Source organism: Burkholderia sp. FW306-1C-G01B (assembly GCF_058781685.1).
This window is the reverse complement of the sequence record NZ_JBYSWZ010000029.1, coordinates 1-42,958: the sequence shown is the minus strand read 5'-3', so window position 1 is coordinate 42,958 and position 42,958 is coordinate 1. Positions and strand designations below refer to the sequence as shown.

The following is a 42,958-nucleotide window of genomic DNA, read 5'->3' as shown; positions in this document are numbered from 1 at the left end:
GCCAAGCGCGATGCGAAGCGCGGGCTGGCGTCGCTGTGCATCGGCGGCGGGATGGGCGTCGCGCTCGCGGTCGAGCGTCCGTAACCGGTCGTCCGTTACCGGCGAACCGAATCCGGGCGCCGGCCGATTGCGGCTTCGGCCGGCGCCACGTGAAGTCAGAGGGGGCCTCGGCAGCTCTCGAAACCAAAAAATGGAGTGAGATTTATGTCTCAGCGAATTGCGTACGTAACGGGCGGGATGGGCGGCATCGGCACCAGCATTTGCCAGCGTCTGTTGAAGGACGGCTTCAAGGTCGTCGCGGGCTGCGGCCCGAACTCGCCGCGCCGTGTGAAATGGCTCGAGGACCAGAAGGCGCTCGGGTACGATTTCATCGCGTCGGAAGGCAACGTCGGCGACTGGGACTCGACCAAGGAAGCGTTCGACAAGGTCAAGGCCGAAGTCGGCGAGATCGACGTGCTGGTCAACAACGCGGGCATCACGCGCGACGTCGTGTTCCGCAAGATGACGCACGAAGACTGGACCGCCGTGATCGACACCAACCTGACGAGCCTGTTCAACGTGACGAAGCAGGTGATCGACGGGATGGTCGAGCGTGGCTGGGGCCGGATCATCAACATTTCGTCGGTGAACGGCCAGAAGGGGCAATTCGGCCAGACCAACTATTCGACCGCGAAGGCCGGCATCCACGGCTTCACGATGTCGCTCGCGCAGGAAGTCGCGACGAAGGGCGTGACGGTCAACACCGTGTCGCCGGGCTACATCGGCACCGACATGGTGAAGGCGATCCGCCCCGACGTGCTGGAGAAGATCGTCGCGACGATCCCGGTGCGGCGTCTCGGTGCGCCGGAGGAAATCGGCTCGATCGTCGCGTGGCTTGCGTCGAACGATTCCGGCTTCGCGACGGGCGCCGACTTCTCGCTGAACGGCGGCCTGCACATGGGCTGAACGCCCGGGCTGCGCGGGCCGGGTGGCCGAGCAGCCGGGTGTGTTCCGAAGGCCCCCGCCTCCCGGGTTCGGGCGGCGGGGATTCGTCACTTGCGCTACGCTGCACTGAAAGGCGTTACATGACTACTACAAAGAAGACGGCCGAACGGCTCATCAAGAAGTACCCGAACCGCCGGCTCTACGATACCGAGACAAGCACGTACATTACGCTCACCGACGTGAAGCAGCTCGTACTGGAGCAGGAGGACTTCAAGGTCGTCGATGCGAAATCCAACGAAGACCTGACACGCAGCATCCTCCTGCAGATCATCCTCGAAGAGGAAAGCGGCGGCGTGCCGATGTTCTCGTCGTCGATGCTGTCGCAGATCATCCGTTTCTACGGTCACGCGATGCAGGGCATGATGGGCACGTACCTGGAAAAGAACATCCAGGCGTTCATCGACATCCAGAACAAGCTCGCGGATCAGTCGAAGAACATGTACGACACCAATGCGATGAATCCGGAAGTCTGGTCGCAGTTCATGAACATGCAGGCGCCGATGATGCAAGGGATGATGACGAGCTACATCGAGCAGTCGAAGAACATGTTCGTGCAGATGCAGGAACAGATGCAGAACCAGGCGAAGTCGATGTTCAGCACGTTTCCTTTCAAGCAGCCGGGTTCCACCGAGCCGGAGAAGAAGTAGCGATTTTGCGGCAGGCCGGCCGCGGCGGCGCGAGCCGTTGGGCGTCGGTGCCGTGAGGCGAGGTGGCGCGGGGCGGCCGATCGTGTGCTCGGGCACGACGATGCGCGGCCGCCGCATGCCGGAAGATATCGCCGACGATCGTTCATGATCGTCGGCACGACATGCTCGCGCCGAGTGTGGCGGGCATGGCCGTTGTCCAGTTGATCGAGATGCAGAAATGTGGCCGATCGGCGATGGAGATGACGCGGTGTGGTCTGAGCGGTGCCTGACCGCGGCGATGTTTCCGTGAGTGCAGGACTGGATTGAGCCCGCTCCGGCGGGTTTTTTTACGATCTCGTCGCTCGAGTGATTTCCCGCAACGCGGGCCGGACGCGCGCGATTGCCGGCGGCAACGCCGACGGTACCGGCCTAGATTGTTTTACTGCGCCGGGAATCCTTGCTCGTCGTCGTGCGGAGGAAGGTCGAGCACGAGCTTGACCGCGCTGTAGTTGGCCTTCAGCGAAAACACGCGGCCGATCACGAGAAACGTCTGCCGCGAATTCTCGATCTCGACGAAGTCGCCGGGTTGCGGCACGTGGGCACCCTGGTCGTAGGAAAAGCTGGTGCTGGTTTGCTCGCCGATGGTTTCGGCAGCGTGCTCGGTGAATTCGATAGTGATGTGGGTTGTCATGCGAGCCCCGTTGGGTAATTGAAGAAAGCGGACGCTGCGATTTTCGCATAGCGGCGGGGCGATTCCGGCGCGGCGGCGTTTGCCGATCGCGCCCGTCATCTTGTCGCATCGCCCTGAAAGGGATGGGTCGGTTTCCCAAGTCGAGCGCCCGCGCGAGGCGCACATTGAGGTTGTGGTCCGTTGCGTCGCAACCGCCGGCTTTGGCTCGCTGACCGAAAAATAGCTTAACCCCACGCTTTTGCTGCCACGCTCCCACACGCCAGATGTCCCAATCCCCCAAAGTAGGGTTCGTATCCCTCGGGTGCCCGAAGTAGAGTCAAAATATACCGCTATCCTGCTGTCAGCCGATGATACGTAGATGCGCTCATCGTGCGAAGAGCCAGTATTGCATCCCGTTTTGCCATTTTTCACTTAGTCCGAAACGGTGTTCTGCGCGCGTGTCCGAATGCACGATGTAGTACAGGTCAGACAATACAGAGCGGCGATCGCCGACGTATGAATGACCAGTGAAATCAGTGTCGACGTTGGTAACGTCGATCGTTTCGATTCCCTTAAGCAGGACCATATTCTGGCCCGAGTCACCAGCACGTGGCCCGGCGTGAATAATCTTCGATAGCGCAAGTGCTCGGTCTCGGGATGAGGCATACAAAGTAACCGGGGCTCGCAGTGCTACAAGCCCTGGTGCAATTTGCCGGACGAAAACTTCGCTATCGATGTCTGGTGCTGCAAGAACAATCTCCTTGATTCTCGAGGCGTTTGCGGGATCTTGCCGAGCGAGATTCAAAAGGGCTCTCGTCAGTCCGCGAGTCCCCATGCTGTGAGCTACGACGTATAAATTGGCATTGGGAGTCGCGTTCAGAACATTGCCAAGGAACTGCTCAATATCAGGTTGCGCTCTTTCAATCGACTGCTCATCAGCCGTGTAGCCGGCAAGCGTGGCACGTGATGGCCATGAGAAAAAAATTGCTGGCCCACCAAAATCGAGGTCATATGCCATTTGCGCGGTACGGCGGGCGGCGTCCTCGAAGCTGACATTATATCCATGGATGAAGAACAAGACACTTGGTGTTTTTGAGTTAAGTGCCTTTGATCTCACCTCCGAGAAAAATTGATCTGGGGATTCGATATTCTCATGTAACACCATCATATGCTTATCGGGCTCCGCGCTTATTTCGAATCGAAGGACTGAGGGTGACTCTAATCCTCCAACTTTGTGGTTGCGTGGAATGCTCACATCCACGTTGCCGAAGGTGATTTGTTGGGCGAGTTCATTGCTGAACAGTTGGTGCCCGTGGGGTGAGGTCGAAGCTTGATTTCGATCGGTTCCGAAAAATACGCGGACGACGTCATAATCTCCATTCTTGCCTGCTCGAGTTGGCATTGCAGCAGTAGGTATGATTGCCGACGTAGCGGGCTCGGATGCTTCAATGTATGCAGTGTTTGATGCCCATTCGCTTGGTGCTACTGCACTCGCTTTCTTACCGGAATGGTGCTTGTTCTTGAAATGGCGCTTGGGTGCCGCTGCTGCTGCCGGTACTCTGGCCATATATTCGTCATCCACGGCAGCGGCGTTCGCCTCACGGTCGGTTGCACTCGATGCAGTCGCGGGTGTAGGGAGCACCGCAACATTCGATGCCGGAGGCGAATCGATTGTGGAGCTTGCTACACCAGATGGTGCGGCGTTATGTGCCGATACAGGGATCGGCGGTAGCGGGGCAGCGACATCCATGACATGGCAAGCGCTGAGCTGAAGGCATGTCCATACAGAAAATGCAACAATCCCCGAAACAGAACTTATTCTCATGATTGTCCCCATTTCTACGGTTTGTAATGTATTTTTTGTCGCCTCAAAAAATTTTATTGAAGGGAGAAGTATCGGAGGCGTTCAACTCAGGATAGATTTTTCGATAAGAATGTCAACGAGGCGTAGCATTGAACATGACGCCCTCGCATTGCCATGGTCAATCGATAGTTAAAGGAATTTAAATACGACGAATGCCAGTGGAAATTGGCATTCGTCATATGAGAGCGGCGTGCGCGTCGTCCAGTGACTCCGCTTTAGTTCAAGCGATTTTGGGTTTGGCAAGCACGCGTAGATGGCTGCTACCGATCAGGAAGTTTCGATACGACCTGATCGCGACCTCCCACACGACCCGCATGACGCTCGGGCCCGAGTCGATAATGCAGCCGTGCATATCGATGACCGCGAGCGTTGCCGGCTCGCCGTCGGGTGTCGTGATGCTCAACCCCTGAAAGCTGACCGCGCTGATCGTGCTGGTGATCGGCGTGACGACCTTCACGTCGTCCACCCAGGCGACGCCGGTCGGTTGCTTTTTCTTCGTCATGCTTCGCCTCCCGGAAATTCGTTATGTATGCGGCTGTCGAGCAGTCGGCCGGCGGCGCGCTTGCCGACGCGTTGCATCCGCGCACCGTCGTCGAATTGATGGAAGAGGTTGCCGGAAGCCTCGATGACGTCCGGCGTCGGCGCAAATTCTCCCCATTGCTTGAACAGGAAGGGCACGCCGACGGCTTCACACTGGTCGCGAAGGTCGCGCAACCAATCGGGATGCATCGGCCGCGCGTCGGCGCCGCTTTCGCCGCCGACGATCACCCAATCCAACTCTTCAAGCGCATTGGTGCCGTCTGCGCGAGCTGCGCCTGAGCCTGCAGCGGTTCGGCGCGGCTCAATCGATCCAGACCCTCTACGATCAATACGGAACCGGCCGGCACCTGGCTGTCCTCGACTGCGCGCAGGAACACGCCGAGCGCACCTTGCCGGACGTGGCGCTGGTGGTAGGCCGACAGCCCCTCGTCTCGGAGTGATAGGGACGCATCAAGCTCCATTTCGTGGTCGGCCGCCCGTCGTGCGGCGTATTCGAACTGGCGGTCCATGTTGCCGCCAGCCGTTCATTTTGGCTCGCCGCCCCTAAATCGCTGTAAACTCACGCTTTTGCTGCCACGCCCCCACATTCCAGATGTCCCAATCCCCCAAAGTAGGTTTCGTTTCGCTTGGCTGCCCGAAAGCGTTGGTCGATTCCGAACAAATCATCACCCAGTTGCGCGCCGAAGGTTATGAAATCTCCGGCACCTACGACGGCGCCGACCTCGTCGTCGTCAACACCTGCGGTTTCATCGACGAAGCCGTGCAGGAAAGCCTCGATGCGATCGGCGAAGCGCTGACCGAGAACGGCAAGGTGATCGTCACCGGCTGCCTCGGCGCGAAGTCGAGCGCCAGCGGCTCGAACCTGATCGAGGAAGTCCATCCGAAGGTGCTCGCCGTCACCGGCCCGCACGCCGTGGGCGAAGTGATGCAGGCCGTGCATTCGCACCTGCCGAAGCCGCACGACCCGTTCGTCGACCTCGTGCCCGCGGCCGGCATCAAGCTCACGCCGCGCCACTACGCATACCTGAAGATCTCCGAAGGCTGCAACCATCGCTGCACGTTCTGCATCATCCCGTCGATGCGCGGCGATCTCGTGTCGCGTCCGGTCGCCGAAGTGATGCTCGAGGCCGAGAACCTGTTCAAGTCGGGCGTGAAGGAACTGCTCGTGATCTCGCAGGACACGAGCGCTTACGGCGTCGACGTGAAGTACCGCACGGGCTTCTGGAACGGCAAGCCGATCAAGACGCGCATGACCGACCTGGTCGCCGCGCTTGGCGAACTCGCCGCGCAGTACGGCGCGTGGGTGCGCCTGCACTACGTGTATCCGTATCCGAGTGTCGACGAAGTGATTCCGCTGATGGCCGAAGGCCCGTTCAAGGGCCACGTGCTGCCGTATCTCGACGTGCCGTTCCAGCACGCGCACCCAGAAGTGCTGAAGCGCATGAAGCGTCCGGCGAACGCCGAGAAGGTGCTCGAGCGCGTGCAGAAGTGGCGCGAGATCTGCCCGGACCTGACGATCCGCAGCACGTTCATCGCGGGCTTCCCCGGCGAGACGGAAGAGCAGTTCGAAACGCTGCTCGACTTCATCCGCGAGGCGGAACTCGATCGCGTCGGCTGTTTTGCGTATTCGCCGGTCGAAGGTGCGACCGCGAACGACCTGGATGGCGCGCTGCCCGACGATGTCCGTGAAGAACGCCGCGCGCGCTTCATGGAAGTCGCCGAGGAAGTGTCGGCGAACCGCATCCAGCGCAAGGTCGGCAAGACCCTCAAGGTGCTGATCGACGAAGTCGGCGAAGAAGGCGGGATCGGCCGCACGGCAGCCGATGCGCCGGAGATCGACGGCGTCGTTTATGTCGAGCCGGCGACGAAAGCGTCGAAGCGCTACAAGGTCGGCGATTTCGTGTCCGTGAAGATCACGGGCGCCGACGGCCACGATCTGTGGGGCGAGGTGTAAGCGATGAGCGCCGCATTTCCGGAGATCCTCGCGCTCGGCGAGGCGATGATCGAATTCAACCAGTCGCAGCCGGGCCGTCCGGAATTCCTGCAGGGCTTCGGCGGCGACACGTCGAACTTCTGCATTGCGGCGGCGCGCCAGGGCGCGTCGACGGGCTTCGTGTCGGCGATCGGCGACGATCCGTTCGGCCGCCTGCTGGCCGACATGTGGCGCGCCGAGCACGTCGACACGACGTACGTGCGGATCGATCGCACGGCGCCGACCGGCGTGTATTTCGTCACGCACGGCGCCGACGGCCACCAGTTCGACTATCTGCGCGCGGGCTCCGCGGCGAGCCGCTATGCGACGGGCGATCTGCCGCTCGACGCGCTGGCTGCGGCGAAGGCCGTGCACCTGTCGGGCATCAGCCTCGCGATCAGCACCGCAGCGTGCGACGCCTCGTTCGCGGCGATCGACCATGCGCGCCGCAACGGCGCGAAGGTCAGCTTCGACACGAACCTGCGCCTGAAGCTGTGGCCGCTGCCGCGCGCCCGCGCGGTGATGCGCGAGGCGCTTCGCCAGACGGACATCTGCCTGCCGAGCTGGGACGACGTCACCGCGCTCACGGGCGCGAACGATCGCGACGCGATCGTCGATGCGATGCTCGAACACGGGCCGCAGGTCGTCGCGTTGAAGCTCGGCAAGGACGGCGCGTATGTCGCGACGCCGAACGAGCGGCGCGTCGTGCCGGGCTTCGCGGTCGAGGCCGTCGACGCGACGGGCGCGGGCGACTGCTTCGGCGGCGCCTTCGTCGCGCGGATCGTCGCGGGCGACGATCCGTTCGCGGCGGCGCGCTATGCGAACGCGGCGGCGGCGCTGTCGACGACGGGCTACGGTGCGGTCGCGCCGATTCCGCACCGCGATGCGGTGGAGCGCCTGATGCAAGGCTGACGCGGCACGCGCACGCCGGCCACGGCCCCGCACGATCGATTCATTCGAACAGAAGGATGAGGAGGCAACATGCAACGCGAAGTGGTGGTGGTGAGCGGCGTGCGTACCGCGATCGGCGATTTCGGCGGCAGCCTGAAGGACATCGCGCCGACCGAACTCGGCGCACAAGTCGTGCGCGAAGTGATGCAGCGTGCGCAGGTGTCGGGCGACGAGGTCGGCCACGTGGTGTTCGGCAACGTCGTGCACACGGAGCCGAAAGACATGTATCTCGCACGCGTTGTCGCAATCAACGGCGGCGTCGCGCAGCATGCGCCGGCGCTCACGGTCAACCGGCTGTGCGGCTCCGGGTTGCAGGCGATCGTGTCGGCGGCGCAGGGCGTGCTGCTCGGCGATGCGGACATCGCGATCGCGGGCGGCGCGGAGAACATGAGCCGCGCGCCGTATGCGATCCCGGCCGCGCGTTTCGGGCAGCGCATGGGCGACATGCGCGCGGTCGACATGATGGTCGGCGCGCTGAACGATCCGTTCCAGACGATCCACATGGGCGTGACGGCCGAGAACGTCGCCGCGAAGTACGGCATTTCACGCGACGCGCAGGACGCGCTCGCGCTCGAATCGCACCGTCGCGCGTCGCATGCGGCGAAGGCCGGCTACTTCAAGGACCAGATCCTGCCGGTCGAGCTGATCGGCTCGAAGAAGGGCACGCCGGTCGTGTTCGATCGCGACGAGCACGTGCGCCACGACGCGAGCCTGGACGACTTCTCGACGCTGCGGCCCGTGTTCGTGAAGGAGAACGGCACGGTGACGGCCGGCAACGCGTCGGGCATCAACGACGCGGCGGCCGCGGTGCTGCTGATGGAGCGCAGCGTTGCCGAGAAGCGCGGTGCAAAGCCGCTCGCGCGCCTCGTCGCGTATGCGCATGCGGGCGTCGATCCGGCCTACATGGGGATCGGTCCGGTGCCGGCCACGCAAAAGGTGCTCGAGCGCGCGGGGCTGACGGTTGCCGATCTCGACGTGATCGAGGCGAACGAGGCATTCGCCGCGCAGGCATGCGCGGTGACGAAGGAGCTGGGTCTCGACCCGGCAAAGGTGAATCCGAACGGGTCCGGCATTTCGCTCGGCCACCCGATCGGCGCGACGGGTGCGCTGATCACTGTCAAGGCGCTGTACGAGTTGCAGCGCATCGGTGGCCGATACGCGCTCGTGACGATGTGCATCGGCGGCGGGCAGGGCATCGCCGCGATTTTCGAGCGAATCTGAAGCAAGGAGCAACGCAAGGTGGGTCGATATTCGGAATGGCAACGGGCGCTTGTCGTCGCATGCGCGCTGGCGGCGGGCATCGCGCTGCCGGGCGCGGTCGCGGCGCAGGCCGTCGCGCCGGGCGCGCAACAGGATGAGGCGGCACCCGCGCGGCCGCTGCGGCCGAATCCCGAATTCGCCCGGCTGCCGCGCTACGAAGGCACGCTCGGCGACCGGCCGATCGTCGTGCATCTCGGCCCGAAGACGGACGAGGAAGGCGTGCACGGCGAATACCAGTTCGCCGATACGGGCGAGGTGGTCCTGCTCGCGGGCGATCGCGATGGCGATACGCTCGAGATCGAGGAATCGAACGACGGCACGAACATCTCCGGCGTATGGATCGGCCGCTTCGACGCGACGGGCGACCTGAAGGCCGACCGGATGAACTCGGACGAGTCGGACCCGCAGCCCGTCGTGCTGCGCCTGGCGCCGGGCAAGCGCGCGGCGCTGCAGGTGCGCGACGGCCGCGTGCAGGAAATCGAGACGGTGGGCTCGGTCGTCAATCTGCGCACCGACGACTGAGCCCGCGCTGGCTCGGCGTGCGCGGCGCGCATTGTACCGGGCCAAATGCGCCGATTTTGGCTAACCTAGCGACATATTCCGCAACCGAACGGCCTTGTGCCCGGCTCCCTGTCATGACTGCATCCACTCCCAAGCGCGCGCTGCAAACCCGCATCGTTCAACCCGACGACGTCATTCCGGAAGGCTTCCGTTCGTTCGTGCCGCCGGTCGCGCGTGCGTCGACGGTCGTGTTCCCCGATCTCGCGACGATGCGTGCGCTCGTCTGGCACAACGACAACCAGTGGCGCTACGGGCTGCATGCGACGCCGACGTCGCTCGCACTTGCGCAGCGGCTCGCCGAGATCGAGGGCGGCACGCACGCGCTGCTGCAGCCGTCGGGCCTCGCGGCGATCATGAACGTCTACTTCGGCATCGTGAAAGCCGGCGACGACGTGCTGATTCCGCACAACGTGTACGGGCCGAACGCCGATTTCGGCAACTGGCTCGCGAAGGATTTCGGCATCGCCGTGCGCTTCTACGATCCGCTCGTCGGCGCGGGCATCGCCGAGCTGATCCAGCCGAACACGCGGCTGATCTGGATCGAGGCACCCGGCTCGGTGACGATGGAAGTGCCCGACGTGCAGGCGATCGCGGCGGCCGCGAAGGCGCGCGGCATCGTCACCGCGATCGACAACACCTATTCGGCCGGGCTCGCATTCAAGCCGTTCGAGCACGGCGTCGACATCTCGGTGCAGGCGCTGACCAAGTATCAGTCGGGCGGCAGCGATGTGCTGATGGGCGCGACGATCACCGCGGACGCGGAACTGCACGCGAAGCTGAAGCTCGCGCGGATGCGCTGCGGGATCGGTGTGTCGGTCGACGATTGTTCGCTCGTGCTGCGCAGCCTGCCGAGCATGCAGGTGCGCTTCGACGCGCACAGCAGGAGCGCGCTCGCGCTTGCGCAATGGCTGAAGGCGCGGCCGGAGATTGCTTCGGTGCTGCACCCGCAGATCGCCGACTGCCCCGGGCATGCGTCGTTCATGCGCGACTTCACGGGTGCGGGCGGGCTGTTCTCGGTGGTGTTCGACGAGCGCTACAGCGCGGAGCAGATCGACCGCTTCGTCGAGTCGCTCGAACTGTTCGCGATCGGCTGGAGCTGGGGCGGCGCGTGCAGCCTCGCGATGCCTTACGACGTCGCGTCGATGCGTCCGGACTGGCCGCATCGCGGCACGCTGGTGCGTTTCTATGTCGGCCTCGAGGACGAAGCCGACCTGCGCGCGGATATCGAGCGCGCGATGCAGGCCGCACTCGGCTGATCGCAGGCCGATAACGTCCCGCGGAAAAAACGAAACGCCGGCGCGATGCAACATCGCGCCGGCGTTTTTCATTCGAGGTCGTGCGGGATCAGAACAGCCGCAGCAGCCCGTCGAGGCCGACGTGATCGAACGCGACCGTCGCCGCGTCGCGCACGACGGGCTTCGCGTGAAACGCGACCGACAGCCCGGCTTCGGCCATCATCTTCAGGTCGTTCGACCCGTCGCCCATCGCGATCGCGCGGCTCGGCTCGAGGCCGAGCGACGCGCACGTGTCGCGCAGCAGGCGTGCCTTCACGTCGGCGTTGACGATCTCGCCGAGCACCTTGCCGGTCAGCTTGCCGTCGACGATCTCGAGCGTGTTCGCATGCGCGTAGTCGAGGCTGAGGCGTGCCTTCAGCCGCTCGGTGAAGAACGTGAAGCCGCCCGACACGAGCAGGGTCTTCATGCCGGCGGCCTTCACGCCGGCAAGCATCGTCTCGGCGCCCGGCGACAGTTGCAGCCGTTCCTCGTACACGCGCTCGAGCGCCTGCGCATCGAGCCCGGCCAGCAGCGCGACGCGGCGCGTGAGGCTTTCGTTGAAGTCGCGGATTTCGCCGCGCATCGACGCTTCGGTGATCTCGGCGACCTGCGTCTTGAGCCCGCAGAAATCGGCGATTTCGTCGATGCACTCGATCGTGATCAGCGTCGAATCCATGTCCATCACGACGAGCCCGAAATCGCCGAGCGTGCGGCCAGCCTCGACGAACGCGAAGTCGAGCGCGTGCGTGCCGCAGTACGCGTCGATGTCGAGGCGCTGCGCCGGGTTCGCGTTTTCGATGCGCAGCGCGTGATCGTCGGTCTGCACGATGCGGGCGCCGCGCGACAGCGCGAGCAGCGGTTTGTGATGGGCGTCCGACAGCGGCGCAAGACTCTGGATGACGAGGTTGTGGGTCATGGCGGGATGGTTGCGAGGCGAATGAAATGCATGCGCGGCCAACGGACGGCCGCCTGCGGACGCGGGCCCCGTTCGGCTGCGGGCCATGGCGTCGCGAACGCGACATTGTAGCCGGTTGGCCGGGCCCGGCGATCGCGGCAGGTACGAATCCCGAGGCCGGACTCGCAACGGCACGCCCGCCGCGCGGGCCGAACGCCGCCAACTATCGCTCGTCCGCACGGTCCCAGTACGGCGGATCGCCGAAATGCTCGGCCAGAAAGGAGATGAACGCGAGCGTCTTCAGCGGCACGTGTGCGCGGCTCGGATAGACGGCCCAGATCGCGACGTCGTCGGCGAACGGATAGTCGTCGAGCACCGTGACGAGCGCGCCGCTCGCGAGCAGCGGGCCGACGTCCCAGGTCGACTTGATCGCGATCCCGAAGCCGTCGACGAGCGCTTCGCGGATCGCCTCGCCGTTGCTCGCGACGAGCCGGCCGGCGACCCGCACGGTCAGCGGGCCTTGCGGCGTCGCGAACGACCAGTCGCGCTGGTTGCCGAGGATCACGCACTCGTGCTGCGCGAGGTCGGCCGGATGGCGCGGCGTGCCGCGTTCGGCGAGATACGCGGGCGAGCAGCACAGCACGCGGCGGTTCACCGCGAGCTTGCGCGCGACGAGCGTCGAATCCTTCAGCGCGCCGAGGCGGATCGCGACGTCGTAGCCGTCGTCGACGAGATCGACGATCTCGTCGGACAGCCGCAGGTCGAGCGACACCGACGGATAGCGGCGCAGGAACGCGGGAATCACCGGCGCGACATGCTGGCGGCCGAACGACGACGACATCGATACCTTCAGCCGCCCGTACGGCTCGCTGCGGCCGCGGCCGACCGACGCGCGCGCGGCGTCGGCGGCCGACAGCAGCGCGTCGGCGCGCGCCATGAAGACCTCGCCGTCCTGCGTGAGGCTGATGCGGCGCGTGGTGCGGTGCAGCAGCCGCGCGCCGAGCTGGCGCTCGAGCTGCGCGATGCGCGCGCTCGCGACCGCGGCGGACACGCCGAATTCGCGCCCGGCCGCGGTGACGTTCGCGAGCAGCGCCGCGCGCACGAACAGCGCGACGTCGAGCAGGTCGAGCGGCTTGTCGGGTGCCGGAATCGGATCGGACGCCATTATTCTGAAATTCCTGAAAATGTTTCAGGAAATATAGCGGTTTTCTCGAATGATCGGGTTGCCTACGATGACGTTCATGGGGCTGCGCCGCGGCCCGCCCATTTCCCTGAAAGGAGTGTCGTGATGAAAGCCGTTGGACTGACCCGCTATCTGCCGATCGACGACCCGCAGGCCTTGCTCGACGTGGAGCTGCCGCAGCCCGTGCCGGGCCCGCGCGACCTGCTCGTGAAGGTCGAGGCCGTTTCCGTGAACCCGGTGGACACCAAGGTGCGCGCGCCGAAGCCGCAGGCCGAGGAGACGCCGCGCGTGCTCGGCTGGGATGCCGCCGGTACGGTCGTCGCGGTCGGCGCGGACGTCACGCTGTTCCGGCCCGGCGACGAAGTGTTCTACGCGGGCAGCATCACGCGACCCGGCGCGAACAGCGAATTCCATGCGGTCGACGAACGGATCGCCGCGCTGAAGCCGCGCACGCTCGACTTCGCCGCGGCCGCGGCACTCCCGCTCACCGCGCTGACCGCGTGGGAAGCGCTGTTCGACCGGCTGCGCGTGTCGCCGCAGGGCGCGGACGCCGGCAAGTCGGTGCTGATCATCGGCGGCGCGGGCGGCGTGGGCTCGATCGCGATCCAGCTCGCGAAGGCGCTCGGCAAGCTGCACGTGATCGCGACCGCGTCGCGGCCGGCGTCGGCCGAATGGGTGCGCTCGCTCGGCGCGGATGCGGTGGTCGACCATTTCGGCGACCTGCCTGCGCAGTTGCGCGAGGCCGGGCATCCGAACGTCGACTACGTGCTGATCTTCAACGACACGGATCGCCATTTCCCCGCCGCAGCGGAAGTAATCCGGCCGCAGGGCGGCATTTGCACGATCGTCGAGAACGAGAAGCCGGTGCCGGTCGAACTGCTGAAGGCGAAGAGCGCCGCGTTTCACTGGGAGTTCATGTTCACGCGCGCGATGTTCGAGACGCCGGACATGATCGAGCAGCACCGGATCCTCGGCGAAGTCGCTCGGCTCGTCGACGGCGGCGCGCTGCGCACGACGCTCGGCGAACAGCTCGGCGCGATCAATGCGGCGAACGTGCGGCGCGCGCACCAGTTGCTCGAAGCCGGGCGCACGATCGGCAAGCTCGTGCTGAGCGGCTTCTGAGCGCCTGCAAACCTGTCGCGTCGTGCGAGGCCCTTCGAGGAGGCATCCCCCAACGTGACTTCCTTCGGGGCGGAAAACCTGGGGTGGCCCGGCGTTTTCTCGAGAGCCGGCATCGCGCGTAAGGTTGCAACGCCGCGAACGCAAGCGGGGTAACACCCGATGCGTTTGCGGCGCATTGCATGCCGCTTGGCGGTAGACTGGCAACGCATCATGCATCGAAAACCGCGCGGCACGCGCGTGCCGCCGCATTACAAGGAGGTCAGCATGAGCCAACGCAGCTTGTCAGTCGCCGCATCGTGGTCGGCCGTGTTCGCGGCGGCGTGCGTCAGCGCGAGCGTATTCGCGGCGCCGCCGGTCAAGGGCAGCCTGAAGGGCGGCGGTACGGGACAGCTCGAATACACCGTCAAGGTCGACTCGAAGACCTTCGGCAATACGCAGGAGACCCGCAAGATCCGCTCGGGCGAAACGGACGACTTCAACTGGAAGTCGGTGCCGCCGAGCGGCGCGGTCGCGTTGCCGGACGGCTGCCCGAACGCGGACAACCTGCCGCGCGACGCGAACGGCGCGATGGTGCGCCAGACCCAGGTGCGGCTCGCGCCGTCGGTCGATGCGAAGGGGATCGCGAACGTGCAGATGAGCTTCCAGGCGGCCGCGCCGAAGGGCACGCGCAACGTGACGGCCGGCGGCAAGTCGCTGCAGTGCCCGGACGTCGTGTCGGTGAGCCAGGTGAAGTGGGTGTCGATTCCGACCAACGGCGGTTCGAAGTCCGTGACGATGAGCGACGGCACGAAGGTGACGGTGTCGATCAAGCGGTGAGCAGCGCGCGGGCCGGCGTTTCGTCCGGTGCGCGCGCAACGGATTCGACTGGCGGGACGGGCAGGGCGGCACGTGAGCGTTTCGTGTCGCCGTCACGATGCTTTCCCGCGACCTGCTTCGCGCTATGTTGCCGCGGCAACGGCATGGCAACTGTTTGCCGCGCGTCGGCTCAGCGTGCCAACCTGCGTGACGTCATGCGGATGTCACGTTATGCTCCGCCACATCATCACCTTCCTGTAACGATATCCGATGAAATTCCGAATGTGCATGCTGCTGTCGGCCGCTGCGTTCGTCTGCGCGCACGCGCAGGCGGCCGACGATTGCAGTTTCGTGAAGAAGATCGAGCTGCCGTCGCGGCAGCAGGTGGCGGTCGTGTCGAGCGGCGCACTCGAACCGTGCTCGACCGGCAGCTATGCGGTGCGCGTGTATTCGACCGCGCATGCCGCACCCGGCTTCGATACCGACGACTACGTGACGGGGGCGCTGCATGCGCGCGATGGCACGGTCACCGATGCGTTCACTGCCGACCTCGGCGCACGCGCGCCGCAGGCGCTCGTCGTGACGACGCGCTCGGCCGGCAGCGGCGGTTATGTCGGTGCGCAGGCCTATGTGACGACACCGCGTGCGGTGCGCCTCGTCGCGTCGGTCGACGGGCTCGCGCCCGACGCGGACATCGCGGCCGCGTTGCGGCAGGCGATCGGCAAGCGCCGCGCCGCGCGCTGACGCGCTGATCGCGCACCGCGCGAACGCATCGCGCGGCGCCGCCGCGTGTCAGTGCGTACGTTCTTCGAGCCGCGCTGCGAGAAAGCGGTGATCGGCCGAGAACAGCCGGCGATAGGTCATCAGCACCGCGCCGACGGTGCCGAGCGCGGACGCCGCGGCGATCAGGAACATGATCACGATCTGGTAGCGCACGGCCTGCAGCGGCGACTGGCCGGCCAGCACCTGACCCGTCATCATCCCCGGCAGGCTCACGACGCCGACGACGGCCATCTGGTTCAGCGTCGGCAGCATGCCCGCGCGCACGGCCTGGCGCGCTGCGTCCTGCGCGGCTTCCCAGCGCGTCGCGCCGAGCGCGAGCGCGGTCTCGACGCGGTCGCGGCGTGCGGTGAGCTCTTCCATCATCCGCTCGACGCCGAGCGATACGCCCGTCAGCGTATTGCCGAGAATCATCCCGAGGATCGGAATCGCGTATTGCGGCGCGTACCACGGATGGATGCGGATCACGACGAACAGGCCGACCGCCGCGACGAACCAGCTGCTGAACCAGATCGACGCGATGCTGTCGATGCGCTGGCCGCGGTACGTGCGCCTGCCGCGTCCCGCGCCGGCGAAACCGGCGATCAGCGTCATCAGCGCGGTGAGCGGCAGCACGACATACCAGTGCGGATGGCCGAACACCCAGCCGAGCACATAGCCGATCGCGAGCAACTGCACGACGGTGCGCACGGCCGCGAGCGCGAGCTTGCGGCCGAGGCCGAGCGACAGCGCCGCCGAGATCGCGCCGTTGATTGCGACGAGCGCGGCGGCGATGCCGACGTCGACGAGGCTCAGGTCCTGCAGTGCCGGGCTCATCGCGCAGCCTCCATCTGGTTTGCGGCGTGCAGCACGCCGGCCTGCATCACGAGCCGCGTCGTGCCGATCCGTGCGGCCTGGGCCGGATCGTGCGAGATCCACATGTACGCGCGAGCGTCGGGCGCCGCGTCGAACCACGCACCGACGAGCGCTTCGATCGCGCGCGCCGATTCGGGATCGAGCGCGGAGGTCGGCTCGTCGAGCAGCAGCACGTCGGGGTCGAGCTGCAGTACGCGCAGCAGCGCGGCGATCTGCGCTTCGCCGCCCGACAGTTCGCTCGCGCGCTTGTCGAGAAAGTCGGGGCCGCGGCCGGCACGTGCGGCGAGCGCTTCGGCGCGCGCGCGATCGAACGCGACGTCGCGATAGATCGCAAGCGAATACGGATAGCGCAGTTGCGATTCGACGGTGCCGTCCATCTGCGCGGGGCGCTGGCGCACATATGCGACGCTGCGCCGGTAGCGCGGGATCGCGCTGCGCCGGATCCGGCGGCCGCGCCACAGGATGTGGCCGCCGTCGAGCGGATCGAGCAGCGCGAGCGCGCGCAGCAGCACGCTCTTGCCCGACCCGGACGGTCCCGTGATAGCAATGCGCGATCCCGCCGCGAGACTGAAATCGGTCGGGGCGAGCAGGGTCTTGCCGCTGCTGGCGTCGCGTCGCGTGATGCGCTGCGCCTCGATGAGGTCGGTGGGGGCTGTCATGTCACAAATGAAAAAAAGCGTTAATGGCGCCAAAAGGTCGCCGTGCCGTGCGTCATAATACCGATTGAAAAGCCGCGGGTGTCGTGTGCCGTTCGTCCACGCAAGCGGCCCGGCATGAGCGGCAACATTTCAGAACAACAACGGAACCGCCATGACGCTAACCCGAGCCATCGGCAAATCGGCTGCATGGATCGTCGGTATCGTCGCGGTGTTCATCGCGGCGGCCGGCGTCTTTCTCTTCACATTCGACTGGAACCGCGCGAAACCGTGGGTCAACGAACAGGTGAGTGCGGCACTCGGCCGCCCGTTCGCGATCAACGGCGACCTGAAGGTCGGCTGGCGTCGCCCCGACGGCGAGACCGGCTGGCGCGCCTGGGTGCCCTGGCCGAGCTTTTCGGCCACGCAGCTCGAGATCGGCAACCCAGACTGGGCGAAGGCGCCCAAATTCGTCACGCTCGATGCCGCGCACTTCGATCTCGCGATCCTGCCGTTGCTCGCGCATGAAATCGTCATTCCGTCGATCGACGTCGTGAATCCCGCCGTCGACCTCGAGCGGCTCGCCGACGGCCGCAACACGTGGACCTTCCAGTTCAAGCAATCGGCGCAGCCGTCGCCATGGAAGGTACGGCTCGACAGCTTCGGCTTCGCGAAGGGCACCGTCACGTATCGCGACGCGATCACGAAGGCCGACCTGAGCGTCGCGATCGATACGCTCGGGCAGCCGATTCCGCTCGGCGACGTGCTGAAGGAACAGGAGCAGACGTCGCGCGCGGCGTCCGCGCAGCGTGTCGGCAAGCACGGCGCCGCGCAACTGAGCGCGAAGGCGAACGCGGAAGCCGCGTCGAGCGCGTCGGCGGCGCAGGCTGCGGGGGCGTCGTCGTCCATGGCGGTTGCGGCAGCGTCTGCGGTTGCGCCTGCGTCGTCGGCGGCGGCCGCATCAGGTGCATCCAGCGCGTCAGGTGCGTCCGCCGCATCCGGTGCAAGCGGCACCGCGGCACCCGCGAAGCCGTCCGGCCCGACCTATGCGTTCGGGCTGAAGGTCGACGGCCGCTACAAGAACGTGCCGATCAGCGGAACCGGCAAGCTCGGCGGCGTGCTCGCGGTCGAGGACACGTCGCGGCCGTTCCCGCTGCAGGCCGACGTGAAGGCCGGCGACACGCGGCTCGCGATCGTCGGCACGCTGACCGACCCGCGGAATCTCGCGGCGCTCGACCTGCGCCTGTGGCTGCAGGGTACGTCGATGTCGCACCTCTATCAGCTCACCGGCATCACGTTGCCCGACACGCCGCCTTATGCGACCGAAGGGCGGCTGATCGGCAACTTCAAGCGGCGCGCGAGCACGTTCCGCTACGAGAACTTCAACGGCCGCGTCGGCGGCAGCGATCTCGGCGGCACGCTGCTGTACGAGCAGCGCGAGCCGAGGCCGAAGCTGTCGGGCGAACTCGTGTCGAACCTGCTTCAGTTCTCCGATCTCGCGCCGGTGATCGGCGCGGACACGGCCGCGAGCAAGGCCAAGCGCGGCGACACGACACGCCAGCCGCCGGGCCGCGTGCTGCCGGTCGAGACGTTCCGTACCGACCGCTGGCGCGCGCTCGACGCGGACGTGAAGTTCACCGGCCGCAAGCTGATCAAGAGCGCGAACCTGCCGATCACCAACCTGTACACGCACATCGTGATGCAGGACGGCGTGCTGTCGCTCGAACCGCTGCAGTTCGGCGTCGCGGGCGGCACGCTCGCGACGACCGCGCATCTCGACGGCAGCGGCGCGCCGCTGAAGGGCCGCTTCACGGTGGCCGCGCGGCACCTGAAGCTCAAGCAACTGTTCCCGGCGCAGAAGGTGATGCAGTCGGCGCTCGGCGAGATCAACGGTGACGCGTCGCTGTCGGCGACCGGCAACTCGCCGGCCGCGCTGGCTGCGACGTCGACCGGCGAAGTGAAGGCGCTCATCACCGACGGCCGCATCAGCCGCCTGCTGATGGAAGCAGCGGGGCTGAACGTCGCGAACGTCGTCTACGAGAAGCTGTTCGGCAATCGCGACGTGAACATCAATTGCGCGGCGATCGACTTCGTCGCGACCAACGGGATCCTCGACCCGAAGGTGTTCGCGCTCGATACCGACGACGCGCTGATCAACGTCGACGGCCCGATCAGCCTGCGCGACGAAACGCTCGACCTGAAGATCCATCCGCACACGAAGGGTTTCCGGATCTTCTCGCTGCGCTCGCCGCTGTACGCGAAGGGCACGTTCAAGAACCCGGACGTCGGCGTCGATGCGGGTGCGCTCGCGCTGCGTGCCGGCGCGATGATCGGGCTCGGCCTGATCAACCCGTTCGCGGCGCTGATTCCGTTGATCGCGCCGAGCAACAACAAGGACGTGCCGTGCTCGCAGCTGTTCGGGCAGATGAAGGAGAAGGCAGCGCAGAAGGAGGCGGCGAAGGCCGGCAAGTGACATTGGCCTGATGCGGACGCGGGCGCCGGCGCCGCACGTGGCGGCCCGGCTGGCGGGGCCGGAACAGTGCGGTCGGCAGTTTCTCCGACACCTGCTAAAATACACGGTTTTCCGTCGATTTCTCTCTTACGGGACCTGCCGTGCTTTCTACTGCCAACATCACGATGCAATTCGGGCCGAAGCCCTTGTTCGAGAATATCTCGGTCAAATTCGGCGAGGGCAACCGCTATGGTCTGATCGGCGCGAACGGCTGTGGCAAGTCGACCTTCATGAAGATCCTCGGCAGCGACCTCGAGCCGAGCGCCGGCAATGTCGCGCTGGAACCGAACGTGCGTCTCGGCAAGCTGCGCCAGGACCAGTTCGCGTACGAAGACGTGCGCGTGCTCGACGTCGTGATGATGGGCCACACCGAAATGTGGGCCGCGATGACCGAGCGTGACGCGATCTACGCGAACCCGGAAGCCACCGACGACGACTACATGCACGCGGCCGAGCTCGAGGGCAAGTTCGCCGAATATGGCGGCTACGACGCCGAGGCGCGCGCGGGCGCGCTGCTGCTCGGCATCGGCATCGAGGAGAAGTTCCACAACGGCACGATGAGCGACGTCGCGCCGGGCTGGAAGCTGCGCGTGCTGCTCGCGCAGGCGCTGTTCTCGAAGCCCGACGTGCTGCTGCTCGACGAGCCGACCAACAACCTCGACATCAACTCGATCCGTTGGCTCGAGCACACGCTCAACGAGTACAACTCGACGATGATCATCATCTCGCACGATCGTCACTTCCTGAACTCGGTGTGCACGCACATGGCCGACATGGACTACGGCACGCTGAAGGTCTGGCCGGGCAACTACGACGACTACATGCTCGCATCGGCACAGGCGCGCGAGCGCCAGGCTGCGGCGAACGCGCGTGCGAAGGAGCGCGTGGCCGAACTGCAGGACTTCGTGCGCCGCTTCTCGGCGAACAAGTCGAAGGCCCGCCAGGCGACGAGCCGCGCGAAGCAGATCGACAAGATCAAGATCGAGGAATTCAAGCCGTCGTCGCGCCAGAACCCGTTCATCCGCTTCGAGTTCGAGAAGAAGCTGCACAACGTCGCGGTGGTCGCCGAAGACATCACGAAGAAGTACGAGCGCACGATCTTCCAGAACTTCAACCTGTCGGTGCAGCCGGGCGAGCGGATCGCGATCATCGGCGAGAACGGCGCGGGCAAGACGACGCTGCTGCGTTCGCTGCTCGGCGCGCTCGAGCTCGATCACGGTACGGTGAAGTGGTCCGAGAACGCGAATGTCGGCTACATGCCGCAGGACACGTACGAGGAGTTCCCGAACGACATCACGCTGATGGACTGGATCGACCAGTACCGCAAGGACGGCGACGACGAAACGATGGTGCGCGGCACGCTGGGCCGCCTGCTGTTCTCGTCGGACGACATCAAGAAGTCGGTGAAGGTGCTGTCGGGCGGCGAGAAGGGCCGCATGATCTGGGGCAAGCTGATGCTCGGCCGCCACAACGTGCTGCTGATGGACGAGCCGACCAACCACATGGACATGGAATCGATCGAGTCGCTGCAGATCGCGCTCGAGCAGTTCGAAGGCACGCTGATCTTCGTGTCGCACGACCGCGAATTCGTGAGCGGGCTGGCGAACCGGATCATCGAAGTGCGCACGGATGGCACGTTGTTCGACTTTGGTGGTAACTACGAGGAATTCCTGACGAGTCAGGGGCAGGAGTAATTGTCCTGAGTTTGTCCCAAGACCACCGTTCATGCGTCCCGGATTGCCCCACGGAATTGTCCTGTTGGGACAACGGCAGTGTTGCTCTGTAGAGGGCACTAGACGGGGCGCGTAACGCGTATCGCCAGAAACACGAAAGGCCCACATCGGCAGTTTGTCGGTGTGGGCCTTCTTGTTTATACGCACTTAGTCAGTTTGCGCGCAGTAGTGCTAGTATCAAGTTCGCTTTTTTCTGACAAAATTGATAACAGCACGTGGCGCGTATTGTTACTTATCCAATATCCGTTAGAAGAAGACGGTTATCGGGGCAACGATGCACGGAAGAAACGTAAGGCTGCTGACTTTAATGAGATTGCCTCAGCTATAGAAAGTCATGTCAATGGGCTTCTATATGAACAGCAAGAGCCTGTTTGTTCGTATGGCTATGACGAGGCGGCGAACGCGCTTGGATATCCGTTGAAGCGTAGCCCAACCACAATCTCGAATTAACATTATAAAAATCATATAGAAATGTTAATTCTGTTTTCTAAAAAAAAAGTCCATCGCTTTTCAGAGCGGAAAATCAGTCTTCGCTCGCTAAATTAACGATTTGTGACACTGTGGATCGCTCAGTGTCTGCTACGATCGCGCAGAAGGATCCCGGGAGACCAACTGTGTGTGCGCTTTGATGTTGGGGCGCTTAGCATAGCCGTGTGTAAACCTTTGCGAATCCTGCGCAGCACCGGCCGTGGTTGCGCGTAACGACAACCGGTTCAGTCGGATGTCGATTCCAGTCAAAAATTGAAGCAGCGACGCGATTTGCGTCGAACGAAGAATGAATAAAAATCGCTATCGGGTTTTGTTCAATCGCGCACGTGGCGCGATGATGGTTGTTCAGGAGAACGGCAGCTCGCCGCGTGCAGCCGGAAATCCGCAGGGCGTAAGTGCGCCGCTGAACTTACCGGGATTGCGCGTCGTGTGGCAACCGATCGCGATGGCAGCAGCGTTGCTGTTCGGCATACCGGTATTCGGCTTTGCGCAAATCGTTCCGACTCCGGGAACAAGCACGCACGTAATCCAGACGCAGAACGGCATCCCGCAAGTGAATATTGCCGCACCGTCCGGCGCTGGTGTCTCGGTCAACACGTACAACCAGTTCGATGTACAAAAACCCGGCGCGATCCTGAACAACTCGCCGACGATCGTGAATACGCAGCAGGCGGGGATGATCAACGGCAACCCGAATTTCGGGGCAGGCCAGTCCGCGCGGATCATCGTCAACCAAGTCAACAGCAACGCACCGTCGCAACTTCGCGGTTATGTGGAGGTGGGAGGCAATCGAGCTGAGGTAATCCTGTCGAACAGCGCAGGTATTCAGGTCGACGGCGGCGGGTTCATCAATACGTCGAGAGCTGTCCTCACAACGGGAACGCCGTATTACGGCGCAGACGGGTCGCTCGGTGGATTCAACGTATCGCGCGGTCTGATTTCCGTAAGCGGTGCTGGCCTTAATGCGTCGAACGTGGATCAGGTTGACTTGATTTCTCGCGCCGTACAGGCCAACGCTGCCATTTACGCGAAAAATCTGAACGTGGTCGCCGGGGCTAACCAAGTCAACCACGACACGCTTGCAGCAACGCCGATTGCTGGCGATGGTGCCGCACCCGCTATCGCGATCGACGTGAGTCAACTCGGCGGTATGTACGCCAACAGGGTCTTTCTCGTATCGAACGAATTTGGTGTCGGTGTCGCGAACGCCGGGACGATCGCTGCACAAGCAGGCGACTTGACGCTTCAATCGAACGGCCAACTCGTACTCACGGGCAAGACAACGGCGAGCGGCAACCTTACCGCAACCGCGAACAGTGTTCAAAACAGCGGCACGACATATGCGCAACAGAGCGCAAACGTTTCGGCAGCCGGTACGTTGTCGAACAGCGGCACGCTCGCCGCTCAACAGAACACGACAATCAACGCGGGCATCATCAATTCGACGGGAACGCTCGGCGCAGGCGTAAATAATGATGGTTCTGTCGGCCATAGCGGTGACCTGAGTCTGTCGAGCACTGGCCAACTAACGGCGACCGGGCAGAACGTCGCGGGCGGGAACGTATCGATTTCGGGCGCTGCCGTCAACCTGGCGGGTAGTGAAACGGCCGCGAACGGCAATCTCACGCTGAACACGAACGCAGGCGACTTGAATCTTTCGAACGCCACGACGAGCGCGCAGGGCGCGGTCAATGCGAATGCAGCAGGCGCATTGATCAACGATCACGGTAGCCTGTCGAGCCAAGGCGGTACAACGCTTACCGCAGGCAGCATTTCGAACCAGGGTGGCAAGGTTTCGGCGCAAGGTCCGCTGAGCGTGCAGTCGAACGGCGCAATTTCGAATCAGGGCGGCACGCTGGTTTCCGAAAATGCAATGCAGGTGCGTGGTGGCGCGATCGCGAATAACCAAGGCACGATGCAGAGCGCGGCCGGAATGAATATTTCGGGTAGTTCGCTGGACAACAGTGCCGGTCGCGTTACGTCATTGAATTCGGATGGTCTGTCGATCACGACGACAGGGCAATTGACGAACGCGGCTGGTACGACCGCACTTGGCGCACAAGGCGGCGTCATCGGCGGCAACGGCGGTGTGACGGTGCAATCCGGCAGCGTCGTGAACCACGGCACGGTCAGTGCACAAACGAACCTGCAAGTTGATTCGCAATCACTCGACAACGGCAGCGGTACGTTGTCGGCTGCACAAAATGCAGTGATCAATGCGGGTGCGCAATTGACGAATAATTCCGGCAGCATCGCGGCCGGACAATCGGCAACGGTGAATGCAGCATCGCTGAGCAACGACGCGGGTTCGATACAGGCCAACCAGTTGTCGTTCGGGGCGACGAATTTGTCGAACCACGGTGGCACGATTACGCAAACCGGGACCGGCGCAATGAATGTCGCTGTCTCGAACACGCTCGATAATTCGAGCAACGGCGTTATTCAGACGAACAGCACCGACCTGAACCTGACGCCTGCGACGCTGATCAACGATCACGGAAAGATTACGCACGCGGGCAGCGGTACGTTGTCGATCACAACCGGTGCGATGTCGAACCAAGGCGGCAAGATCGCGACCAATGGCGCGTTGAGCCTGAAGGCTGCTGCTGTATCGAATAGCGCCGGGACACTGGCCGCACAGCGACAGGCTGCGCTCGACGTTCAATCGCTCGATAACCATGCAGGTGGTTACGTCGGTGCCGACAGCATCACGCTGAAAGCACAAGGCGCGGTCGATAACCGCGCGGGCACGCTCGAAGCGAACAATGGCGTTTCGGTGACAGCCGACAGCCTCGCGAATGATGGAGGCTCGCTCAAAAACGTGGGTACGAGCGCGCTGTCGGTCACGACGGCAAACGCGCTGACGAATACGGCTGGCGGCATGATCGGCGGCAACGGTGACGTGTCGGTGTCGGCTGGCAGTATCGATAATTCCGGTGGTTCGTTGCTTGCGGGCCAGTCGCTGGCAGCACAGTCGAACGGCCAAATTGTGAATACCGCTGGTCTTGTTCAGGCGAACGGCAATCTGTCGCTTCGCGCGCAAGGTGCCGTGACCAACAGCGCGGGCCAAATTGAAGCGAACGGCGCGACATCCATCCTCAGCGTATCGGGTTCCAGCGTCGATAACAGCGATGGTCGAATCGCCAATATCGGCAACGGTGCGACGACGGTCGACGGCGGCGCATCGATCACGAACACGAACGCGTCTGGTAAAGCGGGTGCGGGCACAATTGGCGGAAATGGCGATGTGACGCTGACCACGCAAGCACTCACCAATGCACAAGGCGGGCAGACGCTGGCGGGACACGACCTGACGTTGAATGTCGCGAGCAACGCGAACAATGCAGGCGGCGTGCTGTCGGCGGCGAACAACCTGACGTTCAATGGTGCGAACGCGGCGCTGTCGAACCAGAATGGTTCGGTGCGGGCAAACGGCGCACTGTCGTTGACGGCCGCATCGATTGACGACACCTCTGGCAAGATTGGTAACGACGCCGGTAGCGGCGGCAGCGTATCGATTCAGACCGGCGCACTGTCGAATCAGGGCGGCGCGATTGGTAGCGATCAAGACCTGACGCTGAACACTGGTACGTTGTCCGGCGACGGTTCCATCATCGCGGGTCGCAACGGCTCAATCACGCTCGCGGGCGATTACACGCAGACGGCGGCGAACAAACTTCACGCAAACGGCAACCTGAATTTCACCACGTCGGGCAAGCTGACGAACCAAGGCGTAATGGATGCCAACGGTGCGCTGACGGTGAATGCTGCGAACGTCGATAACCAGAGCGGTGCGGATTTGAATTCCGCAAACACGACGGTCAACGCGAACGGCGGCACGATCGATAACGCAGGCCGCATCGAAGGCGATTCGGTTACGACCAACAGCGCGACGTTGAACAACACGGGCACCGTGATCGGTGCCAACGTAACGGCGAATGCCAATACGATCACGAATACCGGTGCTGCAGCCGTTTTCGCCGCCGCCAATCAGTTGAATCTGTACGCGACGATTCAATTGTCGAACACGGGCGGTGCGAACCTGTTCAGCGTCGGTGATATCAATATCGCGGCGAATGGTCAGCACGACGCAAATGGCTTGCTCGCGAACCGCACGCAAAACGTGCTGAACGATCAATCGACGATCGAAGCGCAAGGGAATGTCGAACTCGCGGCCGGTACCTTCACCAATACGCGTCCCGCACCGACGGTCACGACCGAAACGACGAGCACGTCGAGCAAGCACGAAACGAAGCGCCAGAAATACATCGTGTGCGCGACGATGAATGCTGACCCGAACGGCGGCTGCTCGCAGGCGATGTGGGTAAACGGCTACAAGACTCCGCTGACGTCAACCTATAGCCCCTCGCAAGTGGTATCGGAAACGTCCGGACCGAACGCGACCGACAAGGTGCTGGTCGTGAACGTGAACGGCAAGCAGCAAACGATTTACTACAACACGCTGGCGACCAACGCGGACGGGTCTGTTACGGTCAACTATTGGGATGCATACGATCCGCACGTCAACTACGTTCCGGATACGGAATACAAGACGCGCAGCGACGGCCATAACGGCTATCAGCGGGTCGAAATCTGGCGCGATACGACTTCCACGATTCAGCAAGACAAGGTAACGAGTCAGGCGCAGCAAGCGCAGCTTGTCGCGGGCGGCAGTATCACGATGGCGAACGTCGGCACGATCAACAACGAATACAGCGCGATCACGGCTGGCAAGTCGATTCAAATCGGCAGCACGCAACAAGGCGGCTCTGTCGGCAGCGGAAGCTACGGCGGCACGACGGTGAACAACGTTGGTCGGACGCTGTATCAGTATCAGACCGACAATATCGTATCGATGTATGCGTGGAACGAGGACACGACGCAGGATCGCGGCACGATCGTTGAACCGTCCGTTGTGCACACTCCGATTGCTATCGGTGGAACGGGCGGCACGATCATCGCGAACCAGTCGGTGTCGATCGACGCGCAGAACGTCAATAACCAGAACGTCGCCGCGCAGAATTCGGCTACCGGTGCGACAGGGGGCACGCTTGGCAACAACGCGGCCAATCAGGGTGTATCGGGCACCAATCCGTCCAAGGTCGGCGCGGCGAGCGGAACGACGACCGTTCCGGCACTGCAATCGGTCGCGAGCGCGACGGGGGCTTTGTCGATCACGTTGCCGACAAGCGGGATGTATTCAATTCATCCCGCGCCCGGTCAGCCGTATCTGATCGTCACCGACCCGCGTCTGACGAGCTATACGAAGTTCATTTCGAGCGACTACATGCTCGGCCAGTTGAACCTGAACCCGGCGAGCATTGAGAAGCGGTTGGGTGACGGGATGTACGAGCAGCAGATGGTGCGTAACCAGATTACGCAGTTGACCGGCCGTACGTTCCTGCCGGGTTACGCCAGCGCTGAGGATGAGTATCGTGCCCTGATGACGAACGGCGCGAACTATGCGAAGGAATTCGGGTTGGTGCCCGGGATGGCGTTGACGGCTGCGCAGATGGATGCGTTGACGAGCGATATCGTGTGGCTCGTTGACCAGACCGTGACGCTGCCTGACGGCAGCACGACGCACGTGTTGGCCCCGGTCGTTTATATGGCGCAAACGCATGCGAACGATCTGCAACCGAGCGGTGCGTTGATCGCGGCGGACGATGTTGAAATCCATACGGCTGGCAGCACGACCAATTCGGGTGTCATCAAGGGGGGCTCGAAAACCGTCTTGACCGCAACGGATATTTTGAATCGCGGCGGCACGATTTCGAGCAGTGGCACCAACGGTACGACGGTCGTGTCGGCGAGCAATGACGTAGTGAACGCATCCGGGATGATTACGGGCAATCGCGTAGCTGTCAGCGCGGGTCGGGATATCGTTAATACGACGCTGGTCGATACGGTTGGTGTGAGCGGTGCATCAGGCGCGAGCAAGGTCAACCAAACGTTGCTCGGTCAGCAAGGCACCATTGCGGCAACGGGCGATTTGTCCGCGCAGGCGGGTCGCGACCTGACGCTTCATGGCGCGAATCTGTCGGCAGGCGGCGACGCGCTGGTGACGGCGGGTCGCGATATCAGCGTCGACACGGTTCAGTCCACGACGAACCAATCGATGTATCTGAACGATCAGCATCATTGGGAACAATCGGGCACCACGAACGTAACGAGCGGCATCACCGCAGGCGGCAGTTTGGGGATGCAAAGCGGTAACGATACGACGCTCAAGGGCGCGACGGTTTCTGCTGGTAAGGATTTGTCCGTGCTCGCAGGCGGCAACCTGACGGCGACGACGGTCACGGATACTGCGAAGCTCGATAACGTCGCGGCGGACAGCAAGACGCGCAAGGAAGTCGATCACAACTACGACGAACATGCGGTTGGTACGCAATTCACGGCGGGCGGCAACGCGACGCTCGCGGCAGCAAGTGCCGACGCGTCGAAAGGCAACGTGACGCTCACGGGTTCGTCGCTCACGGCGGGCATGACGAATGGTGTCGAAAACGGTACGGGTGCAGCGAACATTGCGGCGACCGGAAACGTCACGATCAACGAAGCTCGCGAGGAACACGACGCGTATCAGTCGGTGCAAGTCCAGCGCGGCAGCTTCGTCAGCAGCACGAAAACCGATTCGATGCAGAACACGCAGGCGAACGTCGGCGTCGGCAGTACCGTGTCGGGCAATGCGGTCAACATTCAATCGGGCCGCGACCTGACCGTCCAAGGCAGCACGGTGGTCGGCACGAACGATGTCAACCTTGCGGCGGCAAACAACGTCAATATCACGACGTCCAAGGATACGGTTTCGCAAGACAGCTATTATCACGAAACGCATTCGGGTATCGGTACGAGCGGGCTGAGCGTGAGTATTGGCACGCAGAAAAAGACCGATACGGATCATGCTTCGTCCGTCACGAACAACGCGAGCACGATTGGTTCGCTCAATGGCGATCTGACTATCAAGGCGGGCGATACGTTGCACGTGACGGGTAGCGATCTGATTGCTGGAAAGAACCTGACCGGTACGGCTGCGAACGTGGTGATCGATTCAGCAACCGATACAAGCAACAAGACGCATAGCGAGACAACCAGCAGCAGCGGCGTCACGCTTGGCTTGTCGGGCAGCATCGGCGATGCGATTAACGGTGCGTATCAGCAGGCGCAGGCGGCAAAGAGCGGTGCCGGTGACAGTCGTGCAACTGCGCTTCACGCGATTGCGGCGGCGGGCAATGCTGCAATGGGTGTGGCTGGTCTGACGGGTGGTGCACTCGCGGGCGGCGGCACACCGAGCATCGGTGTTCAAATCAGCGTCGGATCGAGCCATAGCCGACTCGATACGTCGGAGAACCAGACCACGCAGCGCGGATCGAGCGTGACGGCCGGAGGCACGACTTCGCTGATTGCGACGGGCAACGGCACCCCCGGTAGCGGCAATATCACGGTCGCCGGTTCGAACGTTTCCGGCAACGATGTGCTGTTGGCCGCGAAGAATCAGATTGACCTGCAGAACACGACGAACACCGATTCGACGCGCAGTTCGAATTCGTCGTCAAGCGCAAGCGTTGGCGTGTCGATCGGCACGAACGGTATCGGGGTGTCGGCCGCCATGTCGCGCGCGCATGGCGATGGCAACAGCGATGCCGTGATGCAAAACAATTCGCACGTAACGGGTGCGAACAGCGTGACGCTTCTCAGCGGCGGCGATACGAACGTGATCGGCTCGACCGTCTCCGGTCGTACCGTGACGGCAGACGTGGGCGGCAACCTGAACATGCGCAGCGTGCAGGACACGACCGTCAGCAGCGCGCATCAAAGCAGCGCAGGCGGCGGCATCAGCGTCAGTACGATGGGTGGTAGTGCCAGCTTCAGTTCGTCGCACGGAAACGCGAACGGCAATTACGCAGGCGTGAACGAACAGGCCGGGATTCAGGCGGGGGAAGGCGGGTTCAATGTGACCGTCAAGGGCAATACCGACCTGACGGGCGCGGCAATCGCCAGTACTGCCGATCCGTCGAAAAACACGCTGACGACAGGTACGCTGACTTATCGCGATATCGAAAACCATTCGACCTACAATGCGGATAGCAGCGGCTTTAGCGCTGGCGCAGGCGTTGGCGTCACCGGGAAGTCGATCGGAACGGGATCGGTCAGCGGTGCAGGCGGCGTGACGCCGATGATTTCGCAGTCGGATAGTGGTAGTGAGAACGCTACCACACGAAGCGGTGTGAGCACGGGCACGATCAACATCACGAATCCGACCGGCCAGACACAGGACCTGGCTAACCTGAATCGCGACACGTCGAATCTCAACGGAACGGTATCGAAAGCGCCGGATGTGCAGAACCTGCTGGATAAGCAGGCCGACGTGATGAACGCTGCACAAGCTGCAGGTCAAGTTGTGGCACAAGGCATCGGCGCTTATGCGGATATGAAGCAGAAGGAAGCGCAACATGCTGCCGATGCGGCCAAGCTGGCGGGCGATACGACGGCGCAAGCTGCCTATCAAGCCGAAGCCGATTCGTGGGACGAAGGCGGAACTAACCGACTTTATCTGCACATAGCGGGCGGCGCGCTCATTGGTGGCTTGGGCGGTGGCGGAATCGGGAGCGCGGCACAGGGCGCGGCCGGAGCAGGACTGGCAGCGTTGCTGGCCGATCAGACGAAGCAGGCCGCAAATGCGGTGGCTGGTGCGACGGACTCGACACTTGCCGGGAAGGTGTCAGGCAACCTGCTCATCGGTGCATTGGGCGGGCTGGTCGGTGGAACAGCGGGCGCAGCTACTGCTTCGAATGTGAACCTGTACAACCAGTGGAACCATACGGATACGGACACGCTTGAAGAGGCCAGTGGGCAAGGCGCGGTCCGTAAGAAAACGACGGCGCTTGATCTAGTATTGCAGAGTATTGCCAATGGATTGAACGCGGTTATCGGCGTTGGCGGTGGTAAGCCGCCTACGGCGAGTCCGGGGTTGGTGTTGGCAGGAGAGGCAGGGGCGGGAGGGCAAGTTGCGAAGCCGGGTGTTGCGGGCTATGCGCCGGGTATGCCTATATTGTCCAGTGGCAACGATCAGCAGTCGGGCGACAGTACGAATTCGGCACCGGGCCGTGCACAGTCGCGAATCAATATCACGAATGATGGTATGGATCACATCGGCGATCGCCATCTTGATCCAAATGTGAACGCAAGCCAGTTTACAATTAGTGAAAGCGACGTACGAAAGCTACTTCAAGACCCCAATACGGTATCAACACCGATTACAAGAGAGTTGCCAAGCGCAGATGGGATTCGATACGTCAGAGAGGTTGATGTTGGTAGGCCCATTGGGACAGATAAATTCAATAACAGTCAGCCGACATCGGTCATGACTGTCTTGACAGACAAATTTGGGAATCTTGTGAGCGCATTTCCAGGGAAATTGAAATGAATTCGAGTAGGCAGGAAGGTGCGAGAGCGATGCGGAGTCAGTTGATTGAGCGATCCGCCAATCTACTTTCGAACGATAATTCGGATGCACTAGGCGTAGCCCTGCGTCGATTTTTTCCGGGGCTGAAACATGCATTCGTGATTAATTGGATACCGGATCAGGCTGAAGATATTTATTGGGTATTGATTAGTCAGATGAGCATTGCACAGATTGAGATTGTGAGAGGCGATGGTGCGAATTCTTATCCGCCAAAATTGCGCATGGTCGAACTTTCCACATATCAGAATAAGCGGCACTCACGTGATGTTAGGGAGAGGCTGGCTATGGCGTTGGAGTTGATTAAATCCTTGTCGTGATTTAGACGGTTACACACTACGCGTTGTAGTTGGGTGGGCCGGTGACGGCTGGCGTCGCGGTCCTTGGCGGATCGATCCGAGCTTCAATTCGGCAATTCAGAAAGGACTCAACAAGTTTCTCGGGGGTAAATGATGAAAATTAATCGACCGATGAAGGATGCCTTGAGCGAAGCGCGACTGAGCTGTCCGCTCAACCCGTCGTTAAAGAGCATCGCAGATAGTGGATTCGAAGTACGTGACGAGTGTTATCTCTTGCGTGCTCTATTGGGGTCAACAAACGCGACGCGCGGAAGCTTTCCCGATTGCACCGGCTATGAATGCTTCGTCAATTCTTTGCACGTCGAAGATTACGACCCGGATTTACCACTTGCGCAGGCTGTCCTGCTGGTGAAGGAGGTGTTTGCGATTTGGAACGCGATGCAACAAATGCCACAACTTACCGCTGTCGTAAGTGCAGATGAATTTAGTGTTGTCACAAAATTTCATGTTCACCGCCCTGGGGAGCAATGGTTAAGCGATAACATCGATGGTTATGGTGATCCAGTTATGTCAATTGACTCAGATGAGGATGTTATTTCTCAAATAGCGATGACTCAATGAGCGGATACGTCGCGAGATGTGATGACGAACAGTTGTACCATTTAATCTACCTCAGGGTTCTGCCCGTCTGACAATGAAAACAATTAAACGGCTGGCGGCAGTACCGCTTGCGGCTTTTGTATCGCTTGCGGTTCAGGCGCAGCAGGCCCCCACACCTGCAGACCAAGCCGCTGCCGCACGCGCAAACGCGGAACAGGATCGACAGGCGCAGCAGCAACGCGACGCGCAACAGCGTGACGCGGAGTTGCACGCCCCTTCTGTGCGATCGGAAGTGCCACACGCCGAAACATATCCGACGTTGCCGAACGAACAGCCGTGTTTTCGGATTGACCGCTTCACGCTTGATGTTCCTGATTCGTTACCGGCCACGGTGAAAGCGCAGGGCGCATCCGCGTTGCCGATGGACCGCTTTGCGTTCGCGCGTGAATGGCTCGAACACTACGCGGGGCAGTGTGTCGGCAAGCAAGGACTTGATGTACTCGTCAAAGGGCTGTCGCAGGCCGTTCTGTCACGTGGCTTTATCACGACGCGCGTCCTGCTGCCTGAGCAGGACTTGTCTAACGGTACGCTGAAAGTTGCACTGATCCCCGGGGTGATCCGTCACGTGCGCTTCGCCGATGAAAAACTGCGCGGCACATGGAAAACAGCGTTCCCGACACGTGATGGCGAGCTTTTGAACCTGCGTGACCTAGAACAAGGTCTGGAGCAGATGAAGCGGGTCACCAGCCAAGACGTGTCGATGCAAATCGTTCCGGCCGATGTACCGGGCGAAAGCGATGTGGTGCTCGACGTGAAACGCGGCAAGCCGTGGACCGTCGTCGCATCGATCGACAACTCTGGAACGCGCGCGACCGGTAAGCTGCAAGGCAACCTGTCGATCGGCATCGACAACCCGTTGGGCTTGAACGACATTTTCAACGTCGGTGTGAGTCAAGACCTTGAACTTGGTGACAAGCGCCTTGGTTCGCACGGCTGGAATGGTTTCTATTCGATTCCGTGGGGATATTGGACGGCGACCCTTTCCGCATACACGAACACGTACTATCAGCAAATCGCGGGCGTTAATCAGACGTTCGTAGCGAGCGGGAACTCCAAGACGATTGATTTCAAACTGGCACGCGTGCTTGCACGCAGTCAGAACGACGTGTTGGGCGGCTATTTCCGCTTGTCGCGCCGCTTCGGCCAGAGCTTCATCGAAGATACTGAGATTCCGCAGCAGCGCCGTAACAACACGTTCGTTGAATTCGGGCTGACCGATCGCCACTATTTCGGCGGCGCGCAGTTTGATGGCACGCTTGCGTACAGGCAAGGTATCGGCACGTTTGGCGCACAGGATGATGTATTGGCAATGGACGGCGGGCCGACGTACCGCTACAAAATGGCCGTGCTGGATGCGAACCTGTCAGTGCCGTTCGCGATCGCGCAACAGCCGTTCCGCTACGTGACGACCTTTCACGGCCAATACACCGGCAACACGTTGTACTACATCGATGACCTGACGATCGGCAGCCGTTACACGGTCCGCGGTTTCGACGGCGAAACGATGCTGGCGGCGGCGCGCGGCTTCTACTGGCGCAACGAACTGCAAATGCCCATCGGACAGACGGGGCAGGCGATTTATGCAGGACTCGATTACGGCCGCGTTTGGGGACCGCAGCCTGTCGCGCTGGTCGGTACGCAACTGGCCGGGGCAGTGATCGGCGTTAAAGGCAGCGTTGCAACGCGCTTCGGCGGTTACGGCTACGACCTGTTCGCCGGTACGCCGGTCTACAAGCCGTCCGGATTCCCGACTGCGCGTGTCACGGTTGGATTTCAGGTTACAGCGCAGTTCTGAAATTATCGAAGATAGAATTCAGTGATGTTTAAAAATACGTTGATGGCCGTCGCACTCGGCACATTGTTGGCTGGCTGTGCGTCGCAGAACACGCACAGCGCGGCCTACGATCCTGCAACTGATGCGAGGATTCGCGTTTATTTTGGCGCATCCACGCACTTCTTCTTCAACACGACATGCGAACCGAAGAAAGGTGTACTCGGTTTCGGCGGCGGCGGAATGGCAGTGGCTAAACCACGCACGCTACATCTCGCCAACACGACGATCGGGATGCCCGTTCCAGAGGACGCGTATCGGTACTATGACGAGTATGTGATCAAAGCCAACGAGCCACTGACGATTTCGGTCGAATACGGTGGTGACTCGTTGCCTGATTTTAACGGCTTCATTTTTAGAAGTCCGTTTCAGCACATTGCTCGTACTTTCGTTCCTCAGGCTGGCAAAGATTACGAAGCGTTCGCAAGCAATGCATCGAATAGTCTCCAACTCAACGTTCGGAGGCTATCTGTCGTAGGTGAGCACGTTCAGACGGAGCCGGTCAGCATCAAGGCCGCGCCAAAGTGCCAAGATGTCAGTCCCGACCCTGCCGGGTAAGTTTCGTTTTCCCATGACGAGTTCACGACGGCAACCGATGCAGGAAGATCGCGAGCTAACCGCTTTTTTGCAGCGGCATGTCGATGTGTTGCTGTCGCCGAATTCTGAGCCACGTCCGCCGTGCTTCCATTGCGGCTCAGCGCACGTTGGTATCCGTGGATACCGAAACGCCTTGAGTGGTCACCGAATTCCGCGCTTCCTGTGTCGGGCATGTAATCGCGAATTTACACGGCTGCACGGTACGCCGCTGTATGGGCGGGCGTCATGCGCAAAAGTTGGAGGCGCTGATAGCGCTTCTATCGCAACCGATCAGCCGTTCGACCGTTGCGACGTCGCGAATCAGCGCGTCGGTCGCATCGATTTCGGTGATCAGCACGTCGTCCGCCAGCGCACCCGGCTTCGCGTGGGAATGGGTGTGGTTGCCGAGCCGATGGCCTTCACGCGCTATGCTCGCCGCGATCTCGAGCGCGCCTGCGAGGTTCTTGCCGAGCAGGAAGAAGGTCGCGTTGCACGACGCGGCGCGCAGGACGTCGAGCAAGGGCGGTGTCGACGGGCCCGGGCCGTCGTCGAAACTGAGGTGAATGGACATCGCGTGGAGGGCGCGCGTGTGAGTGGAACCGGAACGAGAGCGCAATCCGTCGGCTGACGCGGTCGCGCATCGTCAGCGAGCGGGAGCGTGCGGGCGTAACACGGCCGGGCGATACCGCCCGTGCTCAAGCGTTGAATCGCTCAATCGTCGGAGGCAAGCGCCGGCTCGTCGGGAATCGCCCGCTCCGCCAGCGCGACGTAATCGCCCGACGCCGTGCGCTCGACCCGCGCATCGACGCGGTACGCGCGCCGCAGGTTCGGCGGCGTCAGCACGTCGGCTGGCGCGCCGTCCGCGACGAGTCCGTCGGCACTCAGCAGCACGAGCCGGTCGCAGAAACGCGATGCGAGATTCAGGTCGTGCATCGCGACCAGCACGATCGCGCCGCGCCGGCGGGCCGCCTCACCGACCGCCTCCAGCGCGAGCAATTGCCAGCGCAGGTCGAGCGCGCTGGTCGGTTCGTCGAGCAGCAGCAGCGGCGTGTCGCGCACGAGCACCTGCGCGAGCCCGACCATCTGTCGCTGGCCGCCCGACAACCGGTCGAGCGACGACATCGCCAGCGGGTGCAGCCGCAGCCGCGTGAACACCTGTTGCAAACGCCGGTCGCGCGTCGCGTCGGACAGGCCGCCGCAGGTGGCGCGCAACGCGCTGCGCACGGCTTCGTACACGAGCAGCGACGACGGTTGCGGCAAGGTCTGCGGCAGATAGCCGACCTGCCGCGTGTGTTCGCGGCGCGACCCGCACAGCAGGTCGAAGCTGCCGAATGCCGCGCGACCGGTCGCGGACGCGAGCCGCGCCAGCGCGCGCAGCAGCGTTGACTTGCCGACGCCGTTCGGCCCGAGCAGCCCGATCGTCGTGCCCGGCTCGACCGGCGCGAGCGACAACCCGTCGAGCACGACCCGGGCGCCGTAGCGGACGGATAGCGCGTCGAGATGCAGCATCGGCTCAGCCATCGAGCCTCCTGCGCCGGCCGACGAGCAGCATGAACAACGGCACGCCGACCAGCGCGGTGATGATGCCGATCGGCAGTGTCACGCCGGGGATCAGCGTCTTGCTGAGCACGGACGCGCCGGCCAGCATGATCGCGCCGGCGAGCGCCGCGCCCGGCAGGTAGTAGCGATGCTCGTCGCCGACCAGCAGTCGCGCGACGTGCGGCCCGACGAGGCCGACGAAGCCGATCGTGCCGACGAACGACAGCGCCGTCGCGGACAGCAGGCTGATGCGCGCGAGCGCGACGAGCCGCAGACGCTCGACCGCGATGCCCATGCTGCGCGCCTGCTCGTCGCCGGCGCGCAGCGCCGTCAACGACGCAACGTCGACGCTCGCCCACAGCGTGCAGGCGGCGAACACGAAGGTCAGCAGCACGATCTTGCCCCACGTCGCGCGCGCCAGGCTGCCCATGCTCCAGAACACGATCTGCTGTAACGCATTCGCGTCGGCGATGAATTGCAGCAGCCACAGCAGGGCCTCGAAGCTGAACATCAGGCCAAAGCCGAACAGCACGACGGTTTCGGTCGTCGCGCCGTGGCGCCACGCGAGCCAGACGATCAGCAGCGTCGCGACGCTCGCGCACGCGAACGCGCCGAGCGACAGCGCGACGTTCTCGTTCCACAGCACGAGGTGCCAGCCGGAAATCACGACGAGCGACGCGCCGACGCTCGCGGCGGCCGACATGCCGAGCGTGAACGGACTCGCGAGCGGGTTGTTCAGCACGGTCTGCATTTCGGCGCCGGCGAACCCGAGCGACGCGCCGACGAGCACGGCCATCAGCGCATACGGCAGGCGCACGTCCCACAGGATCACGCGCTGTTCGAGCGGCAGCCCGTCGGGCCGGAACAGGCCGCCGACCAGGTCGGCGACCGGAAACGGCGACGGGCCGGTCGAGACGTCGACGACGAGCAGTGCGACGAGCACGCATGCGAGCGCGGCCAGCGCACCGACGCGCCGCGCGGCGACCGCGCGGTAGCGGAGTCGCAGCGACGGAGGCGAAACGGGTGTCGTCGTGCTCATGCGGCCGCTCCGGACGCGGGCTCGACAACCACACGTGACGCAAGCGCGAGGCTCGGCAGCACGACGCCGCCGTGATCCTCGCCGTCGATCAGCCGGAACGCGGCGTCGAGCCCTGCGCGGCCGCCCACGCGCGCGACGAAGTCGCGCGCGGAACCGATCTGCTTGCGTGCCTGCTGGCGGCGCATCCGTTCGGCGTCGTGATTCGGTGCACCTTCCTCGAGGCCGCCTGCGGTCACGAGGACGCGCAGCGGTGGTGCGAGCGGGGCGGTTTGCGCGGCGAATCGGTCGGCATAGGGCAGCAGCGCGCGCTCGCCCCACCAGATCGACGGGCTCGCGGCCACGTAGCGCCGAAACAGGTGCGCGCGCGTGAGCATCGCGTACAGCGTCAGCAGGCCGCCGTACGAGTGGCCGAACAGCGTCTGCCGCTCGGGATCGACCGGCAACTGGCGGGCGAGCCACGGCTGCACGTCGTGCTCGATGAAGTCGAGAAAGCGGTCCGCGACGACGCCGCGGCCGTTCGGCAACGGCGCGAGCGTGTAGTCGTCCGCGCGCGCGGCCATGTCGTAGGGCCCGTCGACCGGATAGCCGATGCCGATCACGACGGCCTCGGCGTCGCGCGCGCCGTCCGGCCGAGAGCGGAGATTGCGGACGAGCTGCACCGCGAGCGGGAACAGCGCATTGCCGTCGAGTACGGTGAGCACCGGATGGGGCGCCGAGCCGAAACGCTCGGCCGGCAGCGCGACGAACAGACGCCGCGTGCGGCCGGCGATCGTCACGTCGAACTGGCGGCTGTTCGGCACGACGACCGGCAGTGCGGCTTCGAGGCCGGGCCAGGCAGGCGCATCGGCGGCGCGCGCGGGCGCGAGCCGGCCGCCGAGCGGACCGGCCAATCCGGCGACGAGCAGGGAGCGGCGCATGGAGGAGGCGGGCATCCGCATGTCAGGACCCTTCCTGCACCCAGTATTCGCCTTGCAGCGGAACGGGCTGGAAGCGTCGGACCATCGTATCGAACGTGGCGCGCGGATCGAGATCGGCGAACAACGCCGGATGCAGCCACTTGGCCATCGCCTGCACGGCGACGACGTTGAACGGCGAATTATAGAAGTGATGCCAGATCGCATATGCGCGCCGCTCGCGGACCGCGCGCAGCGGTGTGATCTGCGGCCGCTTCAGCGAGCGGTCGAGCGAACGGACGGCGGCGTCGTGCGGCACACCGGCGCCGAGCGCGATGCGTTGCGGCGCGCTTTGCAGCGTCTGGAGCGAGCCGATCGCGGTGCCGATGTAGAAATCGGGCTGGCGACTCAGCAGGTATTCGGGGTTCAGCGTGCCGTGCTCGCCGGGCACGCGGCCTTTCGCGACGTTGTTGCCGCCAGCGGCGTCGAGCAGGTGGCCCATCATGCCGGTCATCGTGTCGCAGCAGTCGCCCGACAGGCCGACGCGGCTTTCGAGGAACACGCTCGGCGCGGCCGGGCGCGCGGTCGCGAGCCGCGTGCGGACGAGGTCGAGCTGCCGCCGCCAGTACGCGTTGAATTCCGTCGCGCGCTGCGGCGAGCCGAGCACCTGGCCGAGCAGCGCGATGCTGCGTGGCGTGTTGGCGAGCGGGTCGTGCCGGAAGTCGACGAACACGATCGCGACGCCGGCCGCCTCGAGCCGCGCGAGCGTTTCGCGATCGCGCTCGCCGGGGCCGTGGCCGCCGCCGAGCCCGAAGATCGCTATCTGCGGACGCAGCGCGAGCGCGCGCTCGTCGCTGAAGCTGCCGGACTGCGAGCGCCCGATGCGGGGCACGTCCTTCAGGCGCGGGAAGCGCGCGAGCCATTGGGCGTAGCTCGCGGGATCGAGCTGCTCGAAATCACCCATCATGCCGACAAGGCGGCGCGCCGGATCGTCACCGTCGACTACCGCCAGCGCCGGCAGCAGGCGCCCCTCGCCGAGCAGCACGCGCTCGACGCGCGCGGGAATCCGGACCTGCCGCCCGGCCAGGTCGGTGACGGTCGTCGTGTCCGCCTGTGCGGCCTGCATCACGAGCCAGCCGCACAGCCATACGCCAAGCATGGCCCACATTCCGCTTGTATTTCTCACGTGACTCCCGATACGATATAAATGAGAACAATTCTCATTTGATTGTAGCCGAGCCGACGCCGCGACAGGGGCGTCGGTCGTTTGATCGCACGCCAAAATAGTTTGCGTGGGCGCAAGAGGCCTGCGCGCGGGGGTATGACGACATGACAGCGCTGACACCAGCCGCTTCCCATTCCGATCGCTATCGACACGACGCACATGTCGCGCGGATCCGCGAGGTGCGGCCCGGGCTGCGGATCCATTCGGACGACGCAACGGATGAATTCGACGCCGTGATGTCGGGGCAGTGTTCACCGGGCCTGCATCTCGTGCTGCTGCTCGAGGGCGCGCTCGACGTGTCGTACGGTGACCGGCGCGTGGTGCTGACGACGGACGGGCGCCGCACCGGCCGCACGGACTGCGAAGCCGCGCGGCCCGCGGTGCGGATGCAGTCGTTCCTGCTCAACGCGGTCGAGCCGGACACGTTCCGCAGGCGGCTCCGCAAGGGCGGTTACGCACGGCGGCTGAGCCTCGCGATGTCGGGCGAATGGCTCGGCCATCTGCAGGCGGCCAGCCGCGGCGTCCTGCCGGAACGGCTCGACGCGATGCTGTCCGCGCATCTCGCGATCCGCTTCTGGCAGCCGACGCCGCGTGCGACGGCGCTCGCCGAACAGATCGTGCGGCCGCCCGCCTATCAGCCGATGCTGCAGGCGATCTATCTGGAGAGTCGCGTGCTCGAACTGCTCGCCGAGGCCTTCACGCCGCTCGAGACCGGTGCGGCGCAGGCGGCGGAGGCGTCGCTCGGCTCGCGCGACTATCGGCGGATGGCCGAGTTGCGCGCGTTCCTCGCGAGCGACGCGGCGCAGGAACTGTCGCTCGACGACATCGCGCGGCACGCCGGGATGAGCGCGAACGCGATGCAGCGCCAGTTCCGCGCGGCCTATGGCACGACCGTGTTCGACTTCGTCCGCGAACATCATCTGCAGCGCGCGCGGCTCGCGCTCGAGCGCGATGCGGTGAGCGTCAAGCAGGCCGCGGCGCTGGCCGGCTACACGAGCGCCGCGAACTTCGCGACGGCCTACAAGCGCCGCTTCGGCGTCACGCCGACGCTCGCGCGACGCAGCGACCGGCGTTGACGATGGCCGGCGACGGCGCTCAAACGACTTCGATGCTTACGCAAAGATTTCGATTGGTTACATGTTTCATAATGCAAATGAGAATCAATAGCATCATGAAACGTAGAAGGCGCCACCATGTCGAGTCAAGCTGCAAGCTTTGCGTTGAAGCCGGTCGTCGTTGCCGGCCTGTATCTGATGGGCGTGTCGTGCGCGTGGGCGCAGACGCCTGGCCGGGTGGCGGAACCCGCCGCCGCGTCGTCCGTCGCCGCCAAACCGGATGACCCGGGCAAACCGGCCAAAGCGGTCGAATCCGTACCGCCGGATGCTGCCGCCGATCCGGCCGCGCTGAAGGAGATCGTCGTCACGGCGAGCCGCCGCGAGCAGGCGATCCGCGAGGCGCCCGCGAGCATTTCGGTGATCAGCCGGGAAGACATCGACGCGAAGCCGTATACGTCGGTCGCCGAGATCGTCGCCAACGTCGAGGGCGTGAGCGTCGTCGGTGCGTCGCCGAACGACCAGGACATCTCGATTCGCGGGATGCCGGGCGAGTACACGCTGATACTCGTCGACGGCCGCCGCCAGAACACGCGAGAAACGATGAACCGTGGCACGGCCGGCGTGCAGTCGAACCTGATGCCGCCGCTGTCCGCGATCGAGCGGATCGAGGTCGTGCGCGGGCCGATGTCGTCGCTGTACGGCGCCGACGCGATGGGCGGCGTGATCAACGTGATCACGCGCAAGGTGCCGAAGCGCTGGGGCGGCACGATCACGGCAGGCAGTGTGTGGCAGCTCGAATCGAACCAGGGCGACACGCAGAGCGTCGACTTCTGGCTTGGCGGCCCGCTGAAATCCGACGTGCTCGGGCTGCAGGCGTCGGGGCGTCTCCTGCATCGCGGCGAAGACGACATCTACTACCCGAACAGTGGAACGGGCGGGGCGAACGGGCAGCGGATCGGCAGCTTCGACGTGAAGCTGTCCGCGAAACCCGCGAGCAACCAGGACGTGAGCGTGAACATCGGGCGCGAGCAGCTCACCTATCTCAGCACGCCGGGCAAGAGCGCCGCGCCGCTCACGCCGCGCACGGCGGCCACCGCGCTCACGGAGACGCGTCATGTCCGCGATTACTGGGGCATCACGCACGACGGCCGCTGGGGCTTCGGCGACACGACGGTGTCGCTGTACGGCGAGCGCGGCGTGCAGGACCAGTGGACGCCGGCCGGGCGTTCGCCGGTGAAGCCCGCGCTGACCGACACGATCCTCGAAGGCAAGGCCGCGATACCGTGGTGGGGCGAGCGCAACATCCTGACCATGGGCGGCCAGCACATCTGGTCGCGGCTGTCCGGCATCAGCGTGCAAGACGCGGTGCCGAAAGGCCATGGGGCCAATGCGGATCGTGTCACGCGCGACGCGTGGGCACTGTTCGGCGAGAACGACTACTTCTTCAACGACCGCTTCACGCTGACGACCGGCGTGCGGCTCGATCACGACGAGCGTTACGGCAGCCACGTCAGCCCGCGCATCTACGGCGTGTACCAGATCAGCAAAGCGTGGACGGTGCGCGGCGGCGTATCGACCGGGTTCCGGCCGCCGTCGCTGCGCCAGAGCACGGCCGGCTACTGCATGACGTCGGGCGGCGCGGCGGGCGCGACGCCCGGCACGCTGTGCGGCAATCCGGATCTCAAGCCGGAGACGAGCCTGACCGAAGAGCTCGGCGTGCGCTACGACCTGGGCGACACGTACGCGGGCCTGACGCTGTTCAACAATCTGTTCAAGAACAAGGTGGCGAGCTACGACACGGGCAAGCCCGATCCGCGCTCGCCGGGCCGCAACATCTATGTGTACGACAACATCGACCAGGTCAAGCTGTACGGGCTCGAGATCGGCGCGGGCACGCGCCTGTCGCGCACGCTGAAGGTGTCGGGCGCGTACACGCTGACCGAATCGCGCCGCGAAGGCAGCGGCGAGAAGGCGTTCAACGGCAGTTCGCTCGACGGCTATCCGCTCGACAAGACGCCGAAGCACAAATTCAACGTGCAGGTCGACTGGACGCCGACCGCCAAGCTCGATCTCTACGCGACGGCGAACTATATCGGCAGCGAATACTGGGCCGCGTTCCGCAACGGCGCGCAGGGCGTGCGCGAACGGCCGTCGACGACGACTTTCGATCTCGGCGGGCGCTACCGGATCGACAAGCGTTTCTCCGTCAATTTCGCGGTGCTGAACCTGACCAACAAGATGGTGCCGATCGACGATCGCACGCGCACGACCGGGCTGAGCGGCAACTGGCTCGTCGACCAGGGGCGCCGCATCGCGGTGAGTCTGACCGCCGAAATGTGACGGCATGGCCGGCGCGCCGCGCCGCGCCGGCTCGTTCAATCTGGAGGCAATGTCAATGAATGCGATTTCCCGACTTTCCGAACTATTAGTACCCCATAGCGTGCGGGATGTTTATCGTGCGGATACGCCGCTGTTTCTCGCAACGCCGGCGCATACGCTGCTGGCCAGCGATGTTGCGGCGGCGATCCCGCATGCGGGCGCGCCGCTCGCGGCGCGCGTGAACGATGCGTTGCGTCGCGAGCGGGCCGGCGGCCACATGGGTGCGGCGGTAGTCGGCGCGGTGCCGTTCGACGTCGACGCGCCGGCCGCGCTGCGGGTCGCGCGCACGATGCTGCGC

Annotated in this window: 30 protein-coding genes and 4 pseudogenes; 20 read left to right on the top strand and 14 right to left on the bottom strand. The window is 63.7% G+C overall.

What is annotated here, in order from left to right; genetic code table 11:
* Positions 1–204: 204 nt before the first annotated feature.
* The gene (locus tag AC3WLY_RS35045) at positions 205–945 is read left to right on the top strand and encodes a 3-ketoacyl-ACP reductase (protein WP_072441360.1); all 741 of its coding nucleotides are present in this window, start codon (positions 205–207) and stop codon (positions 943–945) included.
* 119 nt (positions 946–1,064) lie between these two features.
* A complete protein-coding gene (phaR, locus tag AC3WLY_RS35040; RefSeq protein WP_034181302.1) occupies positions 1,065–1,631 on the top strand; it encodes a polyhydroxyalkanoate synthesis repressor PhaR in 567 nt (188 codons plus the stop codon).
* A 418-nt stretch (positions 1,632–2,049) separates the two neighbouring features.
* Here the strand turns inward: phaR and AC3WLY_RS35035 are convergent, their stop codons facing one another.
* From AC3WLY_RS35035 to AC3WLY_RS35015, 5 genes and pseudogenes are all read right to left on the bottom strand, one after another.
* Entirely contained in the window at positions 2,050–2,301 is a 252-nt protein-coding gene (locus AC3WLY_RS35035) for a hypothetical protein (RefSeq protein ID WP_175964549.1), read from the bottom strand.
* Between the two features lie 364 nt (positions 2,302–2,665).
* Complete coding sequence (locus AC3WLY_RS35030; protein ID WP_492332761.1) at positions 2,666–4,030, bottom strand: alpha/beta hydrolase; 1,365 nt, start codon at positions 4,028–4,030, stop codon at positions 2,666–2,668.
* Between the two features lie 334 nt (positions 4,031–4,364).
* Positions 4,365–4,646 (bottom strand): hypothetical protein, encoded by a 282-nt coding sequence (locus AC3WLY_RS35025; protein WP_175964444.1) that lies wholly within the window; start codon positions 4,644–4,646, stop codon positions 4,365–4,367.
* Positions 4,643–4,930: pseudogene (locus AC3WLY_RS35020) on the bottom strand (DUF5131 family protein); the annotation flags it as partial. The gene AC3WLY_RS35025 and the pseudogene AC3WLY_RS35020, both read right to left, overlap by 4 nt.
* Before the next feature lie 14 nt (positions 4,931–4,944).
* Positions 4,945–5,145: pseudogene (locus AC3WLY_RS35015) on the bottom strand (recombinase family protein); the annotation flags it as partial.
* Between the two features lie 131 nt (positions 5,146–5,276).
* On the opposite strand from AC3WLY_RS35015, the gene rimO reads away from it, so the two are divergent.
* The 5 genes from rimO to AC3WLY_RS34990 all read left to right on the top strand — a co-directional run bounded on the left by rimO (position 5,277) and on the right by AC3WLY_RS34990 (position 10,684).
* On the top strand, positions 5,277–6,638 hold the full coding sequence (rimO, locus tag AC3WLY_RS35010; protein WP_175964445.1) for a 30S ribosomal protein S12 methylthiotransferase RimO: 1,362 nt from the start codon (positions 5,277–5,279) through the stop codon (positions 6,636–6,638).
* 3 nt (positions 6,639–6,641) lie between these two features.
* The gene (locus AC3WLY_RS35005) at positions 6,642–7,568 is read left to right on the top strand and encodes a sugar kinase (RefSeq protein ID WP_492308905.1); all 927 of its coding nucleotides are present in this window, start codon (positions 6,642–6,644) and stop codon (positions 7,566–7,568) included.
* A 69-nt stretch (positions 7,569–7,637) separates the two neighbouring features.
* Complete coding sequence (gene bktB, locus AC3WLY_RS35000) at positions 7,638–8,828, top strand: beta-ketothiolase BktB (protein ID WP_425131369.1); 1,191 nt, start codon at positions 7,638–7,640, stop codon at positions 8,826–8,828.
* A gap of 18 nt (positions 8,829–8,846) precedes the next feature.
* Complete coding sequence (locus tag AC3WLY_RS34995) at positions 8,847–9,389, top strand: hypothetical protein (RefSeq protein WP_310143206.1); 543 nt, start codon at positions 8,847–8,849, stop codon at positions 9,387–9,389.
* 113 nt (positions 9,390–9,502) lie between these two features.
* Positions 9,503–10,684: a cystathionine beta-lyase gene (locus AC3WLY_RS34990; protein WP_175964449.1), complete on the top strand. Its 1,182-nt coding sequence runs from the start codon at positions 9,503–9,505 to the stop codon at positions 10,682–10,684.
* A gap of 88 nt (positions 10,685–10,772) precedes the next feature.
* Here AC3WLY_RS34990 and serB read toward each other — a convergent pair whose 3' ends face one another.
* Both serB and AC3WLY_RS34980 read right to left on the bottom strand, forming a co-directional pair.
* The gene (serB, locus tag AC3WLY_RS34985) at positions 10,773–11,618 is read right to left on the bottom strand and encodes a phosphoserine phosphatase SerB (RefSeq protein ID WP_492308904.1); all 846 of its coding nucleotides are present in this window, start codon (positions 11,616–11,618) and stop codon (positions 10,773–10,775) included.
* A 202-nt stretch (positions 11,619–11,820) separates the two neighbouring features.
* A complete protein-coding gene (locus tag AC3WLY_RS34980; RefSeq protein WP_492332760.1) occupies positions 11,821–12,762 on the bottom strand; it encodes a LysR family transcriptional regulator in 942 nt (313 codons plus the stop codon).
* A 123-nt stretch (positions 12,763–12,885) separates the two neighbouring features.
* Here AC3WLY_RS34980 and AC3WLY_RS34975 point away from each other — a divergent pair, with 123 nt between their 5' ends.
* From AC3WLY_RS34975 to AC3WLY_RS34965, 3 genes are all read left to right on the top strand, one after another.
* A complete protein-coding gene (locus AC3WLY_RS34975; RefSeq protein WP_492308902.1) occupies positions 12,886–13,902 on the top strand; it encodes a zinc-binding alcohol dehydrogenase family protein in 1,017 nt (338 codons plus the stop codon).
* Between the two features lie 264 nt (positions 13,903–14,166).
* Positions 14,167–14,718, top strand: a complete 552-nt coding sequence (locus AC3WLY_RS34970; protein WP_175964453.1) for a DUF6013 family protein — start codon at positions 14,167–14,169, stop codon at positions 14,716–14,718.
* Between the two features lie 249 nt (positions 14,719–14,967).
* Positions 14,968–15,441, top strand: coding sequence for a PliI family lysozyme inhibitor of I-type lysozyme (locus AC3WLY_RS34965; protein WP_492308901.1), 474 nt, complete (start codon positions 14,968–14,970; stop codon positions 15,439–15,441).
* A gap of 48 nt (positions 15,442–15,489) precedes the next feature.
* Here the strand turns inward: AC3WLY_RS34965 and AC3WLY_RS34960 are convergent, their stop codons facing one another.
* The gene (locus AC3WLY_RS34960) at positions 15,490–16,293 is read right to left on the bottom strand and encodes an ABC transporter permease (RefSeq protein ID WP_492308900.1); all 804 of its coding nucleotides are present in this window, start codon (positions 16,291–16,293) and stop codon (positions 15,490–15,492) included.
* Positions 16,290–16,991 (bottom strand): ABC transporter ATP-binding protein, encoded by a 702-nt coding sequence (locus AC3WLY_RS34955; protein ID WP_425131364.1) that lies wholly within the window; start codon positions 16,989–16,991, stop codon positions 16,290–16,292. Before AC3WLY_RS34955 ends, AC3WLY_RS34960 begins: the two co-directional genes overlap by 4 nt.
* 151 nt (positions 16,992–17,142) lie before the next feature.
* Between AC3WLY_RS34955 and AC3WLY_RS34950 the strand changes: the two genes are divergently transcribed.
* From AC3WLY_RS34950 to AC3WLY_RS34920, 7 genes are all read left to right on the top strand, one after another.
* Positions 17,143–19,440 (top strand): AsmA family protein, encoded by a 2,298-nt coding sequence (locus AC3WLY_RS34950; protein ID WP_492308899.1) that lies wholly within the window; start codon positions 17,143–17,145, stop codon positions 19,438–19,440.
* A gap of 140 nt (positions 19,441–19,580) precedes the next feature.
* Positions 19,581–21,173 carry an ABC-F family ATPase gene (locus AC3WLY_RS34945; RefSeq protein ID WP_072441319.1) on the top strand — a complete coding sequence of 531 codons (1,593 nt, stop codon included), beginning with the start codon at positions 19,581–19,583 and terminating at the stop codon, positions 21,171–21,173.
* A gap of 814 nt (positions 21,174–21,987) precedes the next feature.
* Positions 21,988–31,128, top strand: a complete 9,141-nt coding sequence (locus AC3WLY_RS34940) for a hemagglutinin repeat-containing protein (protein ID WP_492308898.1) — start codon at positions 21,988–21,990, stop codon at positions 31,126–31,128.
* Positions 31,125–31,484, top strand: a complete 360-nt coding sequence (locus tag AC3WLY_RS34935) for a hypothetical protein (protein WP_310143180.1) — start codon at positions 31,125–31,127, stop codon at positions 31,482–31,484. Before AC3WLY_RS34940 ends, AC3WLY_RS34935 begins: the two co-directional genes overlap by 4 nt.
* Before the next feature lie 129 nt (positions 31,485–31,613).
* Entirely contained in the window at positions 31,614–32,084 is a 471-nt protein-coding gene (locus tag AC3WLY_RS34930) for a PM0498 family protein (protein WP_310143177.1), read from the top strand.
* A gap of 73 nt (positions 32,085–32,157) precedes the next feature.
* Positions 32,158–33,918 carry a ShlB/FhaC/HecB family hemolysin secretion/activation protein gene (locus AC3WLY_RS34925; RefSeq protein ID WP_310143174.1) on the top strand — a complete coding sequence of 587 codons (1,761 nt, stop codon included), beginning with the start codon at positions 32,158–32,160 and terminating at the stop codon, positions 33,916–33,918.
* 24 nt (positions 33,919–33,942) lie between these two features.
* Entirely contained in the window at positions 33,943–34,512 is a 570-nt protein-coding gene (locus tag AC3WLY_RS34920; protein ID WP_310143171.1) for a hypothetical protein, read from the top strand.
* Between the two features lie 328 nt (positions 34,513–34,840).
* Here AC3WLY_RS34920 and AC3WLY_RS34915 read toward each other — a convergent pair.
* From AC3WLY_RS34915 to AC3WLY_RS34895, 5 genes and pseudogenes are all read right to left on the bottom strand, one after another.
* Positions 34,841–35,101 (bottom strand): annotated as a pseudogene (locus tag AC3WLY_RS34915) (polysaccharide deacetylase family protein); the annotation flags it as partial.
* Between the two features lie 140 nt (positions 35,102–35,241).
* Positions 35,242–36,051 carry an ABC transporter ATP-binding protein gene (locus tag AC3WLY_RS34910; RefSeq protein WP_492308897.1) on the bottom strand — a complete coding sequence of 270 codons (810 nt, stop codon included), beginning with the start codon at positions 36,049–36,051 and terminating at the stop codon, positions 35,242–35,244.
* Positions 36,044–37,108, bottom strand: coding sequence for a FecCD family ABC transporter permease (locus AC3WLY_RS34905; RefSeq protein ID WP_492308896.1), 1,065 nt, complete (start codon positions 37,106–37,108; stop codon positions 36,044–36,046). The genes AC3WLY_RS34910 and AC3WLY_RS34905 overlap by 8 nt, the downstream gene beginning before the upstream one ends.
* A complete protein-coding gene (locus AC3WLY_RS34900; RefSeq protein ID WP_492308895.1) occupies positions 37,105–38,025 on the bottom strand; it encodes an alpha/beta hydrolase in 921 nt (306 codons plus the stop codon). The genes AC3WLY_RS34905 and AC3WLY_RS34900 overlap by 4 nt, the downstream gene beginning before the upstream one ends.
* Positions 38,026–38,047: 22 nt before the next feature.
* A complete protein-coding gene (locus AC3WLY_RS34895; protein ID WP_175961315.1) occupies positions 38,048–39,169 on the bottom strand; it encodes an ABC transporter substrate-binding protein in 1,122 nt (373 codons plus the stop codon).
* A 161-nt stretch (positions 39,170–39,330) separates the two neighbouring features.
* Between AC3WLY_RS34895 and AC3WLY_RS34890 the strand changes: the two genes are divergently transcribed.
* The 3 genes and pseudogenes from AC3WLY_RS34890 to AC3WLY_RS34880 all read left to right on the top strand — a co-directional run.
* Complete coding sequence (locus AC3WLY_RS34890) at positions 39,331–40,302, top strand: helix-turn-helix transcriptional regulator (protein ID WP_492308894.1); 972 nt, start codon at positions 39,331–39,333, stop codon at positions 40,300–40,302.
* Between the two features lie 117 nt (positions 40,303–40,419).
* Positions 40,420–42,621: a TonB-dependent receptor domain-containing protein gene (locus AC3WLY_RS34885; RefSeq protein ID WP_175961317.1), complete on the top strand. Its 2,202-nt coding sequence runs from the start codon at positions 40,420–40,422 to the stop codon at positions 42,619–42,621.
* 55 nt (positions 42,622–42,676) lie between these two features.
* Positions 42,677–42,958: pseudogene (locus tag AC3WLY_RS34880) on the top strand (isochorismate synthase); the annotation flags it as partial.

Excerpts from the sequence above, each read along its gene's own strand:
- AC3WLY_RS35045 (WP_072441360.1), top strand. The coding sequence starts at position 205 with ATGTCTCAGCGAATTGCGTACGTAACGGGCGGGATGGGCGGCATCGGC.
- phaR (WP_034181302.1), top strand. The coding sequence starts at position 1,065 with ATGACTACTACAAAGAAGACGGCCGAACGGCTCATCAAGAAGTACCCG.
- AC3WLY_RS35035 (WP_175964549.1), bottom strand. The coding sequence starts at position 2,301 with ATGACAACCCACATCACTATCGAATTCACCGAGCACGCTGCCGAAACC.
- AC3WLY_RS35030 (WP_492332761.1), bottom strand. The coding sequence starts at position 4,030 with ATGGATGTCGCTGCCCCGCTACCGCCGATCCCTGTATCGGCACATAAC.
- AC3WLY_RS35025 (WP_175964444.1), bottom strand. The coding sequence starts at position 4,646 with ATGACGAAGAAAAAGCAACCGACCGGCGTCGCCTGGGTGGACGACGTG.
- rimO (WP_175964445.1), top strand. The coding sequence starts at position 5,277 with ATGTCCCAATCCCCCAAAGTAGGTTTCGTTTCGCTTGGCTGCCCGAAA.
- AC3WLY_RS35005 (WP_492308905.1), top strand. The coding sequence starts at position 6,642 with ATGAGCGCCGCATTTCCGGAGATCCTCGCGCTCGGCGAGGCGATGATC.
- bktB (WP_425131369.1), top strand. The coding sequence starts at position 7,638 with ATGCAACGCGAAGTGGTGGTGGTGAGCGGCGTGCGTACCGCGATCGGC.
- AC3WLY_RS34990 (WP_175964449.1), top strand. The coding sequence starts at position 9,503 with ATGACTGCATCCACTCCCAAGCGCGCGCTGCAAACCCGCATCGTTCAA.
- serB (WP_492308904.1), bottom strand. The coding sequence starts at position 11,618 with ATGACCCACAACCTCGTCATCCAGAGTCTTGCGCCGCTGTCGGACGCC.
- AC3WLY_RS34980 (WP_492332760.1), bottom strand. The coding sequence starts at position 12,762 with ATGGCGTCCGATCCGATTCCGGCACCCGACAAGCCGCTCGACCTGCTC.
- AC3WLY_RS34975 (WP_492308902.1), top strand. The coding sequence starts at position 12,886 with ATGAAAGCCGTTGGACTGACCCGCTATCTGCCGATCGACGACCCGCAG.
- AC3WLY_RS34970 (WP_175964453.1), top strand. The coding sequence starts at position 14,167 with ATGAGCCAACGCAGCTTGTCAGTCGCCGCATCGTGGTCGGCCGTGTTC.
- AC3WLY_RS34965 (WP_492308901.1), top strand. The coding sequence starts at position 14,968 with ATGAAATTCCGAATGTGCATGCTGCTGTCGGCCGCTGCGTTCGTCTGC.
- AC3WLY_RS34960 (WP_492308900.1), bottom strand. The coding sequence starts at position 16,293 with ATGAGCCCGGCACTGCAGGACCTGAGCCTCGTCGACGTCGGCATCGCC.
- AC3WLY_RS34955 (WP_425131364.1), bottom strand. The coding sequence starts at position 16,991 with ATGACAGCCCCCACCGACCTCATCGAGGCGCAGCGCATCACGCGACGC.
- AC3WLY_RS34950 (WP_492308899.1), top strand. The coding sequence starts at position 17,143 with ATGACGCTAACCCGAGCCATCGGCAAATCGGCTGCATGGATCGTCGGT.
- AC3WLY_RS34940 (WP_492308898.1), top strand. The coding sequence starts at position 21,988 with ATGAATAAAAATCGCTATCGGGTTTTGTTCAATCGCGCACGTGGCGCG.
- AC3WLY_RS34935 (WP_310143180.1), top strand. The coding sequence starts at position 31,125 with ATGAATTCGAGTAGGCAGGAAGGTGCGAGAGCGATGCGGAGTCAGTTG.
- AC3WLY_RS34930 (WP_310143177.1), top strand. The coding sequence starts at position 31,614 with ATGATGAAAATTAATCGACCGATGAAGGATGCCTTGAGCGAAGCGCGA.
- AC3WLY_RS34925 (WP_310143174.1), top strand. The coding sequence starts at position 32,158 with ATGAAAACAATTAAACGGCTGGCGGCAGTACCGCTTGCGGCTTTTGTA.
- AC3WLY_RS34920 (WP_310143171.1), top strand. The coding sequence starts at position 33,943 with ATGTTTAAAAATACGTTGATGGCCGTCGCACTCGGCACATTGTTGGCT.
- AC3WLY_RS34910 (WP_492308897.1), bottom strand. The coding sequence starts at position 36,051 with ATGGCTGAGCCGATGCTGCATCTCGACGCGCTATCCGTCCGCTACGGC.
- AC3WLY_RS34905 (WP_492308896.1), bottom strand. The coding sequence starts at position 37,108 with ATGAGCACGACGACACCCGTTTCGCCTCCGTCGCTGCGACTCCGCTAC.
- AC3WLY_RS34900 (WP_492308895.1), bottom strand. The coding sequence starts at position 38,025 with ATGCGCCGCTCCCTGCTCGTCGCCGGATTGGCCGGTCCGCTCGGCGGC.
- AC3WLY_RS34895 (WP_175961315.1), bottom strand. The coding sequence starts at position 39,169 with ATGTGGGCCATGCTTGGCGTATGGCTGTGCGGCTGGCTCGTGATGCAG.
- AC3WLY_RS34890 (WP_492308894.1), top strand. The coding sequence starts at position 39,331 with ATGACAGCGCTGACACCAGCCGCTTCCCATTCCGATCGCTATCGACAC.
- AC3WLY_RS34885 (WP_175961317.1), top strand. The coding sequence starts at position 40,420 with ATGTCGAGTCAAGCTGCAAGCTTTGCGTTGAAGCCGGTCGTCGTTGCC.